54 protein-coding genes, 1 pseudogene and 1 riboswitch (1 of these 56 running past the window's edge) are annotated in these 56,579 nt (G+C 71.4%); of the genes and pseudogenes, 24 read left to right on the forward strand and 31 right to left on the reverse strand.

Annotated elements, in window-relative coordinates; genetic code table 11:
* The 6 genes and pseudogenes from OO60_RS46540 to OO60_RS24465 form a co-directional block, all read right to left on the reverse strand.
* Positions 1 to 120 (reverse strand): annotated as a pseudogene (locus tag OO60_RS46540) (lipoyl synthase); the annotation flags it as partial.
* Entirely contained in the window at positions 117 to 1,391 is a 1,275-nt protein-coding gene (glyA, locus tag OO60_RS24445; RefSeq protein WP_003090672.1) for a serine hydroxymethyltransferase, read from the reverse strand. The gene glyA and the pseudogene OO60_RS46540, both read right to left, overlap by 4 nt.
* Positions 1,391 to 1,768: a glycine cleavage system protein GcvH gene (gene gcvH, locus OO60_RS24450; protein ID WP_003090670.1), complete on the reverse strand. Its 378-nt coding sequence runs from the start codon at positions 1,766 to 1,768 to the stop codon at positions 1,391 to 1,393. The genes glyA and gcvH overlap by 1 nt, the downstream gene beginning before the upstream one ends.
* Positions 1,769 to 1,780: 12 nt before the next feature.
* Positions 1,781 to 2,872, reverse strand: coding sequence for a glycine cleavage system aminomethyltransferase GcvT (gene gcvT / locus OO60_RS24455; RefSeq protein WP_003090669.1), 1,092 nt, complete (start codon positions 2,870 to 2,872; stop codon positions 1,781 to 1,783).
* Positions 2,873 to 2,929: 57 nt separating this feature from the next.
* On the reverse strand, positions 2,930 to 5,815 hold the full coding sequence (gene gcvP / locus OO60_RS24460) for an aminomethyl-transferring glycine dehydrogenase (RefSeq protein ID WP_003090667.1): 2,886 nt from the start codon (positions 5,813 to 5,815) through the stop codon (positions 2,930 to 2,932).
* Positions 5,816 to 5,894: 79 nt separating this feature from the next.
* Positions 5,895 to 5,988, reverse strand: a riboswitch (glycine riboswitch).
* A 158-nt stretch (positions 5,989 to 6,146) separates the two neighbouring features.
* Complete coding sequence (locus tag OO60_RS24465; protein ID WP_003090665.1) at positions 6,147 to 7,442, reverse strand: helix-turn-helix domain-containing protein; 1,296 nt, start codon at positions 7,440 to 7,442, stop codon at positions 6,147 to 6,149.
* 72 nt (positions 7,443 to 7,514) lie between these two features.
* On the opposite strand from OO60_RS24465, the gene OO60_RS24470 reads away from it, so the two are divergent.
* Entirely contained in the window at positions 7,515 to 7,712 is a 198-nt protein-coding gene (locus OO60_RS24470; RefSeq protein WP_003090662.1) for a hypothetical protein, read from the forward strand.
* Here OO60_RS24470 and OO60_RS24475 read toward each other — a convergent pair.
* From OO60_RS24475 to OO60_RS24490, 4 genes are read right to left on the reverse strand one after another with little or no spacing between them, the layout of a single operon-like run.
* Complete coding sequence (locus OO60_RS24475) at positions 7,709 to 8,476, reverse strand: 3-oxoacyl-ACP reductase (RefSeq protein WP_003090660.1); 768 nt, start codon at positions 8,474 to 8,476, stop codon at positions 7,709 to 7,711. The two genes, OO60_RS24470 and OO60_RS24475, sit on opposite strands and share 4 nt — an antisense overlap.
* On the reverse strand, positions 8,476 to 9,840 hold the full coding sequence (locus tag OO60_RS24480; RefSeq protein WP_003090658.1) for an aldehyde dehydrogenase family protein: 1,365 nt from the start codon (positions 9,838 to 9,840) through the stop codon (positions 8,476 to 8,478). Before OO60_RS24480 ends, OO60_RS24475 begins: the two co-directional genes overlap by 1 nt.
* Positions 9,837 to 10,547, reverse strand: coding sequence for a gamma-glutamyl-gamma-aminobutyrate hydrolase family protein (locus tag OO60_RS24485; RefSeq protein ID WP_003090657.1), 711 nt, complete (start codon positions 10,545 to 10,547; stop codon positions 9,837 to 9,839). Before OO60_RS24485 ends, OO60_RS24480 begins: the two co-directional genes overlap by 4 nt.
* Positions 10,528 to 11,874 carry a glutamine synthetase family protein gene (locus OO60_RS24490; RefSeq protein ID WP_033262167.1) on the reverse strand — a complete coding sequence of 449 codons (1,347 nt, stop codon included), beginning with the start codon at positions 11,872 to 11,874 and terminating at the stop codon, positions 10,528 to 10,530. Before OO60_RS24490 ends, OO60_RS24485 begins: the two co-directional genes overlap by 20 nt.
* A gap of 229 nt (positions 11,875 to 12,103) precedes the next feature.
* Here OO60_RS24490 and OO60_RS24495 point away from each other — a divergent pair, with 229 nt between their 5' ends.
* Positions 12,104 to 12,625 carry a YflT domain-containing protein gene (locus OO60_RS24495; protein WP_003090654.1) on the forward strand — a complete coding sequence of 174 codons (522 nt, stop codon included), beginning with the start codon at positions 12,104 to 12,106 and terminating at the stop codon, positions 12,623 to 12,625.
* Between the two features lie 120 nt (positions 12,626 to 12,745).
* Here the strand turns inward: OO60_RS24495 and OO60_RS24500 are convergent, their stop codons facing one another.
* From OO60_RS24500 to OO60_RS24515, 4 genes are all read right to left on the reverse strand, one after another.
* Positions 12,746 to 13,630: an alpha/beta fold hydrolase gene (locus OO60_RS24500; protein WP_155848931.1), complete on the reverse strand. Its 885-nt coding sequence runs from the start codon at positions 13,628 to 13,630 to the stop codon at positions 12,746 to 12,748.
* Positions 13,631 to 13,798: 168 nt separating this feature from the next.
* Positions 13,799 to 14,995 (reverse strand): DUF1700 domain-containing protein, encoded by a 1,197-nt coding sequence (locus OO60_RS24505; protein WP_003090652.1) that lies wholly within the window; start codon positions 14,993 to 14,995, stop codon positions 13,799 to 13,801.
* A complete protein-coding gene (locus OO60_RS24510; protein ID WP_003090651.1) occupies positions 14,992 to 15,315 on the reverse strand; it encodes a PadR family transcriptional regulator in 324 nt (107 codons plus the stop codon). The genes OO60_RS24505 and OO60_RS24510 overlap by 4 nt, the downstream gene beginning before the upstream one ends.
* Before the next feature lie 86 nt (positions 15,316 to 15,401).
* On the reverse strand, positions 15,402 to 15,848 hold the full coding sequence (locus tag OO60_RS24515) for an Lrp/AsnC family transcriptional regulator (RefSeq protein WP_033262169.1): 447 nt from the start codon (positions 15,846 to 15,848) through the stop codon (positions 15,402 to 15,404).
* Positions 15,849 to 15,911: 63 nt separating this feature from the next.
* Here OO60_RS24515 and OO60_RS24520 point away from each other — a divergent pair, with 63 nt between their 5' ends.
* Positions 15,912 to 16,814, forward strand: coding sequence for an SMP-30/gluconolactonase/LRE family protein (locus tag OO60_RS24520; protein WP_003090648.1), 903 nt, complete (start codon positions 15,912 to 15,914; stop codon positions 16,812 to 16,814).
* Positions 16,815 to 16,853: 39 nt separating this feature from the next.
* Here OO60_RS24520 and OO60_RS24525 read toward each other — a convergent pair whose 3' ends face one another.
* From OO60_RS24525 to rsmD, 12 genes are all read right to left on the reverse strand, one after another.
* Positions 16,854 to 18,023, reverse strand: coding sequence for an MAB_1171c family putative transporter (locus OO60_RS24525; RefSeq protein WP_003090645.1), 1,170 nt, complete (start codon positions 18,021 to 18,023; stop codon positions 16,854 to 16,856).
* A complete protein-coding gene (locus OO60_RS24530) occupies positions 18,020 to 18,577 on the reverse strand; it encodes a hypothetical protein (RefSeq protein WP_003090643.1) in 558 nt (185 codons plus the stop codon). The genes OO60_RS24525 and OO60_RS24530 overlap by 4 nt, the downstream gene beginning before the upstream one ends.
* 180 nt (positions 18,578 to 18,757) lie before the next feature.
* On the reverse strand, positions 18,758 to 19,192 hold the full coding sequence (locus OO60_RS24535; protein WP_003090642.1) for a helix-turn-helix domain-containing protein: 435 nt from the start codon (positions 19,190 to 19,192) through the stop codon (positions 18,758 to 18,760).
* Between the two features lie 58 nt (positions 19,193 to 19,250).
* Positions 19,251 to 20,108, reverse strand: coding sequence for a bifunctional DNA-formamidopyrimidine glycosylase/DNA-(apurinic or apyrimidinic site) lyase (gene mutM, locus OO60_RS24540; protein WP_003090639.1), 858 nt, complete (start codon positions 20,106 to 20,108; stop codon positions 19,251 to 19,253).
* Between the two features lie 43 nt (positions 20,109 to 20,151).
* The gene (locus tag OO60_RS24545; protein WP_003090637.1) at positions 20,152 to 21,507 is read right to left on the reverse strand and encodes a polysaccharide lyase 6 family protein; all 1,356 of its coding nucleotides are present in this window, start codon (positions 21,505 to 21,507) and stop codon (positions 20,152 to 20,154) included.
* Between the two features lie 89 nt (positions 21,508 to 21,596).
* Positions 21,597 to 22,346, reverse strand: a complete 750-nt coding sequence (gene rnc / locus OO60_RS24550) for a ribonuclease III (protein ID WP_209441401.1) — start codon at positions 22,344 to 22,346, stop codon at positions 21,597 to 21,599.
* Positions 22,347 to 22,359: 13 nt separating this feature from the next.
* A complete protein-coding gene (gene rpmF, locus OO60_RS24555) occupies positions 22,360 to 22,542 on the reverse strand; it encodes a 50S ribosomal protein L32 (protein ID WP_003090635.1) in 183 nt (60 codons plus the stop codon).
* 74 nt (positions 22,543 to 22,616) lie between these two features.
* Positions 22,617 to 23,219 carry a YceD family protein gene (locus tag OO60_RS24560; RefSeq protein ID WP_003090634.1) on the reverse strand — a complete coding sequence of 201 codons (603 nt, stop codon included), beginning with the start codon at positions 23,217 to 23,219 and terminating at the stop codon, positions 22,617 to 22,619.
* 165 nt (positions 23,220 to 23,384) lie between these two features.
* Positions 23,385 to 24,113: a DivIVA domain-containing protein gene (locus OO60_RS24565; RefSeq protein WP_003090632.1), complete on the reverse strand. Its 729-nt coding sequence runs from the start codon at positions 24,111 to 24,113 to the stop codon at positions 23,385 to 23,387.
* Positions 24,114 to 24,231: 118 nt separating this feature from the next.
* Positions 24,232 to 24,918: a ribonuclease domain-containing protein gene (locus tag OO60_RS24570; RefSeq protein ID WP_003090630.1), complete on the reverse strand. Its 687-nt coding sequence runs from the start codon at positions 24,916 to 24,918 to the stop codon at positions 24,232 to 24,234.
* A 130-nt stretch (positions 24,919 to 25,048) separates the two neighbouring features.
* A complete protein-coding gene (gene coaD, locus OO60_RS24575; protein ID WP_003090628.1) occupies positions 25,049 to 25,534 on the reverse strand; it encodes a pantetheine-phosphate adenylyltransferase in 486 nt (161 codons plus the stop codon).
* Positions 25,535 to 25,577: 43 nt separating this feature from the next.
* On the reverse strand, positions 25,578 to 26,138 hold the full coding sequence (gene rsmD, locus OO60_RS24580; protein ID WP_205624193.1) for a 16S rRNA (guanine(966)-N(2))-methyltransferase RsmD: 561 nt from the start codon (positions 26,136 to 26,138) through the stop codon (positions 25,578 to 25,580).
* Between the two features lie 124 nt (positions 26,139 to 26,262).
* On the opposite strand from rsmD, the gene OO60_RS24585 reads away from it, so the two are divergent.
* On the forward strand, positions 26,263 to 28,377 hold the full coding sequence (locus OO60_RS24585) for a HelD family protein (protein ID WP_003090624.1): 2,115 nt from the start codon (positions 26,263 to 26,265) through the stop codon (positions 28,375 to 28,377).
* 264 nt (positions 28,378 to 28,641) lie between these two features.
* Here the strand turns inward: OO60_RS24585 and OO60_RS24590 are convergent, their stop codons facing one another.
* Positions 28,642 to 32,433, reverse strand: coding sequence for an nSTAND1 domain-containing NTPase (locus OO60_RS24590; RefSeq protein ID WP_476726803.1), 3,792 nt, complete (start codon positions 32,431 to 32,433; stop codon positions 28,642 to 28,644).
* Between the two features lie 141 nt (positions 32,434 to 32,574).
* On the opposite strand from OO60_RS24590, the gene OO60_RS24595 reads away from it, so the two are divergent.
* The 12 genes from OO60_RS24595 (at position 32,575) to OO60_RS24650 (ending at position 44,299) form a co-directional block, all read left to right on the forward strand.
* Positions 32,575 to 33,567: an LLM class flavin-dependent oxidoreductase gene (locus tag OO60_RS24595; protein WP_205624192.1), complete on the forward strand. Its 993-nt coding sequence runs from the start codon at positions 32,575 to 32,577 to the stop codon at positions 33,565 to 33,567.
* Between the two features lie 445 nt (positions 33,568 to 34,012).
* On the forward strand, positions 34,013 to 34,807 hold the full coding sequence (locus tag OO60_RS24600; RefSeq protein ID WP_003090618.1) for an MlaE family ABC transporter permease: 795 nt from the start codon (positions 34,013 to 34,015) through the stop codon (positions 34,805 to 34,807).
* A 2-nt stretch (positions 34,808 to 34,809) separates the two neighbouring features.
* Entirely contained in the window at positions 34,810 to 35,661 is an 852-nt protein-coding gene (locus tag OO60_RS24605) for an MlaE family ABC transporter permease (RefSeq protein WP_003090616.1), read from the forward strand.
* Positions 35,658 to 36,932, forward strand: a complete 1,275-nt coding sequence (locus tag OO60_RS24610; protein ID WP_003090613.1) for an MCE family protein — start codon at positions 35,658 to 35,660, stop codon at positions 36,930 to 36,932. Before OO60_RS24605 ends, OO60_RS24610 begins: the two co-directional genes overlap by 4 nt.
* A complete protein-coding gene (locus OO60_RS24615) occupies positions 36,929 to 37,933 on the forward strand; it encodes an MCE family protein (RefSeq protein WP_003090611.1) in 1,005 nt (334 codons plus the stop codon). The genes OO60_RS24610 and OO60_RS24615 overlap by 4 nt, the downstream gene beginning before the upstream one ends.
* Positions 37,930 to 38,928 carry an MCE family protein gene (locus OO60_RS24620; protein ID WP_003090609.1) on the forward strand — a complete coding sequence of 333 codons (999 nt, stop codon included), beginning with the start codon at positions 37,930 to 37,932 and terminating at the stop codon, positions 38,926 to 38,928. Before OO60_RS24615 ends, OO60_RS24620 begins: the two co-directional genes overlap by 4 nt.
* Positions 38,925 to 39,956 carry an MCE family protein gene (locus tag OO60_RS24625; RefSeq protein ID WP_003090605.1) on the forward strand — a complete coding sequence of 344 codons (1,032 nt, stop codon included), beginning with the start codon at positions 38,925 to 38,927 and terminating at the stop codon, positions 39,954 to 39,956. Before OO60_RS24620 ends, OO60_RS24625 begins: the two co-directional genes overlap by 4 nt.
* Positions 39,956 to 41,038, forward strand: coding sequence for an MCE family protein (locus OO60_RS24630; RefSeq protein WP_003090603.1), 1,083 nt, complete (start codon positions 39,956 to 39,958; stop codon positions 41,036 to 41,038). Before OO60_RS24625 ends, OO60_RS24630 begins: the two co-directional genes overlap by 1 nt.
* The gene (locus OO60_RS24635; protein ID WP_003090601.1) at positions 41,038 to 42,246 is read left to right on the forward strand and encodes an MCE family protein; all 1,209 of its coding nucleotides are present in this window, start codon (positions 41,038 to 41,040) and stop codon (positions 42,244 to 42,246) included. Before OO60_RS24630 ends, OO60_RS24635 begins: the two co-directional genes overlap by 1 nt.
* Positions 42,234 to 42,737 carry a hypothetical protein gene (locus OO60_RS24640; protein WP_003090599.1) on the forward strand — a complete coding sequence of 168 codons (504 nt, stop codon included), beginning with the start codon at positions 42,234 to 42,236 and terminating at the stop codon, positions 42,735 to 42,737. Before OO60_RS24635 ends, OO60_RS24640 begins: the two co-directional genes overlap by 13 nt.
* On the forward strand, positions 42,734 to 43,585 hold the full coding sequence (locus tag OO60_RS48215; RefSeq protein WP_003090597.1) for a hypothetical protein: 852 nt from the start codon (positions 42,734 to 42,736) through the stop codon (positions 43,583 to 43,585). Before OO60_RS24640 ends, OO60_RS48215 begins: the two co-directional genes overlap by 4 nt.
* Before the next feature lie 66 nt (positions 43,586 to 43,651).
* Positions 43,652 to 44,299, forward strand: a complete 648-nt coding sequence (locus tag OO60_RS24650) for a hypothetical protein (RefSeq protein WP_003090594.1) — start codon at positions 43,652 to 43,654, stop codon at positions 44,297 to 44,299.
* Between the two features lie 44 nt (positions 44,300 to 44,343).
* Here OO60_RS24650 and OO60_RS24655 read toward each other — a convergent pair whose 3' ends face one another.
* On the reverse strand, positions 44,344 to 45,234 hold the full coding sequence (locus tag OO60_RS24655) for an RCC1 domain-containing protein (protein WP_003090592.1): 891 nt from the start codon (positions 45,232 to 45,234) through the stop codon (positions 44,344 to 44,346).
* Positions 45,235 to 45,656: 422 nt separating this feature from the next.
* On the opposite strand from OO60_RS24655, the gene OO60_RS24660 reads away from it, so the two are divergent.
* From OO60_RS24660 to OO60_RS45040, 6 genes are all read left to right on the forward strand, one after another.
* Complete coding sequence (locus tag OO60_RS24660; protein WP_003090591.1) at positions 45,657 to 46,295, forward strand: DUF6801 domain-containing protein; 639 nt, start codon at positions 45,657 to 45,659, stop codon at positions 46,293 to 46,295.
* Positions 46,296 to 46,380: 85 nt separating this feature from the next.
* Positions 46,381 to 47,796, forward strand: a complete 1,416-nt coding sequence (locus OO60_RS24665) for a DUF6801 domain-containing protein (protein ID WP_155848930.1) — start codon at positions 46,381 to 46,383, stop codon at positions 47,794 to 47,796.
* 18 nt (positions 47,797 to 47,814) lie between these two features.
* On the forward strand, positions 47,815 to 48,411 hold the full coding sequence (locus OO60_RS24670) for a DUF6801 domain-containing protein (RefSeq protein WP_003090586.1): 597 nt from the start codon (positions 47,815 to 47,817) through the stop codon (positions 48,409 to 48,411).
* A 24-nt stretch (positions 48,412 to 48,435) separates the two neighbouring features.
* On the forward strand, positions 48,436 to 49,023 hold the full coding sequence (locus tag OO60_RS24675; protein WP_003090585.1) for a DUF6801 domain-containing protein: 588 nt from the start codon (positions 48,436 to 48,438) through the stop codon (positions 49,021 to 49,023).
* Positions 49,024 to 49,037: 14 nt separating this feature from the next.
* Complete coding sequence (locus OO60_RS24680; protein WP_003090583.1) at positions 49,038 to 49,619, forward strand: DUF6801 domain-containing protein; 582 nt, start codon at positions 49,038 to 49,040, stop codon at positions 49,617 to 49,619.
* Between the two features lie 15 nt (positions 49,620 to 49,634).
* Positions 49,635 to 50,216, forward strand: a complete 582-nt coding sequence (locus OO60_RS45040; protein ID WP_003090581.1) for a DUF6801 domain-containing protein — start codon at positions 49,635 to 49,637, stop codon at positions 50,214 to 50,216.
* 39 nt (positions 50,217 to 50,255) lie between these two features.
* Here the strand turns inward: OO60_RS45040 and OO60_RS24690 are convergent, their stop codons facing one another.
* Positions 50,256 to 51,533, reverse strand: coding sequence for a PucR family transcriptional regulator (locus tag OO60_RS24690; RefSeq protein WP_033262171.1), 1,278 nt, complete (start codon positions 51,531 to 51,533; stop codon positions 50,256 to 50,258).
* A 312-nt stretch (positions 51,534 to 51,845) separates the two neighbouring features.
* Here OO60_RS24690 and OO60_RS24695 point away from each other — a divergent pair, with 312 nt between their 5' ends.
* Together OO60_RS24695 and OO60_RS24700 are read left to right on the forward strand one after the other, a co-directional pair.
* Entirely contained in the window at positions 51,846 to 52,541 is a 696-nt protein-coding gene (locus OO60_RS24695) for a hypothetical protein (protein ID WP_003091937.1), read from the forward strand.
* A complete protein-coding gene (locus tag OO60_RS24700) occupies positions 52,538 to 52,900 on the forward strand; it encodes a GntR family transcriptional regulator (RefSeq protein ID WP_003091940.1) in 363 nt (120 codons plus the stop codon). The genes OO60_RS24695 and OO60_RS24700 overlap by 4 nt, the downstream gene beginning before the upstream one ends.
* Positions 52,901 to 52,915: 15 nt before the next feature.
* Here OO60_RS24700 and OO60_RS24705 read toward each other — a convergent pair whose 3' ends face one another.
* Complete coding sequence (locus OO60_RS24705) at positions 52,916 to 53,713, reverse strand: arginase family protein (RefSeq protein ID WP_003091942.1); 798 nt, start codon at positions 53,711 to 53,713, stop codon at positions 52,916 to 52,918.
* Between the two features lie 77 nt (positions 53,714 to 53,790).
* Positions 53,791 to 56,579 carry the 3' portion of a pyruvate carboxylase gene (locus OO60_RS24710; protein WP_003091945.1) on the reverse strand. Its footprint extends 589 nt past the window's final position, so only the last 2,789 of its 3,378 coding nucleotides appear in the window; the start codon falls outside the window, past its right edge; it ends in the stop codon at positions 53,791 to 53,793.

Consider the following 56,579-nt stretch of genomic DNA (forward strand, 5'->3'; position numbering starts at 1 on the left):
GGTGAACTCCGGACCCATCCGCACCCGCGTCTTGATCCACGACGGCTTCTTCTCGATCGGCGTCTCACTGTTGCGAACTTCCAGACGCAACAGCTTCCGACCCTCGGGCTGCGCGCTCATCGCGAAAGGTCCGCGTACAGCGGGTGCTTCTTGGCGAGGGTCTCGACGCGGTCCCGCAGCTTCGCCCGCACGGCGTCGTCGAAGTCCGGCTTCAGCGCCTCGGCGATGATGTCGGCGACCTCGGTGAAGTCCTCGGCCCGGAAGCCGCGGGTGGCCAGCGCCGGCGTGCCGATCCGCAGGCCGGAGGTGATCATCGGCGGGCGCGGGTCGAACGGGACGGCGTTGCGGTTGACCGTGATGCCGACCTCGTGCAGCCGGTCCTCGGCCTGCTGACCGTCCAGAGTGGACTGCACCAGGTCGACGAGCACCAGGTGGACGTCGGTGCCGCCGGTCAGCACCCGGACACCCGCGGAAGCGCAGTCGGCCTGCGACAGCCGGGCGGCCAGGATGCGCGAGCCTTCGAGGGTGCGCTCCTGACGCTCGCGGAACTCGTCGCTCGCGGCGATCTTCAGCGCGACGGCCTTGGCCGCGATGACGTGTTCGAGGGGCCCGCCCTGCTGGCCGGGGAACACCGCCGAGTTGATCTTCTTCGCCAGCTCCTCGCGCGACAGGATGAGCCCACCGCGCGGGCCGCCGAGGGTCTTGTGCGTGGTCGTGGTGACGATGTCGGCGTGCGGCACCGGCGACGGGTGCAGCCCGGCCGCGACCAGCCCGGCGAAGTGCGCCATGTCCACCATCAGCTTCGCGCCGACCTTGTCCGCGATGCGGCGGAACTCGGCGAAGTCGAGCTGACGCGGGTACGCGGACCAGCCCGCGATGATCAGCTTCGGCTCGTGCTCGACGGCCAGCCGTTCGATCTCGGCCAGGTCGACGATCCCGGTCTCCTTGTCGACGTGGTAGGCGACGACGTTGTAGAGCTTGCCCGAGAAGTTGATCTTCATCCCGTGCGTCAGGTGACCGCCGTGCGCCAGGTCGAGGCCGAGGATCGTGTCGCCCGGCTTGAGCACGGCGAACATCGCGGCCGCGTTGGCCTGCGCGCCCGAGTGCGGCTGGACGTTCGCGTGCTCGGCGCCGAAGAGAGCCTTCGCGCGGTCGATCGCGAGCTGCTCGACGACGTCGACGTGCTCGCAGCCGCCGTAGTAGCGGCGGCCGGGGTAGCCCTCGGCGTACTTGTTGGTCAGCACCGAGCCCTGCGCTTCGAGCACGCCGACCGGGGCGAAGTTCTCGGAGGCGATCATCTCCAGGGTCGACTGCTGGCGGTTCAGCTCGTCCGCGACGGCCGCGGCGACCTCGGGGTCGACGTCGGCGAGGTGAGCGTCGAAAGTCGTCATCAGTTCTCCTGGGTGTGCGCGGCGTAGGCGGCGGCGTCGAGCAGCTCCGGCACGTCCCCGGTCAGACGCACCTTCAGGAGCCATCCTTCGGTGTACGGGTCGGAGTTGATGACCTCGGGGGTGTCCGATGTGGTGCCGTTCACCTCGACGACCTCGCCGGAGACCGGCGCGTACAGCTCGCTGACCGACTTGGTCGACTCGACCTCGCCGAACACCTCGCCGGCGGTGATGGCCGACCCGGCATCGGGCAGCTGGACGAACACGATGTCACCGAGCGATTCGGCGGCGAAGGCGGTGATGCCGACGGTGGCGATGCCGTCCTCCACCTTCAGCCACTCGTGTTCCTTGGTGTACTGCAGGTTCTCGGGGATGCTCACAGGGAAGAGTCCTTACGCGCGGGAGTAGAAGGGCAGGGCGACGACCTCGACGGGCTCGATCCTGCCCCGGATGTCGACGGAGAGCTCGGTGCCGGGCTCGGCGTACGCCCGATCGACGTACGCCATGGCGATCGGGTAACCCAGCGTGGGCGACAGAGCGCCGCTGGTGACCTCCCCGATCTCTACGCCGTCGGAAAGCAGCTTGTAGCCGTGCCGCGGGGCCCGGCGTCCGGCGCCCTTGAGTCCGACACGCACGCGCGGGACGTCCTGCTTGGACCGCTCCTCGAGCGCCGCGCGGCCGACGAAGTCGCCCGGCTTCTCGAACTTGACCACGCGGCCGAGCCCGGCTTCGAACGGGCTCTGCTCGAGAGTCAGTTCGTTGCCGTACAACGGCATCCCGGCTTCCAGCCGCAGCGTGTCGCGGCAGGCCAGCCCGGCCGGGACCAGGCCGTGGCCCTCCCCCGCCTCGGTGAGGATGCGCCAGACCGCCGAGGCCTCGTCGGCGTTCACGAACAGCTCGAAGCCGTCCTCGCCGGTGTAGCCGGTGCGGGCGAGCAGGACGTCGTGGCCCTTCACGTTCGCCGGAACGCTGGCGTAGTACTTCAGCGCGTCCAGGTCGGCGTCGGTCACGGCACCCAGGATCTCGACGGCCTTCGGGCCCTGGACGGCGATCAGCGCGGTGGTCTCGCTGCGGTCGTCCACGACGGCGTCGAAGCCCGCGACCCGCTCGGCCAGGGCGTCGGCGACGACCTGCGCGTTGCCCGCGTTCGCGACGACCAGGTAGTGCTCGTCGGCCAGCCGGTAGACGACCAGGTCGTCGAGCACCCCGCCGGAAGCGTCGCAGATCATCGTGTACCGCGCCCGGCCCGGCTTGACCCCGGTGAGGTTGCCGACCAGCGCGAAGTCCAGCACGTCGGCGGCCTGCGCCCCGGTGACGTGGATTTCGGCCATGTGCGACAGGTCGAACAGCCCGGCCGCCTCGCGGACGGCCTTGTGCTCGGCCAGCTCGCTGGCGTAGCGGACCGGCATGGACCAGCCGGCGAAGTCGGTGAACAGCGCACCGAGTCCCTTGTGGACTCCGTGCAGGGACGTTTCGCGAGACATTGTCGCCTTCCGTAGGTGGTCGTGAGTGGTAAGGAGGGTTAGAACCCGCCTAAACACTCACGAGCCGTACTCGCTGAGGGGCGGGCAGGAGCACACGAGGTTGCGGTCGCCGCGGGCGCCGTCGATGCGGCGCACCGGGGGCCAGTACTTGTTCTTGCGCGAAACACCCGCCGGGAACACCGCCAGCTCGCGGCTGTAGGGCTTGTCCCACTCCCCGACCAGCGTCTCGGCGGTGTGCGGGGCACCCCGCAGCGGCGACTCCTCGGCGTTCCACTGGTTGGCTGCAACATGGTCGATCTCGGCGCGGATGGCGATCATCGCGTCGCAGAACCGGTCGATCTCGCCCAGGTCCTCGGACTCGGTCGGCTCGACCATCAGCGTGCCCGCGACCGGGAACGACATCGTCGGCGCGTGGAAGCCGTAGTCGATGAGCCGCTTGGCGACGTCGTCGACCGTCACGCCGGTCTCCTTGGTGATCTGCCGCAGGTCGAGGATGCACTCGTGCGCGACCAGGCCGTCCTGGCCCGTGTAGAGCACCGGGTAGTGCGGGGCCAGGCGTGAGGCCACGTAGTTCGCGGCCAGCACGGCGACCTTCGTGGCCGCGGTCAGGCCGGGCGCGCCCATCATCCGGACGTAGGCCCACGAGATCGGCAGGATCGACGCCGAGCCGTAGGGCGCGCCGCTGATCGGGCCGACGCCGGTCTCCGGGCCGGCCTGCTCCAGCAGCGGGTGGTTCGGCAGGTAGGGCGCGAGGTGCGCGCGCACCGCGACCGGGCCGACGCCGGGGCCGCCACCGCCGTGCGGGATGCAGAAGGTCTTGTGCAGGTTCAGGTGCGAGACGTCGCCGCCGAACTCGCCCGGCTTGGCCAGGCCCAGCAGGGCGTTGAGGTTCGCGCCGTCGACGTACACCTGGCCGCCGCCGTCGTGGACGATCTTGGCGAGCTCGTCGATGTCGTGCTCGTACACGCCGTGCGTGGACGGGTACGTCACCATGATCGCGGCGAGCGTGTCGCGGTGGGTGTCCACCTTGGACCGCAGGTCGGCGAGGTCGACGTTGCCCTCGTCGGTGCACTTGACGACGACCACCCGCATCCCGGCCAGCACCGCGGAGGCGGCGTTGGTGCCGTGCGCGGACGACGGGATCAGGCAGACGTCCCGGGCGTCGTCGCCGTTGGCGCGGTGGTAGGCGCGGATCGCGAGGAGGCCGGCGAGTTCGCCCTGGCTGCCCGCGTTCGGCTGCAGTGACACCTTGTCGTAGCCGGTCACCTCGGCCAGCCACTCGGCGAGCTGCGCGACGAGGACGTGGTAGCCCTCGGCGTCCTCGGCCGGGGCGAACGGGTGGATGCCGGCGAACTCGCGCCAGCTGATCGGCTCCATCTCGGTGGTGGCGTTGAGCTTCATCGTGCAGGAGCCGAGCGGGATCATGCCGCGGTCGAGCGCGTAGTCCAGGTCGGACAGCTTGCGCAGGTAGCGCAGCATCGCGGTCTCGGAGCGGTGGGTGCCGAAGACCTCGTGGCCCATGAAGCCGCTCTCGCGGGCGAGACCGTTCGGCAGCGCGACGCCGTCGTTCGCCTCCTCCTCGACGCCGAACGCCTTGAGCACCTTCGCGGTGATCGCCGGGGTGCTGACCTCGTCGAAGGCGACGCGGACGTGGTCGGCGTCGACGTGACCGAGGTTGATCCCGGCCGCGCGGGCTGCCGCGTGGACCTCGGCGGCCTGACCCGGGACGCGCGCGACGACCGTGTCGAAGAACGACTCGTGCACGACCTCGACGCCGGTCGTGCGGAGGGCGTCCGCGAAGCCCGCGGCGAGGCCGTGGACGCGCTGGGCGATCTTCTTCAGGCCGTCCGGGCCGTGGTAGACCGCGTACATCGCGGCCAGCACGGCCGGGAGGACCTGCGCGGTGCAGATGTTGGACGTCGCCTTCTCGCGGCGGATGTGCTGCTCCCGCGTCTGCAGGGCGAGGCGGTAGGCGGAGTTGCCGTCGGCGTCGACCGAAACGCCGACCAGGCGCCCGGGCAGGGAACGCTCGAGGCCGGCGCGGACCGCCATGTACCCGGCGTGCGGGCCGCCGTAGCCGAGCGGGACACCGAAGCGCTGGGTGGACCCCGCGGCGACGTCGGCGCCGAACTCGCCGGGCGACGTGATCAGGGTGAGGGCGAGCAGGTCGGCGGCGACGGTGAACAGCGCGCCCGCGGCCTTCGCCGACTCGGAAATCGCGTGGTAGAAGCCGCGGCCGCGCAGCACGCCGGACGCACCCGGGTACTGGACGACGACGCCGAAGAAGTCGTCCGGCAGGCCGGTGAGCAGGTCGCGGACCTCGACCTCGATGCCGAGGGCCTCGACGCGGGTGCGCACGACGGCGATGGTCTGCGGCAGGCACTCGGCGTCGAGCACGACCTTGTTGGACTTGGACTTCGACGCGCGGCGCATCAGCGTGACGGCTTCGGCGACCGCGGTCGACTCGTCCAGCAGCGAGGCGTTCGCGGTGGCCAGGCCGGTCAGGTCGGCGACCATCGTCTGGAAGTTGAGGAGCGCTTCGAGGCGGCCCTGCGAGATTTCCGGCTGGTACGGCGTGTACGCGGTGTACCAGGCCGGGTTCTCGAGCACGTTGCGGCGGATGACGCCGGGGGTGACGGTGTCGGAGTAGCCGAGGCCGATCATCTGCGTCATCGGCCGGTTGCGCGCGGCGAGGGCGCGCAGCTCCGCGGTGGCGTCCTCTTCGGACGCGGCGGGCGGGAGCCGCAGGTCACGGGTGGCGCGGATGGCGCTCGGGACGGCGGCGCCGACGAGGGCGTCCAGGCTGCCGTAGCCGCACTCGGCCAGCATCTTCGCGCGTTCGGCCTCGGACGGGCCGATGTGGCGGGCGTCGAACTGCGTGGAAGTGATGGGGAGCTCCTCGGGCCGGGCACACGGGTGCGCTGGGAACTCCCCCTCTGTCATGGCACCTGAGAGTTTCACCGCCTGTACAGCGGCTTTCACCTTGGGTGAGGCGCGGGTGCGCCTGCTTTCCAGAGTGGCCTCGCGCGAAGCGGTAGCAGGTACCTGAGAGATTCCGGGGAGTTTGCTCCTTCGGTGCCCCACCACGTTCGTGAGGGCTCTCCCGCCTCGGCTCTACGGCCCGATCTGCAGTTGTGGCGGTTACGGTACCCGGCCCGTCCCGCGGCCGTCTACTTCACCCGGGCAACGCCACAGTGGTCCTCGACCCCGCCTCGACCGCACCCGGCGGAAGGTCGCGAATGACTCATTCGGGACGTCGGAGGTCGCGAATGAGTCATTCGCGACCTTCGGCGACCCCGTACCCGACGCTCCCGGCCAGCGCCGGCGGGCGGCGGACCCGGCCCGACGGCAGGACCAGGCGTTTCAGCGGGCCGCCGAGCGGCACCGGCGGCAGGCCCGCGCCGAGCAGCACGTGCTCCACGATCTGCTCCGCGTGCCAGGCCACCGAGTCGTTGAGCCGGTCCAGCGACGGCCGGTCGCCGTCGAAGACGTCCTCGTCGGCGAGCGTCACCTCGAAGTGCGGGCAGCCCGGCGGCACGGTGACCGCCGCCTCGATCGCGCGGGCGCCTTCGAGCGGGTCTTCGAAACCGGCTTCGAGCAGGGCCGACCGGTAGATGCGGGCCGCCCGCGCGCGCATCCGCGGCCCGTAGCGGACCACGACCGGGAGCCGTCCGGTCAGGTCCGGCACGGCGAGGCCGTGCAGCAGCATGATCGGCGGCACCGAGTGCACCAGCCGCGGCGCCGGCTCGGCCAGCTCGCGGGCGGTGATCCGGACCCGGTCGGCCATCTCGTCCGGGAGGCCGAAGTAGCGGAAGTCGACGTTGCCGAACCCGAGCCCGTCGGCGACCAGCGACGCCAGCAGTTCGCCGTAACCCCAGATCGGCGACAGCACGACCACCGGCGGCGCGGCGACGACCGGCGACGGCACCGGCGGCCGCGTCGCCTCCTGCTCGGGCACCTGGATCACCAGCCGCGGCGGTTCGTGCCAGTCGTGCACCTCCGCGACCCGCCAGTACAGCCCGAGCGGCCGCCACAGCTCGCCGAGGACGTCGTGCTCGATGATGCGGCGCACCTCGGCGTCGTCGTGGGGGAAGTCGCGGGGCGGCACGATCCCGACGTAGTGGTGGTAGGTGACGCGGACCTCGTCGCCGCGGGTGGCCGAGCGGATCCGCATCTCCCAGTCGACCGGCGACGCGGCGATCGCGTTGGCCACCTGGGTGCCGGGCGAGGAGTAGACGAGCGCGGTCGCCTGCCGGAGGAACTGCCCGGCCCGGTCGATGCCCTCGCGCAGCGCCTTCGCCGCCTGGGCGACGTGCACCGGGCTCGCGAGGCTGTCGGGCAGCACCCCGGCGACGCGCAGCAGCTCGGCCTCGCTGACCCCGGTGACCTCCGCGAGCTGGGCCCAGTGGTCGAAGACCGTCACCTTCGGTGCGTGCCGGTGCTCGATCCAGCTGCGCAGCGTCGACGTGGGAACACCGACGCGGCGGGCGGCCTCGTCCAGGGACAGCCCGCGCGCGCGGAGGCCGGCCCGGACCGCTTCCGCCCACTCGTCGGCGCGCCAGTGCGTCACCTCACAAAGCTAACGAAACCGGCTAGCTTTGCGCAGGGACAACCCGCCCACCGGCGGCCGACGCTGGTCGGCATGACCACCACCGTGATCGCTCTCACCCTGATCGTCGGCACGCTGACCTTCGCCGCCGGCGCGTTCCTCGCCTCCGAGATCGCCACCCGGATCCTGCGCCGCCGGGAGAAGGAGATCTCCGAAGAGCGCAAGAAGCTCAACGCCGCCTGGCGCTACCTGCGGGAGGTCTACGACGTCAAGAAGAAGACCAGGCGTTAGAGCGGGGTGACGTAGGCGCCCGAGATGCCGCCGTCGACCAGGAACTGCGACGCCGTGATGAAGCTGGCGTCGTCGCTGGCCAGGAAGGCCACCGCGGCCGCGATCTCCTCCGGCTCGGCGAACCGGCCGACCGGGACGTGGATCAGGCGGCGCGCCGCGCGTTCCGGGTCCTTCGCGAACAGCTCCTTCAGCAGCGGCGTGTTCACCGGGCCCGGGCACAGCGCGTTGACGCGGATGTTCTCCCGCGCGAACTGGATGCCGAGCTCGCGGCTCATCGCGAGCACGCCGCCCTTCGACGCGGTGTAGGAGATCTGCGAGGTCGCCGCGCCCATCACCGCCACGAACGACGCCGTGTTGACGATCGACCCGCGGCCCTGGCGCTGCATGTGCGGCAGGACGGCCTTGCAGCACAGGTACACCGACGTCAGGTTGACCCGCTGGACCCGCTCCCACGCCTCGATGCCGGTGGTCAGGATGGAGTCGTCCTCCGGCGGGGAGATCCCGGCGTTGTTGAAGGCGACGTCGACCGAGCCGAACTGCTCGACCGTGCTGTGGAACAGGTTCTCGACCTGCTCGGCGTCGGTGACGTCGGTCTGGACGAACGCGCCGCCGATCTCGTCGGCGGCCGCCTTGCCCTCGACCGGCGAGAGGTCCGCGATGACGACCTTCGCGCCTTCACTCGCCAGGCGCCGGGCCGAGGCGAGCCCGATGCCGCTCGCGCCGCCGGTGATGACCGCGACGCGGCCTTCGAAACGCTGGACCATTACTCCTCCGTGCTCAGAAAGACGTTCTTGGTTTCGGTGAACGCCGCGGTGGCGTCCGGGCCGAGCTCGCGGCCGAGGCCGGACTGCTTGAAGCCGCCGAACGGCGTCCAGTAGCGCACCGACGAGTGCGAGTTCACCGAGAGGTTGCCGGATTCGACGCCGCGCGCAACTCGGAACGCGCGGCCGGCGTCGCGGGTCCAGATCGACCCGGACAGGCCGTACTCGGTCGCGTTGGCCATCCGGATCGCGTCGGCCTCCTCCGCGAACGGCACGACGGCGACGACCGGGCCGAAGACCTCCTCCGCCGCGGCCGGGTGCCGCAGGTCGGGCGGGGTGAGGACGGTCGGCGGGAACCAGAAGCCGCGGCCCTCGGGCGCGGAACCGCGGAACGCCACGGGGGCGTCGGCCGGCACGTAGGAGGCGACCTTCTCCCGGTGCGCGGCCGAGATCAGCGGGCCCATCTCGGTCTTCTCGTCGGCGGGGTCGCCGACGACGACGCCGTGCACCGCGGGTTCGAGGAGCTCCATGAACCGGTCGTAGGCGCTCGCCTGCACCAGGATGAGCGAGCGCGCGCAGCAGTCCTGGCCGGCGTTGTCGAAGACGCCGTAGGGCGCGGTCGCCGCGGCCTTCTCCAGGTCGGAATCGGCGAAGACGATGTTGGCGTTCTTGCCGCCGAGCTCCAGCGTCACGCGCTTCACCTGCGCCGCGCAGCCCGCCATGATCTGCTTGCCGACCTCGGTCGAGCCGGTGAAGACGACCTTGCGGACGGCGGGGTGGTCGACGAACCGCTGCCCGACCACGGACCCCTTGCCGGGCAGCACCTGGAAGACGTCCTCCGGGATGCCCGCCTCGCGCGCCAGCTCGGCCAGCCGCAGGGCGGTCAGGGGCGTCAGCTCGGCGGGTTTGAGGACGACGGTGTTCCCGGCGGCGAGCGCGGGTGCGAAGCCCCAGCCCGCGATCGGCATCGGGAAGTTCCACGGCACGATCACGCCGACCACGCCGAGGGGTTCCTGGAAGGTGACGTTGATCCCGCCCGGCACCGGGATCTGCTTGCCGATCAGGCGTTCCGGGGCGGCGGAGTAGTAGTTGAGGACGTCCCGGACGTTGCCGGCTTCCCAGCGGGCGTTGCCGATGGTGTGCCCGGAGTTCTCGACCTCCAGCCGCGCGAGGTGCTCGATGTCGGCCTCGACGGCGTCGGCGAAGCGGCGCAGCAGCCGCGCGCGGTCGCCGGGGGTGACGGCACGCCAGGCCGGGAACGCCGCGTGCGCGCGGGCGATCGCCGCGTCGGTCTCGTCGGCGCTGGTCAGGGGGACGCTCCGCACCACCTCCTCGGTGGCCGGGTTGAGGACGTCAAAGGTGGTCATCGGTTCTCCTTGCTCGCTTCGACGAGAGCCTGGAACAGCCGGACGTCGTCGGTGTCCTGCTCGGGGTGCCACTGGACGCCGAGGGTGAACTCACCGGGTAGTTCAGCGGCTTCGATCGTGCCGTCGGCGGCCCAGCCGACCGGTTCGAGGCCGGTGCCGAGCCGGTCGATCGCCTGGTGGTGGTAACAGAGCGTCTTGGTTTCGGGGCCGAGGATCGCCGCCGCGCGGCTGCCCTCGGCGAGGGTGACCGTGCCGCGGCCGAACGTCGCCGGGGCGGGCTGGTGCTCGGTGGATTTCGTGGCCTCCGGCAGGTGCTGGGTGAGGGTGCCGCCGAGGGCGACGCTCATCACCTGCAGGCCGCGGCACACGCCGAGCACCGGCTTGCCGGCTTTGCGCGCGGCTTCGAAGAGACCGAACTCGAAGGCGTCCCGCTCCGGCCGGACGTAGGTGGCCGGGTGCGGCTCGGCGCCGTAGCGCGCGGGCTCGACGTCCGCGCCGCCGGTGAGCACCAGCCCGTCCACAGTGGACACGAGGCGATCGTAGGCGTCCGACACCGGCGGCAGCAGCACCGGAACGCCACCCGCGGCGACGACGCAGTCGACGTAGACGCGGTGCAGCAGCACGGCTTCGGTGTCCCAGACCAGGAACTTCGCCGGTTCGAGGTAGCTGGTGAGGCCGATGACGGGCTCAGAGCCGTTCGAAGCCACGGATCAGCTCCCAGTCGGTGACGGCGGCGTTGTAGGCGTCGATCTCGATCTTCGCCGCGTTGAGGTAGTGGTCGACGACGTCGTCGCCGAAGGCCTCGCGCGCCAAGTCGCTGCCCGCCAGCGCCGCGGCGGCTTCGGGCAGCGTGGTCGGCACGGTGCCGCGGTCGGAGTTGTAGGCGTTGCCGGTGAACGGCTCTTCGAGCTCCAGCTCGTTTTCGATGCCGTGCAGCCCGGCGGCGATGAGCGCGGCGACAGCGAGGTACGGGTTCACGTCCCCGCCCGGCACGCGGTTTTCGACGCGCAGCGACTCGCCGTGCCCGACGACGCGCAGCGCGCACGTGCGGTTGTCGGTGCCCCACGCGATCGCGGTCGGCGCGAAGCTGCCGGGCACGAACCGCTTGTAGGAGTTGACGTTCGGGGCGAAGAAGTACGTCAGCTCGTGCAGCCCGGCGAGCTGACCGGCGAGGAACTGCTCCATCAGCTTCGAGAAGCCGTGTTCGCCGTCCCCGGCCAGCACCGCGCGGCCCTCGGTCGAGCGCAGGCTGATGTGGATGTGGCAGGAGTTGCCCTCACGCTCGTTGTACTTCGCCATGAACGTGAGGCTCTTGCCCTCCTGCGCGGCGATCTCCTTGGCGCCGTTCTTGTAGACGCTGTGGTTGTCGCAGGTGGCGAGGGCGTCGGTGTAGCGGAAGGCGATCTCCTGCTGCCCGGGGTTGCACTCGCCCTTCGCGGACTCCGGGTAGAGCCCGGCGCCGGCCATGTCGTTGCGGATGCGGCGCAGCAGCGGCTCGAGGCGCGCGGTGCCGAGCATCGAGTAGTCGACGTTGTACTGGTTGGCGGGCTTGAGGCCGTGGTAGCGCTTGTCCCAGGCCGTCTCGTAGGTGTCGTCGAAGACGATGAACTCGAGCTCGGTGCCGACGTAGGCGGCGAGCCCGCGTTCGGCGAGGCGGTCGAGCTGACGGCGCAGGATCTGCCGCGGCGACATCGGGACGGGGCCGCCTTCGACGCGCTCGACGTCGGCGAGGACCAGCGCGGTGCCCTCGTGCCACGGGATCTCGCGCAGTGTCTCGAGGTCGGGACGCAGCACGAAGTCGCCGTAGCCGCTGTCCCAGGACGAGAGCGCGTAGCCGTCGACGGTGTTCATGTCGACGTCGACGGCGAGCAGGTAGTTGCAGGCTTCGGTGGCGTGGCCGACGACCTCGTCCAGGAAGTACTCGGCCGAGCAGCGCTTGCCCTGCAGCCTGCCCTGCATGTCGGTGAGCGCGACGAGCACCGTGTCGATCGTGCCCGCGTCCACGCGCGCCCGGAGTTCCTCGAGCGTGAGCATGCCTCGCCTGCGTGCCATCCGTCGCCCCAAAGGTTTGGTATGAATCCTTTGCCGGTCCTTCCTACCCGGTCACCCGCAGCCGGTCAACCCGAAAAAAGGTATTTTTTTGATCCTTTGAGCTGGCGGCCGGATTGTCCGGGTTGCCCGGCTGAGAAGAGTCTGTGAATCCGCGCGTCCGGGAGGAAACCGGGGGGCCCGCACGTTGAACGGGGCAAGAGAGGTGAGATCGATGACCACAGCATTCACGCAGCAGAGCACGATCGGACAGCAGGCGCGGCCCCAGCTGCCGACCCTGCCCACCGGCTGGCCGATCGGTTCGTACGAGTCCTACGAGCAGGCACAGCGCGCGGTCGACCACCTCGCGGGCACCGACTTCCCCGTCACCGACGTCACGATCGTGGGTGTGGAGCCGATGCTCGTCGAGCGGGTGGCGGGCAAGCTGTCCTGGGGCCGGGTGCTGGGCAACGCGGCCACGTCCGGCGCGTTGTTCGGTGTGTTCCTGGGTCTGGTGCTCAGCCTGCTCAACCCGGGCGCCGGCCTGGTCCCGATCGTCATCGGCCTGGTCGCCGGGCTCGGGTTCAACCTGCTCTTCGGCGCACTGGGCTACGCGGTGAACCGCAACAAGCGCGGGTTCGTCTCGCAGAGCCAGCTGGTGGCCCGCCGGTACGACGTGCTGTCCCAGCCCCGCAACGCCGAGAAGGGCCGCGCCCTGCTGGCCGATCTCGCGGCGCGCAGCGCGTTCGGTCACTGACGCTCGCCGACACGAGGGCCGCCTCCCCCGGGAGGCGGCCTTCGCCGTACCTGGGGACAACCCCACCGGCCACCCCGGAAACTGTCGGTGGCCGCCGGTAGCGTGGAAAACGGGGGCTGCTCAGGTGCCCGACGACACCGCCGGCACATCGGGGCTCTCCGCGGGAACCGGCTCCTCCGGCCCACCCGCCCGCAGCAACTCGCCCCACCGCGCCCGGTCGTACGCCGCCGGAGGTGTCTCCGCCAAGAACTCGCGCAGGATCTCCAGGAACTCCTTCGGCGCCGATCGGTGCGGGAAGTGGCCCGCCCCTTCGAAGAGCACCAGCCGGCTCCCCGGCATCGCCCGGTGCGCGCGCAACGCGTGCCCGCTCGGCACCACCCGGTCCTCCGTCCCCCACACCAGCAGCGTCGGGATCCCCTGCGTCAGGTAGCACCGGTCCAGCATGTTGACCACCTGCCCGCGCCAGTCCACGACCGAACGCAGCGTCCGCAGGAACGCCGACCGCGTGTCCGGCTCGACCAGGCGGAGGTAGCGGGCGACCACGTAGTCGAGGTCGTCGGAGATCCGCAGGGTCTCGGCCAGTTTGCGCAGCACCGGCAACGCCGGCGGTGTCCCCAGCAGCGGCAGCAGCAACCCCGCGCCCGGGGCCGCGGCCAGCCGCAGGAGGGGGTGGACGCTCGCGCCGACCCCGCCCGAGCCCACCAGGACCAGGCGTTCGCAGCGCTCCGGGAACTGGTAGGCGAACTGCATCGCGACGCCGCCGCCGAGGGAGTGACCGACCACCGTCACCCGGTCGATGTCGAGGGTGGTCAGCAGGTCGCGCATGCCGCACGCGTAGGCGGCGACCGAGTAGTCCGCGCGCGGTTTCGCCGAAAAGCCGTGGCCGAGCAGGTCGGGCGCGATGACCGTGAAGTCGTCCGCCAGCGACGTCAGCAGGTCCAGCCACGTCGACGAGTCGTCGCCGATGCCGTGCAGGAACAGCAGCGCGGGGCCGTGGCCCGCCATCCGGTAGGCGCGCTCGTACCCGTGGACCACCCTGGTCCGCGGGGCGAAGGCTTCGGGAAGCACGCGCCCAGCTCAGCACGCCCGCGTTGGCGGGACGTTTCGGGCGCGTTCGGATCGGGTGAACGCGCCAGGAGCGGCCCCCGCCCCCGCTCCTGGCGTCCGTTCCCCCTACCTCGTCGGCGTCGGTGACGCCGGCGTGGTGGTCGCGGGCGCCGTCACCTTCGGGATCGCCGCGTTGAACGGCACTTCCGCGATCTCGCGGCAGGCGCCGCGGTAGCCGTTGTAGCCGTTGAAGTTGCCCTGGTCGTCGGTGACGCCCTGCTCGATCTTCGGCCGCGGGAACCGGTTGTCCTGGCCGATCTTCTGCCGGGTGCCGCTCGCGCGCTCGCAGCCGTAGCGGGTCACCGTGATCGGCCTGCCCTCCTCGTCGTAGAGGTAGACCTCGGTCAGCGGCTTGCCCTCGGCGTCGAAGGCGTAGACGTTGTCGACCTCGCGGCCGCCGTAGGTGAGCTGGTCGTTGCCGTAGTGGTCGACCGACGACGGGTAGTACGACGACGGGCTCGAGTAGGACGTGCCGCGCGCGAAGAGGTCGACCGCGGCACCGAACCCGCCCAGCGTGCCGCCGATGACGAAGGCCGAGATCGGCACCGCCACCCACAGCAGCCGCCGGTCGGTGCGGACCCGCGGACCCGCCCACACCGCCGCCGCGCCGGCGGCGAGCAGGAACGGCAGCAGCAGCACCGCGCCCCGGTGCCGGAGCATGAACACCAGCCCGAAGACGACCAGGGCGAGTGCGCACAGCACCCACCACGCCGGTTTCAGCGAGGCGAAGTACCGCAGCAGCTTGCCGGACTCCTCCTGCTCGCGCCCCTTGGCCATCGAACCGCGCAGCCACGCCACCTCCGGCAGCGCCAGCACCGGCTCGACACCGCCGCGCAGCAGCAGCGCCAGGCTGACGAGGAACACCGGCACGAACAGCAGCAGCCCGACGAGCGGGTCGGGATCGACGGTGACGGCGGCGCCGAACGCGAGCAACCCGAGCCCCACCGAGCAGAGCACCAGGCCCCACAGCGCGATCCGCGGCTTCGCCAGGCTGGGCGCGGCCGTCGTGAGCACCTGCGTCGCCCCCTCGCCCGGCGCCGGGTAGCCGCCGGACGCGCGCAGCTCGGCGGCGTAGCTCTCGGGCGTGCCGAGCCGTTCGATCAGGGCCTCGACGCGGGCGCCCTCCCCCAGCTCGGCTTCGAGTTCCGCCAGGTGCGGGCGGACGTCCTCGAGGATTTCTTCGATCTCGCTCGCGGGCAGGTCGGCGAGCGCGGTCCGGACCCGCGCCAGATACACCCGCACGGCGGTCGGCTTGTCGCTCATGCTGCCTCTCCCAAAAGCGCGTTCATCGTCGAAGCGAAGCTCTGCCAGGTCTTGCCCGACTCCGCCAGCCGGGCCCGGCCCGGTTCGTTCAGGCTGTAGTACTTGCGGTGGGGCCCCTCTTCGCTGGGCACCACGTACGAGGTCAGCAGGCCCGCCTTGTACAGCCGGCGCAGCGTCCCGTACACCGACGCGTCCCCCACCTCGTCCAGGCCGGCGGCCCGGAGTCTTCGCAGGACGTCGTACCCGTAGCCGTCCTCCTCGCGGAGCACCGCGAGCACCGCGAGGTCGAGCACCCCTTTGAGCAGCTGACTGATCTCCACTGCACCCTCCAGTCTTACGCATGGGAAGGTACCACGCATTGCACAGTAGTGTGCACGGCGGAGGCCCCTGCGCGCGCCCGCCGGGCTCAGGGCCGGGTGTCCACCGGGCGTTCGAAGAAGGATTCGAGGACCACGATGGTCTGCGTGCCGGTCACGCCGTCGATCGCGAACAGCCGGCGCAGCGCCGCCTGCAGGTCTTCGGTCGTCGCCGTGCGCACCTTGACCAGCAGCGACGCCGGGCCGGCGACGATGTGCGCCTCCACGACCTCGGGCAGCGCTTCGAGGGCCGCGCGCACCGGCGCGTCGCCCATCCAGGCGTTCGCCTCGACGAGGACGAACGCCGCGACCCCGCGGCCGACCGCGGCCGGGTCGACCTCCACGGTGGTCCGGCGGATCACGTCCTGCTCCTTGAGCTTGCGCACCCGCTCGTGGGCGGCGCCGGCGGAAAGCCCGACGGCCTTGCCGAGCGCGGCGTACGCCTGCGTCGCGTCCCGCTGCAGTTCAGCGAGCAGCATGCGATCCACTTCATCCATGCCTTGACCATATCAAGTTCGGTGATCCATGCTTTCGACAGAATCTGATTTAGGGGTGAGTCGATGGACCTGGTCAAGACGGACTTCCAGCAGCTGGACGAGCGGTTCAAGCACGTCAACGGCGATGAATGGATGCAGCGCCTGCACACGGGCTGCCGCTGGACCGAGGGCCCGGCGTACTTCCCGGCCGGCCGGTACCTGGTGTTCAGCGACATCCCGAACGACCGCACCCTGCGCTGGGACGAGACGACGGGCCACGTCGGCGTGTTCCGGCAACCGTCGAACTACACGAACGGGCACACGGTCGACCGCCGCGGGCGGCTGGTCAGCTGCGAGCAGGGCACCCGCCGGGTGACGCGCACCGAGCCCGGCGGCTCGATCACGGTCATCGCGGCGGAGTACCGGGGGAAGCGGCTCAACAGCCCGAACGACGTCGTCGAGCACTCGGACGGGTCGATCTGGTTCACCGACCCGAGTTACGGCATCGACAGCGACTACGAGGGCTACCGCGCGGAGAGCGAAATCGGCGGCTGCCACGTGTACCGGGCGGCCCCGGACGGCACGGTGGCGATCGTCGCGGACGACTTCTCGCGGCCGAACGGCCTGGCGTTTTCGGCGGACGAATCACGGCTGTACATCGCGGACACCCGCCAGGACCCGAGCCACCTCCGGGTGTTCGACGTCGGCGAGAGCGGGAAGCTGACGGGCGGCGAGATCTTCGCGACGAGCGACTGCGGCGGCTTCGACGGAGTCCGCGTGGACAGTGAAGGCCAGGTGTGGGCGGCAGCCCACGACGGCCTGCACTGTTTCGCGCCGGACGGAACCCGGATCGGCAAGCTGCGGATCCCGGAGATCTGCTCGAACTTCACCTTCGGCGGAGCGCGCGGGAACGAACTGTTCATCACGGCTTCGAGCTCGCTGTACACGCTGCGGGTGACGGTGAACGGGGCCCGCTACCCGCGCTGAGGGAAGCGGCGGCCCTTCCCGCAGCACGATTCTCTTCCGCTACCCGGCCGCCGCCTTCACCTTCTCCACCAGCGCGTCGCGGCGGCGCCACGCCCGGCTCACCTGGATCAGCCAGGCCGCCTCCGCGGTGACGTCCGCGTCCGGGCCGGGTTCGTGGGCGGGAGCGCGGTCGAACCGGCGGCCCGCGCGGCCCGCCTCGATCGCCGCCGCCAGCGTCACCGCTTCCACCGTGGCCGCCACCTCCGCTTCGCGGACTCCCGCGCGCCTGGCCGCCGCCTCCGCGCGGGCCGGGAGGTCCGGGTCGAAGTGGGCTCGCAGCGCCAGGTGGCCGTCGCGGATCTCGATGACCCGGCGGTACAGCGCGAACTCCGCGCCGCCCGCCAGTGCGCGGCCCGGGTCCAGGGCGATGCCCGGGACCGCCGTGCGCAGCGCCGTCCACAGCGGCTCGATGCGGCGGTAGGCGCGGTACGCGCGGACCCGGCCGATCACCGACGCCACCGCCGGCGACCACGCGCTCAGCGTCGCTCCGGCGGCCACGGAACCGATCGTCACGGCCGCGAGGACCGACGACAGCACGTCCTCCCGGGCGGCGATCCGCGCCGTCTGCGCGAGGCTGCGGACGTCGTCGACGTCCCAGAACGTCCACGCGAACGCCGAACCCACGCCGACCACCAGCAGCCACAGCCCGGCGCGCAGCGGTCCCGGCTCCGCGTGCCACGCACTGCGGGCGAACACCGCGAACAGCAGGCCCAGGCTGATCAGGCTGTAGAGCAGGAACAAAGCCTTGTCGGCGAGGGCGAACGGCAGGCCGGCCCCGGAGAACACCGTGTCGTCGCCGACGCGCCGCGGCGCGGAAAGGGCGAAGGACACCGCCAGCAGCACCATCGTCGCGCCGGTGAACAGCGCGTGCGGCGCGAGCCGGGCGCCCTCGCCGCGCCACACCGACTGCGTGAAGGCGACCGCGAAGCCGATCGCGCCCAGCTTCAGCTCGTCGCCGGCCAGGCTCAGGACCCACTCGGCGACCGGGCCGGGGCCGGCGAGGGCCGACATCGCTGGCGTCAGCACGACGATGCTGGTGGCGATGCAGATGCCGAAGCCGGCGAGGAACCACATCGTGCGCGGCGGCTGGCTGCCGCGCGCCTCGATCAGCTTATACCCGAACCCGGCGAAGCCCGCGAGGCAGAGGTAGTAGGCGAGGGACTCGATCACGGCGTGCGGCGGCCGAACACGGAATCGAAGCGCCGCACGCCGTCCGGGACACCGGGCGCGGGCTCACGCGGCTCGGCCGGCCGGACGACGCGCTGCGCGAGCAGGCTCGCGACGAGTTCGGCTTCGCGCTCCTCGACCTCGGTGTAGGTGGTGCGTCCCAGCACGCGCCGGACGAGCTCGGGCGAGAGGTTCGGCATCAGCTGCCGTCCCGCCGCGGCGTCGATGGCCACGCCGTCGGCGCCGGCGTCGGAGCCGACGTGGCCGCACAGCAGGTGCCCGACCTCGTGCAGCAGGATGTGCCGCCGGTGCAGCGCGGTCGTGCCGGTCGGGTAGAGGATGTAGTCGGCGCGTTCGGTGCTCATCAGCAGCCCGCACGGCGCGCCTTCGGGAGCGCTGACGGGCATCAGCTCGATCGGGCGCCCCCGCTCGGCGGCCAGCGCCGCGACGAAGTCCCCGGCGTCGAACGGTTCGGGCAGGGTGACGGCATCGGCGACTTCGCGTGCCCGCTGCCAGAGCGAGCGGGCCGGTCGCCGCCGCCACGATGGTCGCGCCACTCCTCAGGCCTCCCTCACCACACCGGGCCACACGGTTCCAGCCGGATCAACGCGGCAGCGGTCCCGTGGTTGCGCGGCCGGGGAAAAATCCGACGCGCGGATGCCCGACATGGTTCCCCACCGGCGAACCGGAGTCCGCACCGGCCGCCCGCAGGCCCGGCGGCGAGGCCGGAGCCACCGTCAGCCCTCCTTCTTCGGGGTGCCGCGGCCGGCCTCCCTCCGGGCGATCGCGTCGATCATGTCGCTGATCGTGTCCAGGCCGTCCGAGGACAGCGTCACCGCGCGCAGGGCCAGGTCCCGGACCCCCGCGTCGCGCAACGCGCCCAGCAGCGCCAGCTCCTCCGCGATCTTCGTGCTCTGCTCGTCGTCGAAGAAGTAGGCCGGTGGGACGCCGAAGAACTGCGCCAGTGCCTCGAGGTGGCGCTTGGTCGGGTTGTCGCGGCGGCCCGTGCGCAGCTGCCACAAGTACGTCGTCGAAAAGCTTTCGCCCGTGGCCTCACGACAGGCCTTGGCGACCTCTTCGTTGCTGTACGGCTCCCGGTCGGGCCGGCGCACCACGTGGAACAGCCGGTCGATCTTGTCGGCCAGCGTCGACTTTGCGCGCTCCTTGACCACGATGCACTCCCTCAGCTACCAGGCATATTCATCCTAGCTGAAAGACACCTCCCATTTATCAACCCGAGTTCGCCCTCGGCCGCGGCTGGCAGCGCGGGCACGAGAACGACGAACGGTTCATGAACGGCTCGCGCCGGATCGCCGTGCCGCACCGGTGGCACGGCAGGCCTTCCTGCCCGTACGCGTCCAGCGAGCGGTCGAAGTACCCCGACTGCCCGTTGACGTTCACGTACAGCGCGTCGAACGACGTGCCGCCCGCGCCCAGCGCCGCGTTCATCACGTCCGACGCCGCCGAGAGCAGCTCGCGCCCCTTCGCCATGGTCAGCTTCGTGGTCGGCCGGGACCAGTGCAGGCGAGCGCGCCACAGGGCTTCGTCCGCGTAGATGTTGCCGATGCCCGACACCAGCGTCTGGTCGAGCAGCGCCCGTTTGACCTCGGTGCGCCGCGACCGCAGCGCGCGCACGGCCGCGTCGAGGTCGAACTCCGGGTCCATCGGGTCGCGCGCGATGTGCGCGATCGTGTCCGGCAGCAGGACGTCGTTGAGGTCGTCCAGCGCCAGGCCGCCGAACGTCCGCTGGTCGACGAACCGCAGCTCCGGCCCGTCGTCGTCGAAGCGCAGCCGCACCCGCAGGTGCTTCTCGTCCGGCGCGCCCTCCGGCTGGACCAGCATCTGCCCGCTCATGCCGAGGTGGGCCAGCAGCGCCTCCTTGTCGGACAGCTCCAGCCACAGGTACTTGCCGCGGCGCCGGGCCGCCTCGACACGGGTGCCGGCGAGCCGCTGCGCGAAGTCCTCCGCGCCCAGGGCGTGCCGGCGGATGGCGCGCGGGTGCAGGACCTCCGCTTCGCGGATGGTCCGCCCCGCGACGTGCGCCTGCAGCCCCAGGCGGACGACTTCGACCTCGGGAAGTTCGGGCATGCGGCCATTGTGCCCGGGGGGTACGACAGTTTTCGAAAGGCGCCTAGGAAGCGGCCGGTCCGACGTCGGCCTTCGTCAGCGGAACCCGGGTCGTCCCCGAGGCGAAGTACTCGTCGGCGCCGACGTCGAAGGGGCTCGTGCGGGCCTGCAGGTCGAAGTCCTTCGCCGCGTACGGGTACGACCCGGTGCCCGCGTCGATCGCCGGGCTCCCCGAAGCCAGCCGGTAGAGCCCGGCGGCGTCCTTGACCAGCTTCGGGTCGACGTTCCGCGACGGGATCCCCGCGGTGCCGCCGAAGGTGATGTTGCCCTCGTACTTGACGGTCGACCCGCTCGGCAGCGTCACGAGCGTGCCCGAGCTCCCCTTGACGATGTTGTCCGCAACCACGCAGTCCTTCGGCTTGAAGTTGCCGCCGTCGCCGTCGATGACGCTGCTCGACCCGATCAACGTGTTGTAGGCGACGGTGTCGCGGTCCGGGCGGTCGTGCAGCTTGCTCGTCGGCCCGCTGTCGGCTTCGTCACCGGAGCCGAACACGATCGCGCGCCCGCCGGAATTGGCCACGTAGTTGTTGACGATCTTGTGGTCGTTCCCGTGGAAGCGGATGCCCGAGCCGAAGAGCACGTTCCCCTCGACCGTGCTGCGGTTGCCGTGGCGCAGCACGATGTAGCCCTTGCTGTCGCGGATGGTGTTGTAGCGGATGACGTTGTCGGACGACTTGACCGAGATCGCCTCGATGTCGCCGTCGGCCTTCTCGAAGAGGTTGTTCTCGACGACCGCGTGCGCGGAGTAGGACTGGTGGTTGCTCAGCCCGAGCCGGATCGACTCGCCGCCGTTGTCGCCGGAGAACTGGTGGTTGTAGAAGTAGTTGTGGTGCACGTGGACGTTCTGCGCCATGGCGTCCGACGGCCCGAGGATCTGCAGGAACACGCCCTGGCTGGTGCGGTTCTGGAAGACGTTGTGGTCGACCTCGGTGTCGTCGCCGTTGACCGACACCCAGTTGCCGTCGCCGGTGAGCTGGAAGTCGTTGCGGGACAAGCGGTTGTGCGACGCCCCGGCCGGAACGCTCAGCGCAGCGCCGTTGCGGAACTTGAAGCCCTGCAGCACGACATTGTGGACTCCCCCGGCGAAGGAGAACGTCTTCGAGCCGGTGATCGTCGCCTTGCCGGTGTGTTCGGCGGCGATCGTCACGGGCGCCGAACCGGTGCCGGACCGCTTGATCGACAGCGTCGAGCCCGCGGAGTAGCTGCCGTCGGCGAGGACGATCGTGTCCCCGGGGTTCGCCTTGTCCATCGCGGACTGCAGCGCCGGCAGCGACGTGACGCGGATCTGCGCGGCCGACGCCGCCGGGCCGGGCACGACGACGAGCGCCGCGGCGAGCAGGGGAACGAAGAGCAGACGCATTCCGCCAACCTCTCAGTCAGGAACGAGCGCGGCGGACGGCCACACGTTACTGAGCGGTTCGGGAAATCGTCAACGGAGGTTCCCGCTGATCAGGACTCCGGCTCGGCCGGCTTCTGCGCCTCGAGTTCGGCGGACAGCGAACGCCAGGCCGTCTCTGCGGCCTTCTGTTCGGCTTCCTTCTTCGTCGACCCGGTGCCGTGACCGAGCGGACGGCCGGCGACCAGCACGGTGGCCGTGAACTCCTTGCGGTGGTCCGGCCCGGTGTCCTCGACCTTGTACTCGGGCACGCCGAGACCGGCCGACGCGGTCAGCTCCTGCAGGCTCGTCTTCCAGTCCAGCCCGGCCCCGCGCAGCGGCGCTTCGGCGAGCAGGCCGTCGAAGAGGTGATGCACGAGCTTGCGCGCGATCTCGATGCCGTGTTCGAGGTACACGGCACCGATCACCGCCTCCAGGCCGTCGGCGAGGATGCTCGCCTTGTCCCGGCCGCCGGTGAGCTCTTCGCCCTTGCCGAGCAGCAGGTGCGCCCCGAGCCCGCCCTCGCCGAGCCCGCGGGCCACCCGCGCCAGTGCGTGCATGTTGACCACGCTGGCGCGGAGCTTCGCGAGCTGACCTTCGGGCAGGTCGGGGTGGGTGGTGTACAGGTGATCGGTGACGACGACGCTGAGCACGGCGTCACCGAGGAACTCCAGCCGCTCGTTCGGCGGCAGACCCCCGTTTTCGTACGCGTACGAACGGTGGGTCAGCGAAAGCCGGAGCAGCTCGGGGTCGAGGGTGACCCCGAGCGCTTCGAGCAACGGCGCCGGATCGGCTGCGGGTCCCCCGGACGTCTTGCCCCCCATGTCGGCTACCCGATCAGGCGGGCTCGACGACCTGGCGGCCGTTGTGCTGGCCGCACGACGGGCACGCGACGTGCTGGAGCTTCGGCTGCTTGCAGGCGCGGTTGGAGCAGGGCACCAGCTGCACCGGAGCCGCCTTCCACTGGCTGCGGCGGGAGCGCGTGTTGGATCGCGACATCTTCCGCTTCGGGACGGCCACGAGTAGATCTCCTTATGACGGTCTGCTCGCGGTCGTGCGAGCGAACTTTCCTCCGGAACGAGCTGGGGCGCTCGTCAGGCTTGCTCAGCTGGGCCCGGCGCAGGCTTTTCGCCCGCGTTCTCGTCGAATCGCTCGACGAGTGCGGCCCACCGAGGGTCTATCTTCTCATGCCCGTGTCCGGGCTCGAGATCGGCCCACTTGACACCGCAGTCCGTGCAGAGGCCGGCACAGTCCTCGGTGCACAGCGGAGCGAGCGGAAGCGCCAGCACGACGGCGTCGCGGACGATCGGTTCGAGGTCGATCCGGTCGTCGACCAGCCGGGGGATCTCGTCCTCCTCGGTGGTCTCCTCGGTGACCGAGCCGGGGTAGGCGAACAGCTCCTGCACCTCGACCTCGACCTCCTCGGTGAGGGGGTCGAGACAGCGCGCGCAGGTGCCCTTCGCGGTGGCTTTGGCGGTCCCGCTGACGAGGACGCCTTCGACGACGGACTCGAGGAGCAGGTCGAGTTCCAGCTCGGAGCCGGCTTCGATGGTGATGACATCGGGGACGCCGAGCGGCGTCTCCACCGGCACGCTGCGCCGGACGGCGCGGCTCAGGCCGGCGTGACGGCCGAGCTCACGGGTGTCGATCACCCACGGGCTGCGGTCGTCGAGCTGGGGGGTCTTGTTCTCGGACATCCCGTCCAGGGTACGCACCGTTCGCCACCCCTTTTGAGCTGGGACGGCCCGGCGGGCGCCCGCAGTGTCGCGAATGACTCATTCGGGACGTCGGAGGTCCCGAATGAGTCATTCGCGACACTTGAGGCGGGGTGCGCGGGGCAGGCGGAGCGGCTGAGAAGCTCGTCACACCTGGTAGTCGTACAGCGTCGGCCGCCCGCCCGAGCTGGGCAGGTTCGCCGGGGAGCGCAGGTGGTTGCGGCCCGAGTCCACCGTCCGCAGCGTCGTCGCCAGCAGCTCCGAGAACTCCGCCAGCTTGCCGTCCACATACGCGTCGCAGTCCGCGCGCTGGCGGTCGGCCTCCGCGTGGGCCTCGTCCACGATGCGGGCCGACTCCGCGTGGGCCGCCTGCACGACCTCCGTCTGGGCCACCAGGCGGGCCTGCTCCGCGCGGCCGTCCTCGATGGCCCGGTCGTACGCGTCGCGGCCGGCCTGGATCATGCGCTCGGACTCCGCGCGCGAGCGGTCGGTCAGGTTCTGGTACTCCGCCTGGCCCGCCGCCACCGTGCGGTCGGCCTGGTCGTGGGCGTCGGCGAGCATCTGCTCCGCGCGGGCGCGGGCGTCGGCGAGGATGCGCTCCGCCTCGTCGGTCGCGTCGGCGATCGTGCGCTCGGCCTCGGCGTTCGCGCCCGCCACCGTTTCGCCGGCCTCTTTGCGGGCGGCGTGGATCAGGTCGTCGCGCTTGTCCAGGACGTCCTGCGCGTCGTCGATCTCCGCGGGCAGCGCGTCGCGGACGTCGTCGAGGAGTTCGAGCACGTCCCCCCGGGGCACCACGCAGCTGGCCGTCATCGGGACGCCGCGCGCCTCCTCGACGATCGTCACGAGCTCGTCGAGCGCCTCGAAAACCCGGTACACGGCAACTCCAATCCCCTGTCGCTGTGCACCAGTCTGCCCGCATCCGGCGCGGAAGCGGTGAACGCGACCGGCGCCGGGCGTGTCCCCCTGCGGCCACGCCCGGTGACCGGCGCGAAGATCAGGAGTTCAGGTCGATCCGCTTGAAGGTCGCGTAGTGGTCGGGCGTGTAGGCCAGCTCGCCCGCCTTGCCGGAGATCACGCGGTCGTTCGTGCCGACCGCGAACAGCTTGTAGTAGCCCGACGCGCAGGACGGCAGCACGCCTTCGCGGTTCTCGTACGTCGTGCCGGTGGCCGTACCGCCGCGGACGTTGTTCACGACCGTCTTCGCCGCCGACGACAGCTGGGAATAGCCGATCTTCGCCAGGCCCGACAGGTCGCCGCACGCGTGCGTCGTGCCGCCGCCGACGTCGATGACCTGGAAGGTCGCGTAGTGGTCGCCGGTGTAGAAGTACTCGCCGGCGCTGCCCGTCACGATGCGGCGCGTGCCGCGGGTGCTCGAGCCGGGCGTCGGCACCGTGTACTCGTGGTAGTACCCCGACGCGCAGGCCGGGAGGACGCCTTCGCGGTTGTCGAAGACGACGCCGTCGTTCTTCGGGTACGGGAACGGCCCGTTCGTCTGGATCAGGTTGTACGTCGTCGTCGCTTCGGCCGGGAGCGCCGAGAGCGTCGTGTGCGAGAAGCCGGACAGGTTCCCGCACGCGTTCTGCGCGGCGACGGCCGGAGACGGCGCGGCAGCGACCCCGGCGAACAGCGTCGCCAGGAGCGCGAACAGGACGGCAGCCAGGCGCGATCGGTAGTTGGTCATTTTCGGACCGTAGCCCGATCGGATGATCGTCGGGAGACGTCGACGTGAACTCCGCCACCACCGGGCCGAAGTCCCGACGAACGGACGGGGCCGAACGACGGGAACCGGACACGGCGTCCCTTGTGGAGGATCAGCCCCCGAGCTTCGGGAACTTCTCCGAGAGGCGCTCGTAGACGATCGGTGGCACGAACCGCTCGATGTCCCCGCCGAGCGCGGCGACCTCCTTGACCAGCGAACTGGACACGAAACCGTACGCCGGGTTGTTCGCCATCAGCAGCGTCTCGACGCCGGTGAGCTCGCGGTTCATCTGCGCCATCTGCAGCTCGTAGTCGAAGTCGCTGACCGAGCGCAGGCCCTTGGCGACCGCCGCGATGTCGTTCTCGCGGCAGTAGTCGACCAGCAGGCCCTCCCACGAGTCGACCCGCACGTTGGGCAGCTTCGCGGTGATCTCGCGCAGCATCTCCAGGCGCTCCTCGATCTCGAAGAGGCCCTTCTTGTTCTTGTTCACCCCCACCGCGACGACGACCTCGTCGAACAGCCGGCTGGACCGCTCGATGATGTCGAGGTGGCCGTTGGTGGCCGGATCGTAGGAACCGGGACAGACCGCACGCCGCATGGCGCGGACGCTACCGTGCCGGCCCCGGTTTCCGCCGCGTGGCTCACGCCACAGCGGTGTACTCCGCCCAGAAGACCGCCGTGTCCCCGTACTTCTTCGCGCGGGTCGGCTCGAAGCCCGGCGGCCAGTCCGGCTCGCCGTCGCGGGCCGCGCGCTCGATCACCACCAGGGCCGACGACCCCAGCCAGCCGCCCGCCGCCAGCGCGGCCAGGACAGCCCCGAGTTCCGCCGCGCCCACCGCGTACGGCGGGTCGGCGAGCACGAGGTCGAACGCGGCCGGCGCGGGCGCCGCGACCACCGCCTCGACCTGCCCGGCCCGGACCGTGCCGCCCAGGCCCAGCGCCGTGACGTTGCCGCGCAGGACGTCCACCGCGCGCCGGTCGGCCTCGACGAACAGCGCGTCGGCCGCACCGCGCGAGAGGGCTTCCAGGCCGAGCGCGCCGGACCCCGCGTAGAGGTCGAGGACGCGGGTGCCGTCGAGCTCGCCCGCCGTCTCCAGGGCGTTGAACAGGGCTTCCCGCACGCGTTCCGACGTCGGCCGGGTGCCCTTCGGCGGCACCTTCAGCCGCCGTCCGCCCGCCGTCCCGGCCACGATCCTGGTCACCCCCCGATTGTGCGGGGACGGCCTGCCACGCGGATGACCGGGACACGGGTGTCCCCGCCGGGGCCACCGCGTAGAGTCGTTCTTCGCCCTCGGAGGCGTTCCCAAAGCTGTCAAGGAGCCATGCGTGTCCGAACCTCGGGTCAGACGGGCCGAGATCGCCATCGAGCAAGCCCACGTCGATCGCGTGTACACCCGTCTGGACGAACTGCGGGTGCAGGCCGAGGCCATGCGCACGAAGGGCTACGAGATCGGCCAGGGAGCGCAGCGCGAGGCGATCTTCGAGCAGGCGTCGATGCTGTTCGAGCGCGACATGATGGTCTACCACGCCAACCAGACGCTGCAGACGCTCGACGCCGAGTACGAAGGCCTCGTCTTCGGACGGCTCGACGACCGCGAGGGAGAACGCACCTACGTCGGCCGGCTCGGCATCCGCGACGCCGAGTTCGACAACCTCGTCACGGACTGGCGCGCGCCGGCCGCGGCGGCGTTCTACCAGGCCACGGCCGAGGAGCCGATGGACGTCGTGCGGCGGCGCGTGATCCGCTGCTCGGGCCAGAACGTCCTCGACGTCGACGACGACGTCCTGATCGCCGACGCCGTGCCCGAGGACATGCAGATCGTCGGCGAAGGCGCGCTGATGGCCGCGCTGGGCCGCTCGCGCGGCGAGAAGATGCGCGACATCGTCGCGACCATCCAGAAGGAGCAGGACGAGGTCATCCGGGCGCCGTGGCGCGGCGTCACCGAGATCACCGGCGGCCCGGGCACCGGCAAGACCGCGGTCGCGCTGCACCGCGCCGCCTACCTGCTGTACCGCTACCGGCGTCAGCTCGGCGGGGCCGGCGTGCTGGTCATCGGGCCGTCGGGGGTGTTCACCAGCTACATCTCGCGGGTCCTGCCCTCGATGGGCGAGACGAACGTCGAACTGCGCGCGCTCGGCGAAGTCCTCGACGGCCTGGAGGCGACGCGGCAGGACGCGGCGCCGCTCGCCGCCGTCAAGGGGTCGCTGCGGATCCGGAAGGTGCTGCTGCGGGCCCTGCGCGACACGCCGCCGGAGGCGCCGGAGGAGATGCGGATCGTCTACCGCGGCGAGGTGCTGAAGCTGGGCGCGCGGGAGCTGGAGAAGATCCGCCGCAAGGCCCACACGCAGGGCGCGCCGCCGAACCGGTCGCGGATCCGGGCGGCCGAGCTGCTGCTGGACGCCCTCGCCGCGAAGGCCGAGGAGCACGCGAAGGACGACGGCAGGCAGATCGACCGGGCCGAGCTGATCACCGACCTCGGCGAGCGGATCGACTTCCACCGCTTCCTCGTCGTGTGGTGGCCGGTGCTGTACCCGGCGCAGATCCTCAAGTGGCTGGGCGACGAGAAGCGGCTGGCGTCGGCGGCGAAGGGCATCCTGAACCGCCCGGAGATCTCGATGCTGGCCACGGACTTCGCGGACCGGTCGCGGGGCTGGTCGATCGCGGACGTGGCGCTGCTGGACGAGCTGCGCGTGCTGATCGGCCCGCCGCCGAAGCGCAAGCGGCGCCAGGTGATCGAGGTGGAGCCGGAGCGCTCGGGCGGCGCGCCGACCCGGCCGGAGCACTACGACGAGTACTCGCACGTGGTCGTCGACGAGTCGCAGGACCTGTCGCCGATGCAGTGGCGGATGGTGGGACGCCGCGGCAAGTACGCGAGCTGGACGGTGGTCGGCGACCCGGTGCAGAGCTCCTGGCCGGACCCGGCGGAGGCGGCTTCGGCGCGCGACCAGGCGTTCGGCGTCAAGACGGCCCGGCGCCGGTTCACGCTGCGCACGAACTACCGCAACTCGGCGGAGATCTTCGACCTGGCGGCGAAGGTCGTGGCCGGGCACGCGGAGTCCGGCGAGCTGCCGGTGGCGGTCCGCCGCACCGGAGTCGAGCCGGAGGTCCGCCCGGTGGAGGCGGCCGGTCTCGCGGCCGCGACGCAGGCGGCGGTGAAGGAACTGCTGGGCGCGGTCGAGGGCACGGTCGGCGTGATCACGGCGATGGACCGGGTGCCGGAGGTCACGGGCTGGCTGGGCGGCCAGGCGGACGAGCGGCTGAAGGTCGTCGGCAGCCTGGATTCGAAGGGCCTGGAGTACGACGCGGTGGTGCTCGTGGAGCCGGTGGACCTGATCACCGAGTCGACGACCGGCCGGCGGGTGCTGTACGTGGCGCTGACCCGGGCGACGCAGCAGCTGATCGTGCTGGCCTCGAACCCCGACTGGATCCCGGCCGCCTGACCCCTGCCGCGGCTTGTCGTGAGTGGTAAGGCGGGTTCTAACCCGCCTTACCACTCACGACCAGGCCGCGGCAGGACACGGTGGAGACGCTGAAGGGCCCCTTCGCGGGGCGGGAGGCGGGTTTCCCGTGCCCTCGAAGGAGCCCTTCAGACCCCCGGTGAATGAACGTAGTGGGGACGTCCGGCGTCCGAGGGCATGTCTAGCCGATCCGGGTTGTTCGGTGTCCGCGCCCGGGCACCGAACAACAACGCCGAACAACCCCGGTCAGGGGCAGGGTGGCGCGTAGTCCAGGTCCGGCAGGCTCGCGGCCCACTCCGCTTCGGTGATCCGCGGCGACACCGCGCGGCAGATCCGTTCGGCCGCCCGGTCCGGGTCGGCCTCCCACAACCGGACCGTGCCGTCCGCGACCGCTCCGGCCAGTGTGTGGCCGTCGGGCGCGTACTGCACGGCGTAGACGCGGTCGCGTTGCTCGGGCAGGACCGCGTACGGTGCCGCGCCCGCCACCTCCCACAGCCGGATCGTGCGGTCGTAGCTGCCGGACGCCAGCGTCCGGCCGTCGCCGCTGAACGACACCGACATGACGATGTCCGTGTGGCCGTTCAGCACCGCCGGGGGTGGCACGTGCGCCGGGTCCGCCACGTCCCAGAGCCGCACCGTGCGGTCCGCGCTCGCGGTGGCGACGTGCCGTCCGTCCGGGCTGAACGCGACCGAGAACACCGTGTCGGTGTGGCCCGCCAGCTTCGCGAGCAGCCTCGGGGCGTGCGGCGCCGAGACGTCCCACAGCCGGGCGGTGTGGTCCCAGCCCGCCGTCGCCAGCGTCCGGCCGTCCGGGCTGAAGGCGAGCGTGTGGACGTCGTCGTCGTGGCCTTCGAGCTTCGCGATCTCCACCGGGTGCGCGCGATCGGCGAGCTCCCAGAGCCGGGCCGTGTGGCCCTGACCGGCGGTGGCGAGGAACCGGCCGTCCGGGCTGAACGCGACCGCGTCGATGTCGTCGGTGTACTGGTTGAACACCACCGGCGGACCGGGGTGGGCCGGGTCGGTGATGTCCCGCAGCGCCATCGTGTGGTCCCAGCTGCCGGTGGCCAGGGTGCGGCCGTCCGGGCTGATCGCGACCCCGCAGACGGCGTTGCCGAAGCCGCCGATCGTCGCCAGCGTCCGCGGTGCGCGCGGGTCGGCGAGGTCGTGCAGCCGCACCGTCTCGTCGTAGCCGCCGGTGGCCAGCAGGCGGCCGCCGGGGCCGAAGGCGATGTGGCACGTCTGGGCCGTGTGCGCCGGGATGCCGGGGCCGGGCAGGTCCCACAGCCGGGCGGTCTGGTCGTCGCTGGCCGTGACCAGCGTGCGGCCGTCGGGGGTGAACACCGCGGAGACGACCGCGCCGATGTGCCCCGGCAGGGACGGCAGCTCGCGCGGCTGCCGCGGGTCGGCGACGTCCCACAGCCGGGCCGTGCGGTCGAAGCCGGTGGTGGCCAGCGTGCGCCCGTCGGCGGTGAAGGCGACCGAGCGCACGATCGCCTTGTGCGTGGTCAGCGAGGCCAGCTGCGCCGGGTGGGCCGGGTCGGCGACGTCCCACAGCCGCACGGTCTGGTCCTGACTCGCCGTGGCGAGCGTGTGCCCGCCGGGGGCGAACGCGACCGCGTGCACGACGTCGGTGTGCCCGGCCGCGACGCCGAGCTGACGCCGCGAAGCGACGTCCCAGATGCGGGCCGTCTTGTCGGCCGACGCGGAGGCGAGCAGCCGGCCGTCCTGGCTGAAGGCCAGGTTGTTGACGTAGGAGGTGTGCCCGGTCAGCTCCCCCGCCGGCCGGGGGCGGGCCGGGTCGGTGGTGTCGTACAACCGGATCGTGCCCTGGACGTCGGCGGTCGCCAGCAGCGGCCCGGCCGGGCTGAACGCGACCGCGTACGCCTTGCCTTCGTGCGCTTCGACCGTGGTCCCGGCGCCCGGCCGGGCCGGGTCGGCGACGTCCCAGACGCGGACCGTGCCGTCGAAGCCCGCCGTCGCGACGGTCCGGCCGTCGGCGGCGAAGGCGACGTTGTTGACGTTGCCGGTGTGCCCGGTGAGCACGCCGAGCGGCACCGGGTGGTGCGGGTCGTGGACGTCCCAGAGCCGCGCGGTGCCGTCCCAGCTGGCCGTGGCGAGGACCCGCCCGTCCGGGCGGAGGGCGGCGGTGTTGACCCGCCCGGTGTGCCCGGTCAGCCGCGTCGAGTAGGGCGACCCGAACATGCCGAGCAGGCCGCTGCGCTCGTCGGAGCCGGGATCGAGGCGGTAGGCGGCCAGCGCGAGCTGCGCGGCCAGCGCGGGGTTGGTGGCGCGCATGGCCAGCGCCTGGCCGGCGACCTTCTGGGCGAGGGCGTCGTTGCGCTGCTCGGTGGCCGTGGTCTCCGCGCGCACCGCGTAGACGGTGGCGGCCACGGCGAAGACCAGCAGCACGGCCAGCAGCGCGACCAGCTGGCGCAGCCGCCGCGTGCGGCGCCGGTCGCGTTCCTGCTCGGCGTGCTCGACGGCGAGGCTCGCGTCGAGGAACCGCCGTTCCCGCCGGGACAGCGCCGAGTCCTGGCGCGCGGCCCACTCCCGGGCGATGGCCAGGCGGGTGCCGCGGTACAGCCAGCCCGGGTCCTCGCCGACGGCTTCCCAGGCGTCGGTGGCCTCCGTGAGCTGCCGGTGCACGCGCAGGCCGTCGCGGTCTTCGGTGAGCCATTCGCGCAGCCGCGGCCAGCCGCGGATCAGGGCTTCGTGGGCGATCTCGATGCCGGTGTCGTCGAGGGTGACCAGCCGGGCGGCGGCCAGCTCGCCGAGGACGACGGCGGTGTCCTCGTCGTCGGTGTCCAGCTCGGCGCGGCCGATGCGCCGCTTGGTGTCCTCGGTGCCTTCGCCGAGCGCGGTCATGCGGAGGAAGATCTGCCGCGCCAGCCGCTGCTGGCGCGGGGACAGCTTCGCGTAGGTGTCTTCCGACGTCTGCGCGATGGCCCGCTCCACGCCGCCGGCCGACTCGTACGCGGTGAGCGTCAGCGTGGTGCCGCGGCGGCGGCGCCACGTCTCCAGCAGCGCGTGCGAAAGCAGCGGCAGGACGCCGGGCTGGCCGGTGGCGTCCGCGACGAGCCGCGAGACCAGGGCGGTCTCGACGCGGTACCCGGCGTCGACCGCGGGCCGCGAGATGGCCTGCCGGAGCTCCTCGGTCGTCATCGGGCCGACCAGGACCTGGGCATCCTGCATGGCCTCGGCGAGCCGCGCGTGCCGGGCGCAGTGGGTGTAGAAGTCGGTGCGGATGCCGAGGACCACGTGGGTGCGGCTGCCGGGCGCGGTGGTCGCGGTGAGCAGCGCGTCGAGGAACCGCTTCCGCTCCTCGTCGTCCTGGCAGAGCGTGAAGACCTCCTCGAACTGGTCGACGACCAGGACGAGGTCGGCGTCGCCGCCGTCGGCCAGCTGGCGGGCGGCGAGCCCGAGGTGGCCCGGCTGCGCGGTGAAGTCGTCGAGCAGGGCGCCGGGCGGGACGCCGAGCGCGGCGGCGAACTTGACCGCGCACTCCTGCAGCGGCCGGGCGCCCGGGGTGAGCAGCACGGCCGGGCCCTTCACCGAGGGCAGCAGCCCGGCCCGCAGCAGCGACGACTTCCCCGAGCCGGACGCGCCGAGAACCGCGAGAAACCGTTGTCTCGCGAGCCGTTCGACGAGCTTTTCGACGAGCCGCTCCCGCCCGAAGAATCGGCCGGCGTCGGCCGGGGTGAAAGCGGCCAGCCCGACGTACGGCGGATTTTCCCCGGGTTCCCGCTCGGGTGGTGAACCGGCACCGTCCCGGCGGGACTCGTCGGCGACGGCGTGCCAGCGTTCTTCCCATTCCCCCGGCACCCCACCGCAGGCCCGGACGTAGGCCAGAGTCACCGCCAAGCTGGGGAGTTTCCGCCCGCCGGCGGCTTCCGACAGCGTCCCGGCCGAGTAGTGCGCGCGCCGCCCGAGCTCGCGGTAGGTCGGATTTCCGGCGCTCTCGCGCAACCGCCGCAGATCGGCGGCGAATTCGGTCAGCAGATCGTCCCCGGGGTCCAACGGTCGTTCCGGACGCGGCACCCGTCCTCCTGTTTTTCCTTTTTCCGGATGGCCCACCGTAGCCGGGTCACGGGCCGTTCCGGGGCCGTTCGGCGAGAGCGGCGTGAAGATCGTCACCGCCGTCCGGGAAGCAACCGGGCCACCGGGGCGTTGGACCCGGTTGTGAGCTCACTGCCTGACGTGCCGCTGTCCGTGCTCGACCTGTCCCCCGTCGCCGAGGGGAACACCGTCGGCGAGACGCTGCGCAACACCCTGGACCTCGCCCGCGCCGCGGAGCGGCTGGGCTACCACCGCTACTGGCTGGCCGAGCACCACAACATGCCCGGCATCGCCAGCTCGGCCACGGTCGTGCTGATCGGGCACGTCGCCGACGCCACCGAGCGGATCCGCGTCGGCTCGGGCGGCATCATGCTGCCCAACCACGCGCCGCTGGTCGTCGCCGAGCAGTTCGGCACGCTGGAGGCGTTCCACCCCGGCCGGATCGACCTCGGCATCGGCCGCGCGCCCGGCACCGACCAGCGGACGGCGCTGGCGCTGCGGGGGCCGGGCGGGCTGTCGGCGGAGAACTTCCCGGAGCACCTGCAGGAGCTGATCGGCTACTTCACCCATTCGGAGGCTCGCGGCGTCAACGCCGTGGTGGCCGAGGGCAACCAGCCGCCGGTGTGGCTGCTCGGTTCGAGTGGTTTCAGCGCCCAGCTGGCCGGGCGGCTCGGGCTGCCGTTCTCCTTCGCGCACCACTTCGCGGCCGAGAACACCCTCCCGGCCGTGCAGCTGTACCGGGAGAACTTCCGGCCCGGCGTGCTCGACGAGCCGTACGTGATGCTCGGCGTGTCCGTGGTCGCCGCGGAGACCGACGAGCGCGCCCGGTTCCTGGCCGGCCCTTCCGGGCTGACGTTCCTCAGCCTCCGCCGCGGCCGCCCGATCGCGCTGCCGACGCCCGAAGAGGCCGCGGAGTACCCGTACACCGAAATGGACCGCGCGTTCCTGGCCGAGCGCTTCGGTTCCAGCATCGTCGGCTCGCCGGAGACCGTCCACAAGGGACTGGAGCAGCTCCTGGCCGACACCGGCGCGGACGAGCTGATGGTCACCACGATGGTCCACGGCCACGCCGACCGCGTCCGCTCCTACGAACTCCTCGCCGCCCTCAAGTCCTGACCCGTACCCAGCCGGTCGGTTCGCGTACCCGCACGGTCGGTTCGCGTACCTGGAGGGTCGGTTCGCCGGCCGACCCTCCAGGTACGCGAGCCGACCCCCGGGGTACGCGAACCGACCGTTCCGGTACGCGGGAATGGACAAACGCGGGGGGATCGTAAAGGGCCGGTGCGGGCGGGAGCGGAGGTTCTTTTCCTCCGTTGACAACAAGATCGGGTCCGTTTGTCAGCGTCGGACAAGAAATGGTGCGGTTACCAGCCCGTGACCCCGTGATCCTGCTCAAGTTCTTGTCTCCCAGCAAGGCCGTCGTTAGCGTACCGACCAGTAGGAAACGGCACGGTGCCCCCGAGACCGTGAATGGCCGACCATTGTTAGCCCGTTCGGTCCATTTCCCCTTGGTCATCTCGGGTGTATTCGGCGTGCCGCCGAAACCGCTGGAGGCACACGAATGGCCGAACGGACGACGACGGCGTCGTTCCCGGGGGCGGCCGCACTGCGGCAGACCGGACGGCTCTACGGGCTCGGCCTCGACGTCGTCCGGCTGACCTTCCGCCGCCCGTTCCAGGTGCGCGAGCTGATCCAGCAGTTCTGGTTCATCGCGAGCGTGTCGATCCTGCCGACGGCGCTGGTCTCGATCCCGTTCGGCGCGGTGATCGCGCTGCACATCGGGTCGCTGACCACGCAGATCGGCGCGCAGTCGTTCACCGGCGCGGCGAGCGTGCTCGCGATCATCCAGCAGGCCAGCCCGATCGTCACGGCGCTGCTCATCGCCGGCGCAGGCGGCAGCGCGATGTGCGCCGACCTCGGCTCGCGCACCATCCGCGAAGAGATCGACGCGATGGAAGTGCTCGGCGTCTCGCCGATCCAGCGGCTCATCGTGCCGCGGGTGCTCGCCGCGATGGGCGTCTCGGTCTTCCTCAACGGCATGGTCAGCGTCGTCGGCGTGCTCGGCGGCTACTTCTTCAACGTGATCATGCAGCACGGCACCCCGGGCGCCTACCTGGCCAGCTTCTCCGCGCTGGCCCAGCTGCCCGACCTGTGGATCAGCGAGATCAAGGCCGTCATCTTCGGCTTCGTCGCCGGGGTCGTCGCCTCCTACCGCGGGCTGAACCCCAAGGGCGGCCCCAAGGGGGTCGGCGACGCGGTCAACCAGTCCGTGGTCATCACGTTCTTGCTGCTGTTCGTGCTGAACCTGGTGCTCACCACCGTCTACCTGCAACTCGTGCCGCCCAAGGGGAGCTAGAAGTGACGACCACGGACCTCCCGAGAGCCGCTCGGGTACGCGAGGCCGTCGACCGCCGGTTCGGCTTCCTCGACACCCTCGGCGACCAGATCCTCTTCTTCCTCCGCGCCATCGCGTGGACCCCGCGCGCGCTGCACCGCTACCTGCGCGAAGTCGTCCGCCTGCTGGCCGAGGTGAGCTTCGGCAGCGGCGCGCTGGCCGTCATCGGCGGCACGATCGGCGTGATGATCGGGATGACCGTGGCCACCGGCACGGTCGTCGGCCTCCAGGGCTACTCCGCGCTGAACCAGGTCGGGACGTCGGCGTTCGCCGGGTTCGTCTCCGCCTACTTCAACACGCGCGAGATCGCGCCGCTCGTCTCCGGCCTCGCCCTGAGCGCCACCGTCGGCTGCGGCTTCACCGCGCAGCTCGGCGCGATGCGGATTTCCGAGGAGATCGACGCCCTCGAGGTCATGGGCATCCCGAGCGTCCCATACCTGGTGACGACCCGGGTGATCGCCGGGTTCCTGGCCGTCATCCCGCTCTACGCGATCGGGCTGCTGTCGAGCTACCTCGCCTCGCGCGAAGTCACCGTGTTGTTCTTCGGCCAGTCCGCGGGCACCTACGACCACTACTTCCTGCTGTTCCTGCCCCCCGGCGACGTGCTGTGGTCGTTCGGGAAGGTCCTGGTGTTCAGCGTCGTGGTCGTGCTGGCGCACTGCTACTACGGCTTCCGCGCGAGCGGCGGCCCGGCCGGCGTCGGCGTCGCGGTGGGCCGCGCGGTGCGCACCGCGATCGTCGCGATCAGCGTGCTCGACTTCTTCCTCTCCCTCGCGATCTGGGGCGCGACGACGACCGTGCAGGTGGCCGGATGAGACGCGAAACCCGCCGCAAGGCCGGGGTCCGCACCGCGGGCGTGCTGTTCCTCGTGGTGATGGGCGTGCTGGTGACGCTGTCGATCAAGGTGTACGACAAGGACTTCGTCAGCACGGTCCCGGTGACGCTCAAGGCCAGCCGCATCGGCAACCAGCTGTCCCCGGGCGGCCAGGTCAAGGCCCGCGGCGTGCTCGTCGGCGAAATCCGCGAGGTCCGGGCGACGCCGCAGGGCGCCGAGATAGCGCTTGCGCTCGAACCGGGCAAGGTGGACATGCTGCCGCGCAACGTCTCCGCGTTGCTCGTGCCGAAGACGCTGTTCGGCGAGCGGTACGTCCAGCTGTCCATCCCGGACGGCGTGCGCGCCCCGCACCTGGTCGCCGGCGACGTCATCGAGCAGGACCACTCGGCGAACGCGGTCGAGCTGGAACGGGTCTTCGACAACCTGCTGCCGGTGCTGCAGGCCGTCCAGCCGCAGAAGCTCGCGACGACGCTGACCGCGGTTTCGACCGCCCTCGAAGGCCGCGGCGAGCAGCTCGGGAAGACGATCGGCACGGCCGCCGACTACCTGAAGGACTTCAACCCCGACCTCCCGCAGCTGACCGCGGACCTGCGCGACCTGGCGACGGTCTCGAACCTCTACGGCGACATCGCGCCCGACCTCCTGGACGCGCTCACCGCCTCCGCCGTCACCCTCGGCACGGTCAAGGAGAAGCAGGCCGACCTGGCCGGGGTGTACCAGCAGGTCAGCTCGTCGTCCCAGGACGTCACCGACTTCCTGGCCGCCAACCGGAACAACCTCATCTCCCTGGCCGCCGACAGCCGCGCGCCGCTGGAGATCGCGGCGAAGTACTCCCCCAGCTTCGCCTGCACGATCGGCTCGCTCAACGCACTGAGGAAATCCATGGACAAGGTGCTCGGGGCGGGCACGAGCGAACCCGGCTTCCACGCCGAGGTCGCGGTCCTCCCCGACAGCGGCGCGTACCGGCCCGGCCGGGACGACCCGCGCTTCACCGGCGGCGGCGAGCCGCGGTGCTACCCCTCCGGTGTCTCCCCGACGATCGGCACCGCCGCGGCGGCGCCGGGGACCACCGGGCACCCGCTGCTCACCGGCGGCCAGGGCGACCTCGGGCTCGCGAACTCGCCGCAGGAACAGCAGCTGCTGGCCACGCTGGTCGCGCCGTCGATCGGCGTGCCGACGGCCGAGGTGCCCGGCTGGAGCAGCGTGCTCGTCGGACCGCTCTACCGCGGCACGGAGGTGAAGCTCAAGTGAGGAACATCGCCTCCCCGCTGATCAAGAGCCTCGTCTTCATCGCGGTCACCGCGCTCGCCACGGCGTTGCTGGCCATCTCCATCACCAACTCCGGTGTCGGCGCGACCAAGCGCTACTCCGCGAAGTTCCTCGACGCCACCGCGCTCAACGTCGGCGACGACGTGCGCATCTCCGGCGTCCGCGTCGGCCAGGTCGAGTCGCTCGAAATCGGCGACCGCAACCGGGCGGTGGTCGGGTTCTCCCTCGACCAGGGCCGCCGGCTGCCCGCCGACGTCCGGGCGGTCATCAAGTACCGCAACATGGTCGGCCAGCGGTACGTCGCTCTGGAACGCGGGACCACCGCCACCCGCGAGCAGCTGCCCGAGGGCGCCGAGATCCCGCTGGACCGCACGACACCCGCGCTGGACCTCACCGACCTCTTCAACGGCTTCAAACCGCTGTTCCAGGCGCTGTCGCCGAACGACGTCAACGAGCTCTCCGGCGAGATCGTCCAGGTGCTGCAGGGCGAAGGCGGCACCGTCGAGAGCCTGCTGCAGCACACCGGTTCGCTGACCACCACCCTCGCCGGGCGCGACAAGGTGATCGGCGAGGTGATCGGGAACCTCAACGAGGTGCTCAAGACGGTCAACGGCAAGGGTGACGCGCTGGCGAACCTCGTCTCGACGCTGCGGCAGCTGGTGTCCGGCCTGGCCGGCGACCGGGCCGCGATCGGCGACGCCATCAGCGGGATCGGCGCGCTGACCGAGTCCACCGCCGGGCTGTTCGAGCAGGCCCGCCCGCCGCTGAAGGAGAGCATCACCGGGCTGAAGGAGGTCGCGGGCACGCTGGCCCAGAACCAGTCCGATGTGGACAGTTTCCTGACCAACCTGCCGGTGAAGTTCAACGAAATCGCCCGGACCGCCTCCTACGGCTCCTGGATGAACTTCTTCCTCTGCCGCGCCACGCTCGAAACCACGCCCCAGCGCGGGGTGTACGTCCCGACGCAGAGGTGCGAATCGTGAAGTCCTTCAAGGAGCGCAACCCGATCGTCCTCGGCGTGGCCGGCAGCCTGGCGCTGGCCGCGGTGCTGACCGTCACGCTCAACTACGACAACCTGCCGGTCGTCGGCGGCGGCACCACGTACGAGGCCGAGTTCTCCGAGGCCGCCGGCCTGCAGCCCGACGACGAGGTGCGGATCGCCGGCATCAAGGTCGGCGAGGTCCGGCAGGTGCAGCTCGCCGACGACCACGTCCTGGTCTCGTTCCGGGTCAAGAACGCCTGGATCGGCGACCGCACGTCCGCCGAGATCAAGATCAAGACGTTGCTGGGCCGCAAGTTCCTCGCCCTCAACCCCACCGGCGACGGCGTCCAGGACCCCGGCCTGCCGATCCCGCGGACCCGGACCGTCACGCCCTACGACGTCACCGACGCCTTCAACGGCCTCGCCGGCACCGTGGGCGCGATCGACACCAAGCAGCTCGCGGACAGCTTCACCACGCTGTCGGACACCTTCCGCAACTCCCCCGAGCACGTCCGCAGCGCGCTCGACGGGCTGTCGCAGCTGTCGAAGACGGTGTCCAGCCGCGACAGCCAGATCGCCGAACTGCTGGCCAACGCGCGGAAGCTGACCACGACGCTGGCGAACTCGAACGACGACTTCGAGCAGCTCATCGGCGACGGCAACCTGCTGCTCACCGAGCTCAACCGGCGCCGCGACGCGATCCACGACCTGCTCACCGGCTCGGCTCGGCTGGCCGGCCAGCTCAGCGGGCTCGTCGCGGACAACAACGACCAGCTGAAGCCGGCGCTGCAGGCGCTGAACCAGGTGACCGACCTGCTCAAGCGGCAGAACGACAACCTGACCAAGGGCCTGCAGCTGGCCGGGCCGTACTTCCGGGTGCTCACCAACACGACCGGCAACGGCCGCTGGATCGACGCCTACCTCTGCGGGCTGCTGCCCGAGAACCACGACCCCTGCACCCCGCCGCAGAACCCGATCCCCGGAGGGGCGAAGTGAGCGCGCTGACCACGACCCGCGCCGGCGTCCTGGCGAGCCGGTTCGTCGCCGCCGCCCTGCTGCTCGCCCTCGTCGTGTCCGCGGCGCTGTGGTGGGTGTTCTCCGGCTCCGGCCAGCACCACGTCACGGCGTTCTTCACGCGCGCGGTCGGCGTCTACCCCGGCTCGGACGTGCGCGTGCTCGGCGTCCGGATCGGCCAGGTGGACAAGGTCACCCCGCGCGGCGAGCAGGTGCAGGTGGACCTGAGCGTCGACGGCTCGGTCGGGATCGCCGAGGACACCACGGTCCTGGTGATCGCGCCCAGCGTCGTCGCCGACCGGTACCTCCAGTTCGCCAAGCCCGCCCGCGGCGGGCCGCGGCTGCCGGACGGCGCGACGATCCCGGTCCAGCGCACGGCCACCCCGGTGGAGCTCGACCAGCTCTACGCCAGCCTGGACACGATTTCGAAGGCACTCGGCCCGAACGGCGCCAACTCCCAGGGCGCGCTGTCGGACCTGCTCAAGACGGGCGCGCAGAACCTGCAGGGCAACGGCCGCGCGTTCAACGACAGCGTCCGCAACTTCGCCCAGCTGGCGCGGACACTGGCCGGCAACTCGAGCGACCTGTTCGGGACCGTCGACGAGCTGCAGCAGTTCACCACCATGCTGGCCACCAACGACAACCAGGTCAGCGCCGTCAACCAGCAGCTGGCACAGATCTCGGGCACCCTGGCCGCCGACAGCGGCGACCTGGCCAGGGCCCTCGAAGGCCTCGGCCGTGCGCTCGCCGACGTCCAGGGGTTCATCCACGACAACCGGGGCGCGCTCAAGGCCAATGTGGACAACCTGGTGACGACCACGCGGACCCTCGTCGAGCAGCGCGCGGCGCTGGCCGAAACGCTCGACGACGTCCCGCTCGCGGTGACCAACGTGCTCAACGCGGTCGACCCGGCCACCGGGCGGCTGCGGGGCCGCGGCGCCTTCGACTACTACCTCGAGCCGCTGCCGCTGCCGGTCACCGGGGATGTCTACACGAACGGGGGACGGTGATGAAACGCGTCCTCGCCACCGTGGCGATCGGGTGCCTGACCCTCGCGGGCTGCTCTTCGGGTGAGTTCAAGGGCGTCTACGACCTGCCGCTGCCCGGCGGCGCCGACCTCGGCGACCACCCGTACTCGGTGACCGTGCAGTTCGCCGACGTGCTCGACCTGGTGCCGCAGGCCGCGGTGAAGGTCGGCGACGTGCCGGTGGGCCGGGTCCGCGAGGTCCGGCTGGGCGGCGACGGCTGGACGGCCGAGACAGTCGTGGAGGTCAACGGCGACGTCGTGCTGCCCGCGAACGCCGTGGCGCGGCTGCGGCAGTCCAGCCTGCTCGGCGAGAAGTTCGTCGAGCTGGCCCCGCCGGACGCGGCCGCGAAGCCCGCCGCGGCCGGGCGGCTGGCCAACGGCGCCACGATCACGCTGGACCGGACCAACCGCAACCCCGAGTTCGAGGAGATCTTCGGCGCCCTTTCGCTGCTGCTCAACGGCGGCGGCATCGGGCAGCTGCAGACGATCAACCGCGAGCTGTCGAAGGTGATGGACGGCAACGAAGCGCAGATCCGGTCGTTCCTGTCCGGGGTGGACACCCTGATGACCGATCTGGACGCCCACCGCTCCGACATCACCGAAGCGCTCGACGGGCTGAACCGGCTGTCGGCGACGCTCGAACACCGCCACGAGCAGGTGTCCGGCGCGCTGACCGACCTGACACCCGGGCTGCAGGCGCTGAGCGAACAGCGCACGCAGCTGGTCTCGATGCTGCAGTCGCTGGACCGGCTCTCGACGGTGGCGACCGACGTCGTCGACCGCAGCCGCGACGACATGGTCGCCGACCTGCGCGCCCTCGCCCCGATCCTGGGGCAGCTGGCCGCGGCCGGGAAGAACCTGCCGCAGTCGCTGCAGATGCTGCCGACGTTCCCGTTCCCGGACTCGGTGCTCGGCGCGGTGAAGGGCGACTACATCAACGCCTACGCCTCGATGATCCCGGCACCCGGCGTGCCGCTGCCCCCGCCCGGCCAGGGTGTCCCGCCCGGCCTGCCGACGCTCCCGCTGCCGAGCAGCGGGACCCGGGTCTCCTCCGGAGGCAGCTGATGCTGAGCCGCAGAGTACGCGTCCAGGTCGTCCTGTTCGTCGTGATCGCGCTGGCCACGACGGCGTTCGTGGGCGCCAACTACGCCGGGCTGGGCCGGCTGTTCGGCTCCGGCAGCTACACGGTGAAGTTGGAGCTCGCCGAGGGCGGCGGGCTGTTCACCAACGGCGAGGTGACCTACCGCGGGGTCGCCGTCGGCCGGGTCGGGGAGCTGCGGCTCACCGTCACCGGCATGGAGGCCGACCTGCTGATCGACGACGGCGCCCCGCCGATCCCGGCCGACTCGGCCGCGGTGGTGGCGAACCGCTCGGCGGTCGGCGAGCAGTACGTCGACCTGCAGCCGCGCACGGCCGACGCGCCCTACCTCGACGGCAGCTCGGTGATCCGGCGCGAGTCGACGACGCTGCCGCTGCCGGTGAACAGCCTGCTGACGGACCTGGACTCGTTCACCGCGTCGGTGCCGACCCAGGACCTGCGCACGGTGGTGAACGAGCTCGACGACGCCCTGCGCGGCAGCGGCCCGGACCTGCAGGCGCTGATGGACTCGGCGACGACGTTCACGCAGGAGGCCAGCAACCACCTGCCGCAGACGTCGAAGCTGATCGGCGACGGCGCGACGGTGCTGCGCACCCAGGTCGGCTCCTCGGCGGAGTGGCGCTCGTTCAGCAGCAACGCCCGCGTCTTCGCGGAAGCGCTGGCGAAGTCGGACGGCGACCTGCGCCGGCTGATCGCGAGCGCGCCGCCCGCGGCGTCCGAGCTGAGCGGGCTGCTGAAGGAGAACAACCCCGGCCTGCCGATCCTGCTGGCCAACCTGCTGACGACGGCCCGGGTGTTCGGCACCCGCACGGCGGCGGAGGAGCAGTTCCTGTCGGACACCCCGAAGGCGGTGGCGGCGGTGGGTTCGGCGCTGACCGACTCCGGCGACCAGCTGCGGATGGGCCTGGTGCTCAACTTCAACGGCCCGCCACCGTGCCTGCAGGGTTACGAGGACACCCCGCACCGGCCGAGCACGGACCTTTCGCCGTTGCCGCTGAACACCGACGCGGCGTGCACGCTGCCGTACGGGAACCCGAGCTCGGTGCGCGGCGCGCAGAACGCCCCGCACCCGGCGGTCCCGGCCCCGGCGCTGCCGGGCGGCCTGACGAGCCCGCTGGCGCTCGGAACGCAGGCGACGGCGACGACCCTCGAGGAGGTGCTGTGGCTGCGGTGAAGATCGTCGCGGTGGTGCTGGCGGTGTCGGCGGCGGTGTTCGCGGGCTGGTCGGGCTACGCGTGGTACGCGGCCGCGCACGCTCCTGCGGTGACGTACGGGGTGGCCAGGGACGAGGCGCTGACGACCGGCCGGACGCTGGTGGCGGAGCTGAACACCCTGGACTACCACGACGTGAACGGCGGCCTGGGCCGCTGGCTGTCGGCCTCGACGGGCCCCCTGCACGACCAGCTGGCCCGCACGGACGAGACGACGAAGAAGACCCTGGCGGCGAACGCGACGGTGGCCACGGGCCGCGTGGTGGACGCGGCGCTGAGCGAACTGGACGAGCACGCGGGCACGGCGAAGATGCTGGCCTCGGTGGAGATCACGATGGCGAAGCAGGGAACGGCCCCGGCGGTCAAGCGCAACCGCTTCGCGGCGGCGCTGAGCCGGACACCGGACGGGTGGAAGCTCAGCGCACTGGACCAGCTGCCGGTGGGGGCCCGATGAACCGCGCGAAGACGGTGACGCAGGTGGAGGAGGTTCCGGCGTCGACCGGAGCCGTTAACGCGAACACCGCCGCGGGTTCCGCCACCACGGGTGAGCAGACCGCTCTCGACGGCTCCGCCGCCGAGAGCAATGCGGCGGCGAGCGAACCCGCCGCCGAAACCGGCAGCGCCGCCACCACCGCCGAGAGCGAGGCGGCCGCCGAGGCGACTCGCGCGGCGGCGAGCGAACCCGCCGCCGAGAGCGAGGCGGCCGAGCCTGAAGCCGTCGAAAGCGAGGCCGAGCAGGCCGAGGCCAACCGGGCCGAAGCCGAAGCCACCGAAACCGCCCCCGCCGAGCCGCGTCCGGCCTGGCGCCGCCTGCCCGCGCTCCTCCTCGCCGCCGCCCTCGTCCTCGCCGGGGCCGGTGTCTGGTTCACCCTCGAAGCCCGCTCGACCGCCGCCACTCCCGCCGCCGCCAACCTCGCCCTCACCGATGTCGGTGCCACCGCCGATGTCACCTCTGCCGTCACCCTGGCCGTCAACCGGATCTTCTCCTATTCCTACGACCGGACCGACGTCACCGAAAAGGCCGCCGCCGCCGTCCTGCGCGGGCCGGCCAAGGATTCCTACGACAAGCTCTTCGCCGAAGTCAGACGCAAAGCTCCGGAACAGAAACTCGTGCTCACTTCGCGCGTTTCCGCCATTGCCGTCCAGGAACTCAAGAATGGTCACGCGCGGTTACTCGTCTTTCTCGACCAATCGGCCGTCCGGGCCGACAACAATGCGACCGACACCGCCGCGGCGCAGCTTTCCGTGACCGCGGAGCACAGCTCCGGCGGCTGGGTCATCACCGAGCTCGAACCCCGCTGAAACAGCGCACTTCACCGTTTCCGGGAGCACCCGGAAACGGACGGGAAACGCACAAGGAGGACAACCATGTCCGTGGCAACGCAGCTGAAGAGACTGGCCGTGCTCACGTCGGCGGCGGCCGTCGTGCTCGGCGGGGTGGCCGTGACACCGGCTTCGGCCGACGTCATCGAGATCCCCGTGTCCTACAAGGTGTCCGGCTCCACCACCGTCAAGAAGACCGGCAGCGCCATGAACCTCGGCCCCGGCAGCCTCAAGGGCAACCTCATCATCGACGACCAGACCGGCTCGGTCGGGCTCAGCGCGGACCTGACGCTGCCGCCCGCCCAGGCCGACATCTCCCTGATCGCCGGCCTGTTCCGGATCAAGGCCAAGGTGAAGGTGGTCCCGCTCGGCCCGTCCACCGGCACCCTCGCCGACGGCACGCTGACCGCGCACGCCAAGTCCAACATGGAGATCTCCGACATCTACTTCGGCATCCTCAGCGCCCCGACCATCCCGCTGCCGACCCTGCCGGGCGCCTGCAAGACGAAGACTCCGATCGACATGGACCTGGTCGCGCCGAACATCGACATCACCTCGCCGACGATCACCCTCACCTCGACCTACACGATCCCCGACTTCAACAACTGCTTCCTCGCCGACATCGCGCTCGGTGCCCTGGTTTCCGGTCCGGGCAACACGATTTCCCTCGACCTGACCAGCGACGTCAGCTGACCCACCGGGTGGCGGGCGATCCGCCCGCCACCCGTCCGCCCGTGTCAGCAGGGCGCGTTGACGTTTTCCTTCAGCACGAAGCTGTCGTTGTCCCCGGCGGAGACGGCGAACACCGGCCCGCAGGTCACCGGCTCCGACTCGGTGACGAAGTCCGAGCCCCAGGCGATGATGTCGCCGTTGGTCTTGAAGGCCAGGTTGTGGTTGGACCCGGCGTCGATGCCGGCGACGCCGGACAGCGCCGCGTCCGGGACGTCGGTCTGGTGGTAGTTGTCGCGGCCCCACGCGTAGACGCGGCCGTCCTTGAGCGCCAGGCTGTGGTTGAACCCGGCGGAGATCGCCGTGACCCCCGAGGACAGTCCGGCCGGGACGGTGGCCTGCCCGTAGGCGTTGTTGCCCCAGGCCAGCACCCCGCCGTTCTTGAGGACGAGGTTGTGGTCGCCCCCGGCGGAGATCGCGGTCACGCCGGACTGCGCGGCCGCGGGCACGTCGGTCCGGGTGCCCCAGCTCACCACCTGCCCACCCTGCTTCAGCGCCAGGCTGTGCAGGTTGGACGTCGAGATCGCGATGACGCCGCTGCTCACCGAGGCCGGCAGGGTGGTCTGGCCGTACCAGTTGTTGCCCCAGGCGATGACCTTGCCGTTCTTGAGGGCGAGCTCGTGGCCCCAGCCGGAGGAGATCTGGCCGACCCCGGACTTCGCGTCGGCGGGGATCACGTTGGCGCCCCAGTTGTTCGCGCCCCACGCGAAGACCGCGCCGCTCTGCAGGACCAGCACGGTCGTGCTGCCCGCCGACACCGCGGACACCCCGGACAGCACGTTCGGCGGCGGGACCGTGATGCCGTAGTCCTGCTTCCCCCAGGCGATCACGCCACCGACGGTGTCCGCGGACGCCGCCGGCGCGCACAACGACAGGACGGTCGCCGCCGACACCGTCAATACGGCTCCCCTGAGCGAGACCCGTTCACAACGTGAAGCAAGTGGCACGGTAGCCTCCTTTCTCCGGTTCGTTATCCCAGATTGCTTCGGCAAGATCGCGAATGGTAGACCGTTCTCGGCACCGTTCGGCCACGCGGTGCGTCTTTGTCAAAATCCGATGAAGCCGGCACCGGTCCTGCGCGGGAATGAACAAGAAACCCGAGCCGCCCCGGTGCGGCGGACTGACGATGCCACAAAGCCTTGTTCCGCATTGAACTCGCGAGTAACCTCATTCCCGGCAGATGGACCTCCACCTCGCACGTCGGTGAATTCACGTCCCGCCGCTCGGGGCAATGGGGGCGGGCGAACGTGATCGACAGAGCTACGACGGCGAGCAATCGATCAGCCAAAGCCGAGACTGTACTGAATCAAAGGAGATGGGTATGTCCCGACTCAGCAGGCTGTCCGCCGGAATCGCGACCACCGCTACCGCCGTCGGCGCCATCGCGGTGCTGACCGCCGGCACCGCGGCCGCCGCCACGGTCACCTACACCGCCGGCGGCACCACGCCCCTGACCTACACCTGCTCGTTCCCGGGCATCACGCCGCAGCCGGTCCTCGTCACCTCGCACCTGGACGCCGAGGACACCGTCGCCACCGGTGGCACCCTCACCCCGGCCAACGTGGGCGGCTCCGCGACGATCAGCGCCGGTGTCCACGCGCTGCTCACCGCGGTCGGCTACGACGGCATCCGCGGCACCGCCGCGGTGCCGGTGACCGTGGCGCGGGGCACGCTGTCGCAGTCGGCGGCCACCGGGCTGAACATCCCGGAGACCATCTACCCGGCCGGCGGCCCGATCACGGTGAACATCTCGCAGGTCGCGACGTCCACCGTGCCGACCTACACCGCGCCGTCGACGGCGGGCCCCGACACGCTGTCCATGGGCAACACGGTCACGGCAAGCCTCGAGTTCCACAAGAAGGCCACCAACACCTGGACGCCGTGGGCGATGAACTGCACCCTGAAGGTCACCAGCCCGGCGCAGAACACCGCGTTCAGCCCGAGCATCACCGTCTCCTGACGCCGGTTCCCGGTGCGGGTCCCCTCGCGAGAGGGGCCCGCACCGGGTTTTCCGATTTCCGCACCACGAGCTCCCAGGGAAACCGATGCCACGTCGAGTCCGGCCCCGCTCCGTCACGGTGACCGCGCTGGCCGCCGCCGGCCTGCTGTCCGCGGCCAACGGCGCACTGACCGGGGTCGGTTCGGCCGCGCCCGGTCCCGCGGTCCCGCCCGACACCCAGGCGAGCGCGTCGGTCTCGGTGCACTGCCCGTTCGCCGACCCGCTCGGCCCGCGCGCGCTCACCGTCGAGACGACGGCGACGCTGCCCGCGCAGGCGAAGACCGGCACGTCGGCGACGATCGGCGCCTACTCCGTCAAGCTGAGCCTCCCCCGCGACGTCGCGCTCTCGTTCCTGCCCGCGGGCACCACCACCGGTTCGCTGCGCGGAGCGCTGCAGCTCGACCTCGCCGTCCACCAGGACGACCGCTCGGACAAGGTCCCGGTCTCCCTCGTCGTGGCCCCGGCCCCGCTGCCGGAGACCGGTGACGTCGTGCTGACCGCGACCGGCACCGTGCCGGAGATCGCGATCAACACCGTCGGCGCCGTCACCTTCGAAGTCACCGCACCGGTCCTCACGCTCGAAGCCGTCCCGGCGGCCGGCGCGCCCGCGGCCACCACCGCGCCGCCGAAGGTCGCGTGCACCCTGGACGAGGGCCAGCAGGCCACGCTGGGGAAGATCCTCGTGCTGCCCAAGGCGTTGCCGGGCACCAAGCAGCAGGCCGCCGCCGGCGGCGGCGTGAAGACCCTGGACGACGAGCCGCCCCCCAACGTGTACACCCAGCCGCTCGGCCTGGTCAGCGTCCTCACGAAGTCGACGGTCAAGAAGCTGGGGGCCACCGTCCTCGCGAACCCGTCCATCCTGGTCAACGGGTTCATCAACGTGAACATCGACACCGGTGACTCGTGGGTCACCGGCTCGACCGCGTTCAGCCCGGTCACGGCGACCTTCCTCGGCTTCGGGTTCGTGCCGGTGAGCGCGACGGTCGAGTTCCTGCCGGTCGAGTACGAGACCCAGCGGATGATCGACTTCACCGGCAACCTGTACACCGATCCGGTCACCCAGCTCCCTTCCCTGCACGCGGATCTGCGGGTGATGGCCCGGATGAGCCACGCCGAGATCAACGGCGTCCCGCTCGACCTCGGCGCCGACTGCGTGACGAAGGACGCGGTGCACCTCGTCCTGGACGGCCCGTACGAGGCGTTCGGCGTCGGGCACGTCAGCACCGAGCCGAACGGCGGTTTCACGCTGCCGGGCTTCAAGGGCTGCAGCAGCGGCGGGCAGGACCTGAACCCGCTGCTCGACGGCATCAGCTCGGGCCCGGGCAACCAGGCCTACGTCGACACCTACAACCTGGTCGGCTGCACCGAACCCGACCCCGCCAGCTGCCCGCCCGAGTCCTACCCGCCGGCGCCGGGCTCGCAGAGCGCGGCCGCGAAGAAGGCGGCCACGAAACCGAGGTAGCGCACCCCTGGAGGGCACATGGGATTCCGCCGTTTCCTGACCGCGTCCACCGCGACGGTGCTCGTCCTCGCCGGGACCGCCGGGCCGGCCCGCGCGGCCACGACGTACGACACCCCTCCCGGCGGTGTGCTCTACAACTGCACGTTCCCGGGGGTCGGGCCGCAGCCGGTGACCGCGGTGGCGGAGTTCACCGGCCCGGACGGTGTCGCGGCCGGCAGCACCTTCCCGATCACCGGCATCTCCGGGACGATCTACCTCGGCACCACCACGCGAAACCTGATGCGGGCCCTCGGCTACGACGGCGTCCGCGGCACCGGGATGGTCCCGGTGACCGCGTCGAACGCCACCCTGGACTCGAGCACCGGCGGGACGATCCCGGAGCAGTACTGGCCCCCGCTGACCGGGACCATCGGGTTCGCCGCCGGCTCCGAGTCGTTCGTGGCGGGCGGCCCCGGCGTGATCGTGTTCGGCACGGGCACGCCGTTCTCCTTGACCCTGCAGTTCCACCGGGCGCCCAACAACACCTGGACGACGGCGTGGGTGTCGAGTTGCACCCTGAAGGTGACCAGCCCGGCGCAGAACACCTTGTTCTCACCGGACCTGCTGGTGACCTGACCACCACGAAACCGAGGGGGAACGATGAGGATCGGAACAGCTGTCGCGGCGGCTCTGCTCGTCACCGGCGTGACAACGGGAACGGCGTCGGCGGCACCGGTGAACCCGCAGACCGGCACGCTGACCTACACGTGCACCTACCCCGGCCTCGCGCCGCAGGCTTCGACGTTCACCGGCTCGTTCACGGCCGAAGACACGGTGCCGCCGGGTGGCACCTTCACCCTCACCGGCGTGTTCCTGAGCCACGTCATGTCCCCGGCGCTGCGCTCCCTGTTCACCGCCGCCGGCTACGACGCGGTCCAGGGTTCGTTCGGCGCCACGATCACCGCCACGAACGCGACTCCGGCCACCGCGATCATCTCGGGCGGCTTCCCCGAGCAGCCGGTCCCGACGACCGGCGGCCTGACGTTCCCCGAATCCGCGGGCGACCTGACCTTCACCGCCGGCGCGGCGGGGTCGATCGGGTTCGCGCTGGGCGTGCAGGTCTCCGAAACCCTCCAGTTCCACCAGAAAAGGTCGGGTACGTGGGTCGCCTGGTCTTCGAACTGCACGCTGAAGGCGACCAGCCCGGCGCAGAACCGGGCGTTCCAGCCGGACATCGCGATCTTCTGACCCCGGAGGCACCGATGAGATTCGGAACGGCGCTCGCGGCGGCCCTGCTCGTCACGGGCCTGGCGGCGGGCACGGCCCACGCGGGCACGGTGACCCTGCAGACCGGCACCGTGCCCTACCGCTGCAGCTACCCCGGCGCCGGCCTGCAGAACACGACCTTCGCCGCGTCCTTCTCGACCGACGACGTGGTCGCGGCGGGCAGCACCATCACCCTCCGGAACGTGAGCCTGACCCAGGTCTTGCCGTCGCCACTGCGTGCGCTCCTGGCGAGCCTGGGCTACGACGGGATCCGGGGTGTGCTCAACGCCTCGATCACCGCGGCGAACGCGTACCCGGACGCTCCGATCTCGGGGATCCTGGCCGAGCAGACGATCCCCGCCAGTGGCCCGATGACGTTCCACGTGGCGGCCGGGGACGTCACCACCGGCGCGGGCCTGGCCGGAACGATCGAGTTTTCCCTGAGCGCACAGCTCGGGGAGAACCTGGAGTTCCGCAAGAAGGCGACCGGGACCTGGGTCGCGTGGTCGTCGGCGTGCCGGGTGGCGGTGCCCGTCCCGCCCGGCGCGGTGTTCCAGCCGGACATCGTGATCTCCTGACGCAGGAAGGAAACCATGCGCGTCTTCCGCAGTCTGTCACTGGCGCTCGCCACGACGGCCGCGCTCGCCGGGGCGGCCGCCCCCGCCCACGCGAGCACGGCGTTCCACGTCGATTCCGCCGGCTACACCTGCCAGTTCCCCGACGGTTCGCCGCAGACGGCGACCTTGACCGCCGGGTTCACCGGTCCGGACACCGTCGCTCCCGGGGCCGCCTTCGGGCTCTCGGACGTTTCCGGCAGCGTCACGCTTTCCCCGGCCGCGTCGGCGTGGCTGACCGGCCGGGGCATCGACGGCCTCCTGGGCGGGCGGGTCGCGGTCTTCGTCGAAGCGGTGAACGGGCCCCGGTCGACCGACAACCCGCCGGCCGCGACGAACAAACCGGCGACGTGGGGTCCCGGCCCGGTCGTGGTCGAGTTCGCCGGCGGGCGGTCGTCGCACACCGCCGGCGCCTCGGGCACGATCACGTTCACCCCGGGTCAGCTCATCCTCCTGCTGTCCCTGCACCGGCCGGACGGCACACCCACGTTCTACTCGGTGATCTGCCGGCCGCCGGCCGGCCAGGACGCCGCGTTCACCCCGGCCCTGCCGATCACCTGACCCGGCGGGGGCCGCCCCGCACCGGGGCGGCACCCGCGGTCAGCTGGAAGTCCACTGTGGACGGGAGCCGCCCGACCGCGGCGACGGCAGCAGGTCGCTGACCGGGTACCGCAGCGGCAGCGGGGCCGCGCCGGCCCGCAGCGCCAGCTCCATCTCGAACCGCGCCGACGGGTCGCGCAGGCTCTCGCCGAACGTCGCCTGCAGCTGGCGCATGCGGTAGCGGACCGTCTGCGGGTGGACGCCGAGGCGCTCGGCGATCTCCACCACGTTGCCCTGGCTGTCCAGCCACGCCCGCAGCGTCTCCAGCAGCCGTTCCTGCTGCTTGCCCGTCATGTCCGCCAGCGGGGCGAACAGGCGGTGCCGCAGCGTGCCGACCAGGCCCGTGTCGCTGTTGACCAGCAGGGTCGCGAGGTGCTCCTCCGCGCGCAGCACCGGGCGGGCCGCCAGGACGCCGCGCTCGGCCAGCTGGAGCGCGTTCCGGGCCCAGCGCAGGGAATCCGCCACCGAGGCGAGCGGGACGCACGGGCCGATCGACAGGCGGCAGTCCGGCAGGGCCACCTGCAGCGCCGCCAGGCGGGCGCCGCTCAGTTCACCGGGGACGACCAGTTTCGGGTCAGCGGTGTCGAGTTCGGCGAGGACGTCGGCGTCCAGCCCGGCGTGGCGGCGGGCCGGGGCGACGCCGCCGGCCGGGCAGACCGCCACCGGCGTCGCGTCCGACGGCACCGGCCAGCCGATCAGCTGGGCCAGCTCGGCAATCGCTTTCGGCGACGCGGGCGGCGTCTCGAGGATCAGGTGCAGCAGCTTGCGGCGCCAGGTGTCCAGCGCGCCCGCCGTGCGCGCCTTGGCCTCCAGGTAGCCGTCGAGCGCGACCGAGGCCAGCTCGTCCATGAACGCCAGCATCGCGTCGGCCAGCTGCGACATCACCGCCGAGGAAAGCCCGCTCCGCCGCCCGACGCGCATGATCCGCCGCCACGACACCCGCGCGCCGACGCGGTAGGCCGACTGCAGCGTGTCGAGGCTGCGGCCTTCGCGCATTTCGTTCTGCCCCAGCCGGTGGTGCACTTCGTGGGACTGTTCCTTCGAGACGGTCGGGTCGGCGATCTGCGCGACGAACAACGTGATCGCGTACTCGACGCCGGCCCGGATCGACTTGCCGTAGGGCCCGTCGAGCGGGCGGGCGTAGGCCGGGATGGTCGCGCGGATTTCTTCGACGATTTCGGCAGCGAGACTGGCCAGCTCCGGGCGCAGGATGTCAGCGAGCTTGCGGGGCAGTGCGGCGGGCGGCGCAGCGTGTTCGAATCCGCGCTCCACCGACATCGCAGCTCCTTCGCTCCGCCCCGGGAATCCGGCCGCGGAGCACCCGCGACCGGGCACCCCGCGCCTGTTGCGGGGTGACAACGAGCACATCGAAAAACCAACGCCAAACGTGTCACGTCCGTGAAAGAAAACCGATTTCTTGTCACGCGGATGACAAATTTTGCCGGGCGGGGCTGCGATCGGCTGACAAACGTCCCGCCGAGTGCACCGGAACGTGCGTGCGAACGGACGAACGGCGTAACGAGCGCCCCGCGCTGCGGTTACGCAGCCCTCTTGTATCATGTGGTTGATACAAGCTTCGGGAGGTACGGCATGCCGTGGGACAACGTGCTCGCTGTCGCGCTCTTCACGGGCCTGATCGGGCTGGCGATCCTGATCGTGCTCTGGCCGGGCGAGAAGCACGGTAAGCGCTTGCTGGAACGCTGGGGCGTGGCCGAGCCGGGTGATGGCGAGGTCGCGCTGGCCGTCCGGTACCTCAAGCGGCGCCGGTTCTGGTACCCCTGGCTCTTCATCGCGATCCCGCCGCTGCTCGACGAGGCCGGCGCGGGCACGATCGTCGTCACGCTGCTGCTGGGCGGCCTGATCGCCGAGCTGCTGGCGCAGCGCCCGGCCCGCGGCCCGCGCCGGGAGGCCGTGCTGGCCCCGCGGACGCTGCGGGACGTCGTCCCGGCGTGGGTGCTGGTCCTCGGCGGGCTGGCGGCCGCGGGGGCGCTGGTGCACCTGGGGCTGACGGCCCAGTGGAAGCTGCTGGCGGTGGCCGCGGGCACGGCGGTGGTGTGCGCGGCGATCGTCCTGCTCGCGGTGCGCCGCCCGGCGGTCGGCGAGCCGCGCACCGACCGGGCGCTGCGCAGCCGCAGCGCCCGGGTGGCGATCGGGCTGGGCATCGGTGCGTGCACGGCGATCGGCTGGCCGGCCGGCGACTTCGGGTCGTTCCTGGTCGTCGTGGCCGGCCTGGCGGCGTTCCTGGCGGTCACGGCCCCGGTGAAACGGCAGCCGGCCGCGGCGTGAAGATCGTCATCGACACCGAGACCGGCCTGGCACCGTGGCGGCAGGTGCACGATCAGGTGGTCCGCGCGGTCACGACGGGGGCGCTGCCCGAGGGCACCCGGCTGCCCCCGATCCGCCAGCTGGCCCGGGACCTGGGCCTGGCGTCGGGCACGGTGGCCCGGGCCTACCGCGAACTGGAGGCGGCGGGCTGGGTGACGACGGCCCGCGCCCGCGGCACGGTGGTGACGATCCCGCCGAGCCGCCCGGACCCCGGCGCCCTGCTGCGTTCCGCTGCCGCGGACTTCGCGACGACGGCCCGCGACCTCGGCGCCGACCTGGACACCGCCCTCGACGCCGTCCGCTCCGCCTACCGCTCGTGAGTGAGAAACAGTGTTCTAACCCTGTTTCCCACTCACGAGCAGGCGGCCGATCGCGGACAGGACAGGCTCCAGGACCTCGACCTCGCGCGGTGTCCCCACGCACTCCGTGATCCCGGCGCCGACCACCTCGAACCGCGCCAGCGCGTCGAGCTCCGCGACCAGGCGCTCGATCGTCCAGCCGTCGGGCTCCGGGTAGTTCAGCCCCGGGAACTCCGCCGGGTCCAGCACGTCCAGGTCCACGTGCACGTACAGCCGCTCCACGCCGGCCAGGGAGCCGAGCGACTCGACCACCAGCCCCCGGGCCACCGCCGCCCGCTCCTCCGGGTCGAACACCCGCGTTCCGGCGAGAGCGACGTTGCCGGGCGTCAACGCCGGGTCCGCCGCGAACTGCGGGTCGCCCTCCCCGAACAGCGACCGCAGCACCATCCCGTGGAACGCGCCCGACGGCGACGAATCCGCCGTGTTCAGGTCCGGGTGGGCGTCGAACCACGCGACGCCGAGCCCGGGCCCGTACCGGAACCGCGCGACCCCGATCGGGACCAGCTCGACACCGCAGTCGCCGCCGATGGTCAGGACCGGCCCACCCGGAGCCTCCAGGGCGGCCAGCTGGGCCGCGCGGTTCGGGCCGGTCAGCACGGCACGGGACGCGATCCCGCCGTCCACTTCGGACACCGCGCGCGTCTGGCGGACGTGGTGGACGGGCCGGCCGAGCACGTGCCCGGCCAGCTCCGCCAGCGCCAGACAGCCGTCCGGCAACTCCGCCGCGCGCGGCCCCACCGCGCCCTGCCGCTGCGGTACCGCGTTGATCAGCATCCGCCGAGCGTATCGCGGCCGCTCCGCGGTCGTGAGTGGTAAGGCGCGTTCTAACGCGCCTTACCACTCACGAGGGCTCACTCGAGGACGAGCAGGAGGTCGCCGCCTTCGACCTGCTGCACGTTCGTGATCGCCAGGCGGCCCACCTTGCCGCCGGTGGACGCCGTGATCGAGGCCTCCATCTTCATCGCCTCGATCGTCGCGACCGTGGCGCCGGCTTCGACCGTGTCGCCCTCGGCGACCTGCAGCGTCACCACGCCCGCGAACGGCGCCGCGACCTGCTTCGGGTTGCCCTTCTCGGCCTTCTCCGTCGCCGGGATGTCCGAGGCGATCGACTTGTCGCGGATCTGGATCGGCCGCAGCTGGCCGTTCAGCGTCGACATCACCGTGCGGACGCCGCGCTCGTCGGCCTCGCCGATGGCCTCCAGCTCGATGAGCAGCCGCACGCCCGGCTCGAGGTCGACCGAATACTCCTCCCCCGGGCGCAGCCCGTAGAAGAAGTCCTTGCTGGGCAGCACGGACGTGTCGCCGTACGCCTCGCGATGCGCTTCGAATTCCTTCGTCGGACCGGGGAACAGCAGCCGGTTGAGCGTCCGGCGCGGGTGTTCCGCCAGCGCGGCACGGTCCTCTTCGGACAGTTCGACGACCGGCTTCGCCGCCGCCCGGCCTTCGAGGGCCTTGGTGCGGAACGGCTCCGGCCAGCCGCCCGGCGGGTCGCCGAGCTCGCCGCGCAGGAAGCCGATCACCGAGTCGGGGATGTCGAACTTGTTCGGCTCGGCCTCGAAGTCGGCCGGCGAGACGCCCGCGCCGACCAGGTGCAGCGCGAGGTCGCCGACGACCTTCGACGACGGCGTCACCTTCACCAGGTGGCCGAGGATCTTGTCCGCGGCCGCGTACATCGCCTCGATGTCCTCGAACCGGTCGCCCAGGCCGAGCGCGATGGCCTGCGTCCGCAGGTTCGACAGCTGGCCGCCGGGGATTTCGTGGTCGTAGACGCGCCCGGTCGGCGACGCGAGCCCGGCCTCGAAGGGCGCGTAGATCTTGCGTACGCTCTCCCAGTACGGCTCCAGGTCGCCGATCGCCCGCAGGTCCAGACCGGTGGTCCGGGCCGAGTGGTCGGTGGCCGCCACGATCGAGGACAGCGACGGCTGCGACGTCGTGCCCGCCATCGACGAGACCGCGCCGTCGACGGCGTCCGCGCCCGCGTTGATCGCCGCGAGGTAGGTGGCCAGCTGACCGCCCGCGGTGTCGTGGGTGTGGATGTGCACCGGCAGGTCGAACTCCTTGCGCAGCGCGGTGACCAGCTTGGTCGCCGCGGGCGCGCGCAGCAGCCCGGCCATGTCCTTGATCGCCAGGACGTGCGCCCCGGCGCCGACGATCTGCTCGGCCAGCTTGAGGTAGTAGTCGAGCGTGTAGAGCTTCTCGCCCGGGTCGGACAGGTCCGAGGTGTAGCAGAGCGCGACCTCGGCGACGGCGGTCCCGGTTTCGCGCACGGCTTCGATGGCCGGGCGCATCTGCTCGACGTCGTTGAGCGCGTCGAAGATCCGGAAGATGTCGATGCCGGTCTTCGTCGCCTCCCGGACGAAGGCGGTGGTCACCTCGGTCGGGTACGGCGTGTACCCGACGGTGTTGCGCCCGCGCAGCAGCATCTGCAGGCAGATGTTCGGCACGGCTTCGCGCAGCGCGGCCAGCCGCTCCCACGGGTCCTCGGCGAGGAACCGCAGGGCGACGTCGTAGGTCGCGCCGCCCCAGCACTCCAGCGACAGCAGCTGCGGCAGCGTGTTCGCGACGACCGGCGCCACCGCCAGGAGGTCCTTCGTGCGGACGCGGGTGGCGAGCAGCGACTGGTGTGCGTCGCGGAACGTCGTGTCGGTGACGCCGATGTGCGGCGACTTCCGCAGCCACTCCGCGAACCCGGCCGGGCCCAGCTCGGCGAGCTTCTGCTTCGAACCCGGCGCCGGCTCGGCGTCCTTCGGGAGCTTCGGCAGCTTGAGCGTGGCGTCCGGGGTCTTCGGGCGCTCGCCGTTCGGCTTGTTGACCGTCTGGTCGGCCAGGTAGGTCAGCAGGCGCGTGCCGCGGTCGGCGGACTGCCGCGCGGTGAGCAGCTGCGGGCGCTGTTCGATGAACGACGTCGTGACGCGGCCGGCGCGGAAGTCCGGGTCGTCGAGGACGGCCTGCAGGAACGGGATGTTCGTCGCGACCCCGCGGATCCGGAACTCGGCGACGGCGCGGCGGGCGCGGCCGACGGCGGTCTTGAAGTCCCGGCCGCGGCAGGTGAGCTTGACCAGCAGCGAGTCGAAGTGGGCGCTGATCTCGGTGCCGGAGAAGGCGGTGCCGCCGTCGAGCCGGATGCCGGAGCCGCCCGGCGAGCGGTAGGCGGAGATCATCCCGGTGTCCGGGCGGAAGCCGTTGGCCGGGTCCTCGGTGGTGATGCGGCACTGCAGGGCGGCGCCGCGCAGGTAGATCTTGTCCTGGGCCAGCCCGAGGTCGGCGAGGGTCTCGCCGGAGGCGATCCGCAGCTGCGACTGCACGAGGTCGACGTCGGTGACCTCTTCGGTGACCGTGTGCTCGACCTGGATGCGCGGGTTCATCTCGATGAAGACGTGCTTGCCCTGCTTGTCGAGCAGGAACTCGACGGTGCCGGCGTTGCGGTAGCCGATCTGCTTGGCGAACTTGACCGCGTCCGCGCAGATGCGGTCGCGCAGCTCGGGGTCGAGGTTCGGCGCCGGCGCCAGCTCGACGACCTTCTGGTGGCGCCGCTGCACCGAGCAGTCGCGCTCGAAGAGGTGGATGACGTTGCCTTCGCCGTCGGCGAGGATCTGCACCTCGATGTGCCGCGGCTCGACGACGGCCTTCTCGAGGAAGA

Source organism: Amycolatopsis vancoresmycina (genome assembly GCF_000716785.1).
GTDB lineage: Bacteria > Actinomycetota > Actinomycetes > Mycobacteriales > Pseudonocardiaceae > Amycolatopsis > Amycolatopsis vancoresmycina.

Excerpts from the sequence above, each read along its gene's own strand:
- OO60_RS24560 (WP_003090634.1), bottom strand. The coding sequence starts at position 23,219 with ATGTCCGAGAACAAGACCCCCCAGCTCGACGACCGCAGCCCGTGGGTG.
- OO60_RS24570 (WP_003090630.1), bottom strand. The coding sequence starts at position 24,918 with ATGACCAACTACCGATCGCGCCTGGCTGCCGTCCTGTTCGCGCTCCTG.
- OO60_RS24495 (WP_003090654.1), top strand. The coding sequence starts at position 12,104 with ATGACCACAGCATTCACGCAGCAGAGCACGATCGGACAGCAGGCGCGG.
- rnc (WP_209441401.1), bottom strand. The coding sequence starts at position 22,346 with ATGGGGGGCAAGACGTCCGGGGGACCCGCAGCCGATCCGGCGCCGTTG.
- OO60_RS24690 (WP_033262171.1), bottom strand. The coding sequence starts at position 51,533 with ATGTCGGTGGAGCGCGGATTCGAACACGCTGCGCCGCCCGCCGCACTG.
- OO60_RS24545 (WP_003090637.1), bottom strand. The coding sequence starts at position 21,507 with ATGCGTCTGCTCTTCGTTCCCCTGCTCGCCGCGGCGCTCGTCGTCGTG.
- OO60_RS24490 (WP_033262167.1), bottom strand. The coding sequence starts at position 11,874 with ATGCTCACGCTCGAGGAACTCCGGGCGCGCGTGGACGCGGGCACGATC.
- OO60_RS24680 (WP_003090583.1), top strand. The coding sequence starts at position 49,038 with ATGAGATTCGGAACGGCGCTCGCGGCGGCCCTGCTCGTCACGGGCCTG.
- glyA (WP_003090672.1), bottom strand. The coding sequence starts at position 1,391 with ATGACGACTTTCGACGCTCACCTCGCCGACGTCGACCCCGAGGTCGCC.
- OO60_RS24470 (WP_003090662.1), top strand. The coding sequence starts at position 7,515 with ATGACCACCACCGTGATCGCTCTCACCCTGATCGTCGGCACGCTGACC.
- OO60_RS24475 (WP_003090660.1), bottom strand. The coding sequence starts at position 8,476 with ATGGTCCAGCGTTTCGAAGGCCGCGTCGCGGTCATCACCGGCGGCGCG.
- OO60_RS24630 (WP_003090603.1), top strand. The coding sequence starts at position 39,956 with ATGAAACGCGTCCTCGCCACCGTGGCGATCGGGTGCCTGACCCTCGCG.
- OO60_RS24515 (WP_033262169.1), bottom strand. The coding sequence starts at position 15,848 with ATGGATGAAGTGGATCGCATGCTGCTCGCTGAACTGCAGCGGGACGCG.
- gcvP (WP_003090667.1), bottom strand. The coding sequence starts at position 5,815 with ATGACAGAGGGGGAGTTCCCAGCGCACCCGTGTGCCCGGCCCGAGGAG.
- mutM (WP_003090639.1), bottom strand. The coding sequence starts at position 20,108 with ATGCCCGAACTTCCCGAGGTCGAAGTCGTCCGCCTGGGGCTGCAGGCG.
- OO60_RS45040 (WP_003090581.1), top strand. The coding sequence starts at position 49,635 with ATGCGCGTCTTCCGCAGTCTGTCACTGGCGCTCGCCACGACGGCCGCG.
- gcvT (WP_003090669.1), bottom strand. The coding sequence starts at position 2,872 with ATGTCTCGCGAAACGTCCCTGCACGGAGTCCACAAGGGACTCGGTGCG.
- OO60_RS24665 (WP_155848930.1), top strand. The coding sequence starts at position 46,381 with ATGCCACGTCGAGTCCGGCCCCGCTCCGTCACGGTGACCGCGCTGGCC.
- OO60_RS24705 (WP_003091942.1), bottom strand. The coding sequence starts at position 53,713 with ATGCTGATCAACGCGGTACCGCAGCGGCAGGGCGCGGTGGGGCCGCGC.
- OO60_RS24695 (WP_003091937.1), top strand. The coding sequence starts at position 51,846 with ATGCCGTGGGACAACGTGCTCGCTGTCGCGCTCTTCACGGGCCTGATC.
- OO60_RS24675 (WP_003090585.1), top strand. The coding sequence starts at position 48,436 with ATGAGGATCGGAACAGCTGTCGCGGCGGCTCTGCTCGTCACCGGCGTG.
- OO60_RS24670 (WP_003090586.1), top strand. The coding sequence starts at position 47,815 with ATGGGATTCCGCCGTTTCCTGACCGCGTCCACCGCGACGGTGCTCGTC.
- OO60_RS24505 (WP_003090652.1), bottom strand. The coding sequence starts at position 14,995 with ATGAGCGACAAGCCGACCGCCGTGCGGGTGTATCTGGCGCGGGTCCGG.
- OO60_RS24660 (WP_003090591.1), top strand. The coding sequence starts at position 45,657 with ATGTCCCGACTCAGCAGGCTGTCCGCCGGAATCGCGACCACCGCTACC.
- OO60_RS24610 (WP_003090613.1), top strand. The coding sequence starts at position 35,658 with ATGAGACGCGAAACCCGCCGCAAGGCCGGGGTCCGCACCGCGGGCGTG.
- OO60_RS24650 (WP_003090594.1), top strand. The coding sequence starts at position 43,652 with ATGTCCGTGGCAACGCAGCTGAAGAGACTGGCCGTGCTCACGTCGGCG.
- OO60_RS48215 (WP_003090597.1), top strand. The coding sequence starts at position 42,734 with ATGAACCGCGCGAAGACGGTGACGCAGGTGGAGGAGGTTCCGGCGTCG.
- OO60_RS24500 (WP_155848931.1), bottom strand. The coding sequence starts at position 13,630 with ATGGCGGGCCACGGCCCCGCGCTGCTGTTCCTGCACGGCATCGGCGAC.
- OO60_RS24520 (WP_003090648.1), top strand. The coding sequence starts at position 15,912 with ATGGACCTGGTCAAGACGGACTTCCAGCAGCTGGACGAGCGGTTCAAG.
- OO60_RS24635 (WP_003090601.1), top strand. The coding sequence starts at position 41,038 with ATGCTGAGCCGCAGAGTACGCGTCCAGGTCGTCCTGTTCGTCGTGATC.
- coaD (WP_003090628.1), bottom strand. The coding sequence starts at position 25,534 with ATGCGGCGTGCGGTCTGTCCCGGTTCCTACGATCCGGCCACCAACGGC.
- OO60_RS24600 (WP_003090618.1), top strand. The coding sequence starts at position 34,013 with ATGGCCGAACGGACGACGACGGCGTCGTTCCCGGGGGCGGCCGCACTG.
- OO60_RS24480 (WP_003090658.1), bottom strand. The coding sequence starts at position 9,840 with ATGACCACCTTTGACGTCCTCAACCCGGCCACCGAGGAGGTGGTGCGG.